The 57,671-nt window shown below is 40.8% G+C and carries 47 protein-coding genes, 2 tRNA genes, 3 pseudogenes and 1 riboswitch (1 of these 53 running past the window's edge); of the genes and pseudogenes, 29 read left to right on the top strand and 23 right to left on the bottom strand.

All coding sequences use genetic code 11. The features are described 5' to 3' along the window. Together HYG88_RS09650 and recD are read left to right on the top strand one after the other, a co-directional pair. Positions 1-3,692 carry the 3' portion of a UvrD-helicase domain-containing protein gene (locus tag HYG88_RS09650; protein ID WP_178882988.1) on the top strand. 37 nt of this gene lie to the left of the window's left edge, so 3,692 of the gene's 3,729 nt are visible here — the last part of the coding sequence; its start codon lies off the left edge, out of view; it ends in the stop codon at positions 3,690-3,692. A 99-nt stretch (positions 3,693-3,791) separates the two neighbouring features. Then, positions 3,792-5,543 carry an exodeoxyribonuclease V subunit alpha gene (recD, locus tag HYG88_RS09645; RefSeq protein ID WP_178882987.1) on the top strand — a complete coding sequence of 584 codons (1,752 nt, stop codon included), beginning with the start codon at positions 3,792-3,794 and terminating at the stop codon, positions 5,541-5,543. Positions 5,544-6,241: 698 nt separating this feature from the next. Here recD and HYG88_RS09640 read toward each other — a convergent pair. After that, on the bottom strand, positions 6,242-7,540 hold the full coding sequence (locus HYG88_RS09640; RefSeq protein ID WP_178882986.1) for a serine hydrolase domain-containing protein: 1,299 nt from the start codon (positions 7,538-7,540) through the stop codon (positions 6,242-6,244). 239 nt (positions 7,541-7,779) lie between these two features. Here HYG88_RS09640 and rpsO point away from each other — a divergent pair, with 239 nt between their 5' ends. The 4 genes from rpsO (at position 7,780) to HYG88_RS09620 (ending at position 13,340) form a co-directional block, all read left to right on the top strand. Then, positions 7,780-8,049, top strand: a complete 270-nt coding sequence (rpsO, locus tag HYG88_RS09635) for a 30S ribosomal protein S15 (protein ID WP_004637724.1) — start codon at positions 7,780-7,782, stop codon at positions 8,047-8,049. Between the two features lie 269 nt (positions 8,050-8,318). Then, entirely contained in the window at positions 8,319-10,409 is a 2,091-nt protein-coding gene (gene pnp / locus HYG88_RS09630; RefSeq protein WP_178882995.1) for a polyribonucleotide nucleotidyltransferase, read from the top strand. Between the two features lie 244 nt (positions 10,410-10,653). After that, a complete protein-coding gene (locus HYG88_RS09625) occupies positions 10,654-11,976 on the top strand; it encodes a dicarboxylate/amino acid:cation symporter (RefSeq protein ID WP_178882985.1) in 1,323 nt (440 codons plus the stop codon). A gap of 140 nt (positions 11,977-12,116) precedes the next feature. Further along, entirely contained in the window at positions 12,117-13,340 is a 1,224-nt protein-coding gene (locus HYG88_RS09620) for a magnesium transporter CorA family protein (RefSeq protein ID WP_178882984.1), read from the top strand. A 29-nt stretch (positions 13,341-13,369) separates the two neighbouring features. Here HYG88_RS09620 and HYG88_RS09615 read toward each other — a convergent pair whose 3' ends face one another. The 6 genes and pseudogenes from HYG88_RS09615 to HYG88_RS09590 all read right to left on the bottom strand — a co-directional run bounded on the left by HYG88_RS09615 (position 13,370) and on the right by HYG88_RS09590 (position 22,520). Then, positions 13,370-13,696 carry a chaperone modulator CbpM gene (locus HYG88_RS09615; protein WP_178882983.1) on the bottom strand — a complete coding sequence of 109 codons (327 nt, stop codon included), beginning with the start codon at positions 13,694-13,696 and terminating at the stop codon, positions 13,370-13,372. An 11-nt stretch (positions 13,697-13,707) separates the two neighbouring features. Beyond that, the gene (locus HYG88_RS09610) at positions 13,708-14,652 is read right to left on the bottom strand and encodes a DnaJ C-terminal domain-containing protein (protein WP_178882982.1); all 945 of its coding nucleotides are present in this window, start codon (positions 14,650-14,652) and stop codon (positions 13,708-13,710) included. Between the two features lie 254 nt (positions 14,653-14,906). Further along, on the bottom strand, positions 14,907-15,782 hold the full coding sequence (locus HYG88_RS09605) for an Hsp33 family molecular chaperone HslO (protein WP_005162836.1): 876 nt from the start codon (positions 15,780-15,782) through the stop codon (positions 14,907-14,909). Between the two features lie 119 nt (positions 15,783-15,901). After that, positions 15,902-17,718: pseudogene (locus HYG88_RS09600) on the bottom strand (cation:proton antiporter). A gap of 308 nt (positions 17,719-18,026) precedes the next feature. Then, a complete protein-coding gene (locus tag HYG88_RS09595) occupies positions 18,027-20,141 on the bottom strand; it encodes a TonB-dependent siderophore receptor (protein WP_178882981.1) in 2,115 nt (704 codons plus the stop codon). Between the two features lie 138 nt (positions 20,142-20,279). Beyond that, the gene (locus tag HYG88_RS09590; protein WP_005162828.1) at positions 20,280-22,520 is read right to left on the bottom strand and encodes a primosomal protein N'; all 2,241 of its coding nucleotides are present in this window, start codon (positions 22,518-22,520) and stop codon (positions 20,280-20,282) included. A 146-nt stretch (positions 22,521-22,666) separates the two neighbouring features. On the opposite strand from HYG88_RS09590, the gene gspF reads away from it, so the two are divergent. From gspF to HYG88_RS09575, 3 genes are all read left to right on the top strand, one after another. Beyond that, positions 22,667-23,872, top strand: a complete 1,206-nt coding sequence (gspF, locus tag HYG88_RS09585; RefSeq protein WP_178882980.1) for a type II secretion system inner membrane protein GspF — start codon at positions 22,667-22,669, stop codon at positions 23,870-23,872. An 8-nt stretch (positions 23,873-23,880) separates the two neighbouring features. Further along, the gene (gene gspG / locus HYG88_RS09580) at positions 23,881-24,414 is read left to right on the top strand and encodes a type II secretion system major pseudopilin GspG (protein WP_005162817.1); all 534 of its coding nucleotides are present in this window, start codon (positions 23,881-23,883) and stop codon (positions 24,412-24,414) included. A gap of 263 nt (positions 24,415-24,677) precedes the next feature. Then, positions 24,678-25,022 (top strand): hypothetical protein, encoded by a 345-nt coding sequence (locus HYG88_RS09575; RefSeq protein WP_005162813.1) that lies wholly within the window; start codon positions 24,678-24,680, stop codon positions 25,020-25,022. Between the two features lie 56 nt (positions 25,023-25,078). Here the strand turns inward: HYG88_RS09575 and lnt are convergent, their stop codons facing one another. Both lnt and HYG88_RS09565 read right to left on the bottom strand, forming a co-directional pair. Continuing rightward, a complete protein-coding gene (gene lnt, locus HYG88_RS09570; RefSeq protein WP_005162805.1) occupies positions 25,079-26,638 on the bottom strand; it encodes an apolipoprotein N-acyltransferase in 1,560 nt (519 codons plus the stop codon). Next, on the bottom strand, positions 26,635-27,474 hold the full coding sequence (locus tag HYG88_RS09565) for an HlyC/CorC family transporter (protein WP_005162800.1): 840 nt from the start codon (positions 27,472-27,474) through the stop codon (positions 26,635-26,637). The genes lnt and HYG88_RS09565 overlap by 4 nt, the downstream gene beginning before the upstream one ends. Before the next feature lie 175 nt (positions 27,475-27,649). Between HYG88_RS09565 and tusA the strand changes: the two genes are divergently transcribed. Both tusA and HYG88_RS09555 read left to right on the top strand, forming a co-directional pair. Continuing rightward, a complete protein-coding gene (gene tusA, locus HYG88_RS09560) occupies positions 27,650-27,907 on the top strand; it encodes a sulfurtransferase TusA (protein ID WP_087536926.1) in 258 nt (85 codons plus the stop codon). Positions 27,908-27,910: 3 nt separating this feature from the next. Beyond that, entirely contained in the window at positions 27,911-28,507 is a 597-nt protein-coding gene (locus HYG88_RS09555; protein ID WP_178882979.1) for a LysE/ArgO family amino acid transporter, read from the top strand. A 47-nt stretch (positions 28,508-28,554) separates the two neighbouring features. Here the strand turns inward: HYG88_RS09555 and HYG88_RS09550 are convergent, their stop codons facing one another. Then, positions 28,555-30,267, bottom strand: coding sequence for an electron transfer flavoprotein-ubiquinone oxidoreductase (locus HYG88_RS09550; protein WP_087536294.1), 1,713 nt, complete (start codon positions 30,265-30,267; stop codon positions 28,555-28,557). Between the two features lie 187 nt (positions 30,268-30,454). Here HYG88_RS09550 and HYG88_RS09545 point away from each other — a divergent pair, with 187 nt between their 5' ends. From HYG88_RS09545 to HYG88_RS09525, 5 genes are all read left to right on the top strand, one after another. Next, a complete protein-coding gene (locus HYG88_RS09545; protein ID WP_178882978.1) occupies positions 30,455-31,078 on the top strand; it encodes a DUF1285 domain-containing protein in 624 nt (207 codons plus the stop codon). Positions 31,079-31,121: 43 nt separating this feature from the next. Beyond that, a complete protein-coding gene (murI, locus tag HYG88_RS09540; protein WP_178882977.1) occupies positions 31,122-32,000 on the top strand; it encodes a glutamate racemase in 879 nt (292 codons plus the stop codon). A 104-nt stretch (positions 32,001-32,104) separates the two neighbouring features. Next, positions 32,105-33,133 carry a DUF4062 domain-containing protein gene (locus tag HYG88_RS09535; protein WP_005162780.1) on the top strand — a complete coding sequence of 343 codons (1,029 nt, stop codon included), beginning with the start codon at positions 32,105-32,107 and terminating at the stop codon, positions 33,131-33,133. Positions 33,134-33,202: 69 nt separating this feature from the next. After that, the gene (gene hemH, locus HYG88_RS09530) at positions 33,203-34,219 is read left to right on the top strand and encodes a ferrochelatase (RefSeq protein WP_087542988.1); all 1,017 of its coding nucleotides are present in this window, start codon (positions 33,203-33,205) and stop codon (positions 34,217-34,219) included. Positions 34,220-34,248: 29 nt separating this feature from the next. Beyond that, a complete protein-coding gene (locus HYG88_RS09525) occupies positions 34,249-34,893 on the top strand; it encodes an MBL fold metallo-hydrolase (RefSeq protein ID WP_050042095.1) in 645 nt (214 codons plus the stop codon). Here HYG88_RS09525 and HYG88_RS09520 read toward each other — a convergent pair. Further along, positions 34,890-35,081 carry a DNA gyrase inhibitor YacG gene (locus tag HYG88_RS09520; protein WP_005162768.1) on the bottom strand — a complete coding sequence of 64 codons (192 nt, stop codon included), beginning with the start codon at positions 35,079-35,081 and terminating at the stop codon, positions 34,890-34,892. The two genes, HYG88_RS09525 and HYG88_RS09520, sit on opposite strands and share 4 nt — an antisense overlap. 91 nt (positions 35,082-35,172) lie before the next feature. Between HYG88_RS09520 and HYG88_RS09515 the strand changes: the two genes are divergently transcribed. The 4 genes from HYG88_RS09515 (at position 35,173) to HYG88_RS09500 (ending at position 38,146) form a co-directional block, all read left to right on the top strand. Next, positions 35,173-35,817 (top strand): hypothetical protein, encoded by a 645-nt coding sequence (locus HYG88_RS09515; RefSeq protein ID WP_005162765.1) that lies wholly within the window; start codon positions 35,173-35,175, stop codon positions 35,815-35,817. Then, on the top strand, positions 35,810-37,000 hold the full coding sequence (locus tag HYG88_RS09510) for an FAD-dependent monooxygenase (RefSeq protein ID WP_178882976.1): 1,191 nt from the start codon (positions 35,810-35,812) through the stop codon (positions 36,998-37,000). The genes HYG88_RS09515 and HYG88_RS09510 overlap by 8 nt, the downstream gene beginning before the upstream one ends. Positions 37,001-37,078: 78 nt before the next feature. After that, a complete protein-coding gene (locus HYG88_RS09505; RefSeq protein WP_005162759.1) occupies positions 37,079-37,489 on the top strand; it encodes a GFA family protein in 411 nt (136 codons plus the stop codon). An 18-nt stretch (positions 37,490-37,507) separates the two neighbouring features. Beyond that, positions 37,508-38,146: a flavin reductase family protein gene (locus HYG88_RS09500; RefSeq protein WP_005162756.1), complete on the top strand. Its 639-nt coding sequence runs from the start codon at positions 37,508-37,510 to the stop codon at positions 38,144-38,146. A gap of 14 nt (positions 38,147-38,160) precedes the next feature. Here the strand turns inward: HYG88_RS09500 and HYG88_RS09495 are convergent, their stop codons facing one another. Then, positions 38,161-38,493, bottom strand: a complete 333-nt coding sequence (locus HYG88_RS09495) for a HopJ type III effector protein (protein WP_005162753.1) — start codon at positions 38,491-38,493, stop codon at positions 38,161-38,163. A 126-nt stretch (positions 38,494-38,619) separates the two neighbouring features. On the opposite strand from HYG88_RS09495, the gene HYG88_RS09490 reads away from it, so the two are divergent. Then, entirely contained in the window at positions 38,620-39,471 is an 852-nt protein-coding gene (locus tag HYG88_RS09490) for a DUF2071 domain-containing protein (protein WP_005162752.1), read from the top strand. A gap of 59 nt (positions 39,472-39,530) precedes the next feature. Then, a riboswitch (Fluoride riboswitch) is annotated at positions 39,531-39,597 on the top strand. 132 nt (positions 39,598-39,729) lie between these two features. Then, the gene (gene crcB / locus HYG88_RS09485) at positions 39,730-40,110 is read left to right on the top strand and encodes a fluoride efflux transporter CrcB (RefSeq protein WP_178882975.1); all 381 of its coding nucleotides are present in this window, start codon (positions 39,730-39,732) and stop codon (positions 40,108-40,110) included. Positions 40,111-40,225: 115 nt separating this feature from the next. On the opposite strand, the gene HYG88_RS09480 is transcribed toward crcB, so the two are convergent. From HYG88_RS09480 to HYG88_RS09465, 4 genes are all read right to left on the bottom strand, one after another. Further along, positions 40,226-40,480: a type B 50S ribosomal protein L31 gene (locus HYG88_RS09480; protein ID WP_005162745.1), complete on the bottom strand. Its 255-nt coding sequence runs from the start codon at positions 40,478-40,480 to the stop codon at positions 40,226-40,228. A 137-nt stretch (positions 40,481-40,617) separates the two neighbouring features. Then, a complete protein-coding gene (locus HYG88_RS09475) occupies positions 40,618-41,913 on the bottom strand; it encodes an AarF/ABC1/UbiB kinase family protein (RefSeq protein ID WP_005162743.1) in 1,296 nt (431 codons plus the stop codon). A gap of 287 nt (positions 41,914-42,200) precedes the next feature. Continuing rightward, positions 42,201-43,562: an MATE family efflux transporter gene (locus HYG88_RS09470; RefSeq protein ID WP_005162739.1), complete on the bottom strand. Its 1,362-nt coding sequence runs from the start codon at positions 43,560-43,562 to the stop codon at positions 42,201-42,203. 29 nt (positions 43,563-43,591) lie between these two features. Beyond that, positions 43,592-44,053, bottom strand: coding sequence for a DMT family transporter (locus HYG88_RS09465; protein ID WP_005162738.1), 462 nt, complete (start codon positions 44,051-44,053; stop codon positions 43,592-43,594). Positions 44,054-44,169: 116 nt separating this feature from the next. Between HYG88_RS09465 and hemW the strand changes: the two genes are divergently transcribed. Further along, positions 44,170-45,324 (top strand): radical SAM family heme chaperone HemW, encoded by a 1,155-nt coding sequence (gene hemW, locus HYG88_RS09460; protein WP_178882974.1) that lies wholly within the window; start codon positions 44,170-44,172, stop codon positions 45,322-45,324. 124 nt (positions 45,325-45,448) lie between these two features. Here the strand turns inward: hemW and HYG88_RS09455 are convergent. The 4 genes from HYG88_RS09455 to HYG88_RS09440 all read right to left on the bottom strand — a co-directional run bounded on the left by HYG88_RS09455 (position 45,449) and on the right by HYG88_RS09440 (position 51,147). After that, positions 45,449-45,524: transfer RNA gene (locus tag HYG88_RS09455), tRNA-Lys, on the bottom strand. Positions 45,525-45,545: 21 nt separating this feature from the next. Then, positions 45,546-45,621, bottom strand: a tRNA-Lys gene (locus tag HYG88_RS09450). Positions 45,622-45,741: 120 nt separating this feature from the next. Beyond that, the gene (locus HYG88_RS09445; protein ID WP_005162736.1) at positions 45,742-47,583 is read right to left on the bottom strand and encodes a long-chain-acyl-CoA synthetase; all 1,842 of its coding nucleotides are present in this window, start codon (positions 47,581-47,583) and stop codon (positions 45,742-45,744) included. A gap of 189 nt (positions 47,584-47,772) precedes the next feature. Then, complete coding sequence (locus HYG88_RS09440; protein WP_178882973.1) at positions 47,773-51,147, bottom strand: Rne/Rng family ribonuclease; 3,375 nt, start codon at positions 51,145-51,147, stop codon at positions 47,773-47,775. Positions 51,148-51,527: 380 nt separating this feature from the next. Here HYG88_RS09440 and HYG88_RS09435 point away from each other — a divergent pair, with 380 nt between their 5' ends. The 5 genes and pseudogenes from HYG88_RS09435 to HYG88_RS15280 all read left to right on the top strand — a co-directional run. Next, the gene (locus HYG88_RS09435; protein ID WP_178882972.1) at positions 51,528-51,875 is read left to right on the top strand and encodes a hypothetical protein; all 348 of its coding nucleotides are present in this window, start codon (positions 51,528-51,530) and stop codon (positions 51,873-51,875) included. A gap of 62 nt (positions 51,876-51,937) precedes the next feature. After that, positions 51,938-52,870, top strand: coding sequence for an RluA family pseudouridine synthase (locus HYG88_RS09430; RefSeq protein ID WP_178882971.1), 933 nt, complete (start codon positions 51,938-51,940; stop codon positions 52,868-52,870). Beyond that, positions 52,867-53,541: an HAD-IA family hydrolase gene (locus HYG88_RS09425; RefSeq protein ID WP_005162725.1), complete on the top strand. Its 675-nt coding sequence runs from the start codon at positions 52,867-52,869 to the stop codon at positions 53,539-53,541. Before HYG88_RS09430 ends, HYG88_RS09425 begins: the two co-directional genes overlap by 4 nt. Before the next feature lie 76 nt (positions 53,542-53,617). Next, positions 53,618-54,053, top strand: a pseudogene (locus tag HYG88_RS09420) (helix-turn-helix transcriptional regulator). 52 nt (positions 54,054-54,105) lie between these two features. Further along, a pseudogene (locus HYG88_RS15280) lies at positions 54,106-54,231 on the top strand (glutathione S-transferase family protein); the annotation flags it as partial. Positions 54,232-54,346: 115 nt separating this feature from the next. Here the strand turns inward: HYG88_RS15280 and HYG88_RS09410 are convergent. Continuing rightward, entirely contained in the window at positions 54,347-55,255 is a 909-nt protein-coding gene (locus HYG88_RS09410) for a LysR substrate-binding domain-containing protein (RefSeq protein ID WP_178882970.1), read from the bottom strand. 382 nt (positions 55,256-55,637) lie between these two features. Between HYG88_RS09410 and HYG88_RS09405 the strand changes: the two genes are divergently transcribed. Then, on the top strand, positions 55,638-56,690 hold the full coding sequence (locus HYG88_RS09405; RefSeq protein ID WP_005218487.1) for an MBL fold metallo-hydrolase: 1,053 nt from the start codon (positions 55,638-55,640) through the stop codon (positions 56,688-56,690). Here HYG88_RS09405 and HYG88_RS09400 read toward each other — a convergent pair. Continuing rightward, a complete protein-coding gene (locus HYG88_RS09400; RefSeq protein ID WP_005162717.1) occupies positions 56,680-57,084 on the bottom strand; it encodes a DoxX-like family protein in 405 nt (134 codons plus the stop codon). The two genes, HYG88_RS09405 and HYG88_RS09400, sit on opposite strands and share 11 nt — an antisense overlap. Next, positions 57,081-57,521, bottom strand: coding sequence for a thiol-disulfide oxidoreductase DCC family protein (locus tag HYG88_RS09395; RefSeq protein ID WP_005162714.1), 441 nt, complete (start codon positions 57,519-57,521; stop codon positions 57,081-57,083). The genes HYG88_RS09400 and HYG88_RS09395 overlap by 4 nt, the downstream gene beginning before the upstream one ends. Positions 57,522-57,671: the final 150 nt, after the last annotated feature.

Below are 57,671 nucleotides of genomic sequence, written 5' to 3'. Positions count from 1 at the left end.
GAGATATTCAATTTGAAGGGCTGCATTTAATCGAAGCCTCTGCAGGAACAGGGAAAACCTATACGCTATCCAGTTTGATGGTGCGGATTTTCTTAGAGAAATATCTGCCTAATCAGGTGATTGCCACCACCTTTACCCGTGCTGCAGCAGCAGAACTGAAAACGCGTATCCGTTTGCGTCTGGTCGAAATCCTTGAATTTTTAGAGCCTTTTCGTGATGTATTGGAACAAGATATTCAGGCCAAGGCATTACAAGAGTCTGATCCCTTAAAACAACAGGTCTTACAAAACTTTGCGCCACGAATTGCCTATGCCTGTGAACGGCTAAAATTGGTCATCGATCAATTGGATGAATTATTTGTTGGAACCTTGGACAGTTTTAGCCAAAAGCTATTGCGTGAGTTTGCCTTTGAAAGTGGAAAAATTGAACGCGCAGAAATTACTGAGGATGCCAAAAGCTACACCCGTCAATTGATTCATGATGTGTTACGGGAATGGATTCAGACCCAACCACAGCAAGTGATTGATTTTTTATATATGAGTCAGCAACTAAAGAGCGTAGATCATTATATTCAATTGGTAGAATCCAGTTTAAATTTTAGTTCAGCACATTTGAAACAAGTAGATTTGCCTGTGTTTAGCACAGTTGAGTTTGAATCATGCTTGCATCAGTTCGCAACAAGTTCATCACAATATTTACAAGAGTTACAGGATTATTATCTACTCGATGGTGCATATTATAAATTTATTAATAAAAAGGCTTTTGCAAAAGATCGTTTTCATTTCATTTTTCAAACAGGCTTAGTTCGGCTGGCTCAGCAAATTCAAGAGCAGGGTATAGATATTTATTTTGATCAAAAGGCGTTCAAAGACGTCGATGTTTTATTTTTAGATTCCAAAGGACAAGCTCGAAGTAGTATTTTTAATAAATGTGATCAAAGCATTCAGGACTGTTTTTACCAGCATCCTTTGATTCAGTTATTAAAAGATATTTGGGAGATGAAACTTAAAATTCAAAATGATTTAGATCAATTCAATACCTATTTACAGTTTCATCTTTGTCAGCAAGTCAAAAAGCGTTTGCCTCAAGTGTTGCAGCAAAAAGGCGAGACCACCTTTGCTCAGCAAATCAAGACGTTGTCTGAAGCTTTAAAAGGCGAGCAAGGACAATCTTTTGCGGTATTTGTACAGTCACGCTATCCATTGATTCTGGTGGATGAGTTTCAGGATACCAACCAAGATCAAGATGATATGTTGGCCAGTATCTGGCGTCATCCGCAACGTTACCAAAAAAGCTGCATGATTATGGTCGGTGACCGTAAACAGGCGATTTATGGCTTTCGTGGCGGCGACATGCTGACATTCCTGAATGCCTATCAGGATATTATGGCGAAGCAGGGGCGTGAATATAAACTGATCCACAACCACCGTTCGGTGAAAGAACTGGTTGAAGTGGTGGATGTGCTGTTTCAGCGGCAAATGGATTTTGGCGAGCAGGTGATCTATGACCCGATTCAGGCTGGTTCGCGTCCACATCCTGCCCTGATTGACAATGAACAGGCCAATCCCGCGCCGTTGCGCTGGTTACAACTACAAGAAGGCAATGAGCAAGCTACTCAAGTCGCATGGAAAATTCAAAGCTTGCTGAATCAGGCACATTTGCAGCAGCTATGCCTGGATGGTGAGGTACGCAAAGTCATTTGTGAAGATGATATTGCGGTGCTTTCGCGTAGCCACCGACAACTGGACGAGGTGCAGTATGCACTGGAACACTTGGGAATCCGTGTCAATCGGCCCTCAAAGCGCAGTGTGTTTGATTCAAAGATTGCACAGGATATAGGTGCTTTACTCACGGCCTTGCTGCATCCCTATGATGAAGCCAAGTTAAAGCGTGCCTTGCTGAGTCGACTGTTTGGATTTGATTTAAGTCGCTTATTGGCACTGGAACAAAGTCCAGAGGGCTTGAGCCATTATATTCAGCAATTCGATGACATCCGTGAAATGTGGCTGAATCAGGGATTTTTGGTGGCATGGCAACGCTGCCTGAACCAGTATGGTATCTGGCAGCAACTGGTTGCAACGCAAAGCAAGGACAATGAACGGGCAGTGGTGAATCTGCGCCATCTCACTGATATTCTGAGTCAGCATAGTGAGCATGTGCAGGGAGCGCAAAACCTCTATCACTGGTATTTAAAGCAACTCAATTCTCCAGGTAACCGTGAATGGGAACTGGAACATAAGCTTTCCAGTGAAGCTGGGGTACAGTTGATGACCATCCACCAGTCCAAGGGTCTGGAATTTAAAATCGTCTTTTTGCTTGGAGCAAATAAAGCAGCACCAGACTCAAAAAAAGAGGCTTTAAATTTCTCAACCACAGAAATCCAGCTGCCAGAAACAGGGCAAACACGAACACAGCGTGTGGTGGCGATTGCGGATAAAAACTTTCTGCAACAGAATGAGCTGGATCAGCACCAGCAACGGGCGCAGGCTGAGCAGAACCGTTTGTGGTATGTGGCGTTGACTCGTGCCAGTCATCGGGTCTATGCGGTGTTTGAACCTGAAAAGGGTGATAAGAAGAAACTGTCAGGATTGGCATTCTGGAAGAATCATGGTGAAGCATTCCAGCATCCACATTGTCTGGATGAAGCACTGGTTCTGGAGCGGCTGCAAGCATTGCACCGCCAGCAGCAGACCCAACAAAGAATTCCACTTTCCGCACAGCCTTTACCTATGCAGCGTTTTTATGCACGCGGAAAAACCAGCTTCAGTTATCTGGCACAGCATTTAAGACACAAGGCCAGTCATGCGGATCGTCTGGCCAATATTGAGCAGAACTTTGATCAGGCGGAGGATGAGATACATGTTCGGCTGACAGCATCTGCATCTGCCTCCCAACCGATTGCCTGGATTAAACAACACTTTCCGAGAGGAACGCTGGCTGGAAATTTCCTGCATGAGATTTTTGAACAGATTAATTTTCAGCAACCCCACATGTGGGTAGAAGAAATTCGCCGTCGTTTTAAAAATACCTATCAAAGTTTATGGTCAGAGCTACTATTTCAATATCAACAGCATTTCCCTGAACAAGAAAATAGCGAGCAACAACTGTATCAATGGATTGCTGATTGGCTTGGTGAGGTATTACACACGCCACTTAATCAGGGTTTTCAGTTAAAGCAATTAGCTGCAGGACAATACTTGTCTGAATGTCCTTTCTATCTGGCTTTATCAGATCGAGTGTTGGCGATGCAGCGTGTACAGCAGCTGTTTGAGGAATATGGCATCGAAATGCCAGAGTTACTTGAGGCTAAATCTGCCCGTTACTTAAATGGCTCTATTGACTTGGTGTACTTCGATGGTCAGCGTTACCATATTGCCGATTATAAGAGTAATTATCTGGGAGCGGAGCAACTGGATTATCAGCAGCCTCAGATTGCAGAAAGTATGTCGTTGTCGAGTTATTGGTTGCAAGCAGCGTTATATCTTGTGGCACTACATCGTTATCTGTCGGTGAAATTGCAGGATTATGATATGCAGCAGCATTTAGGCGGCGCATCTTATCTGTATTTGCGCGGCATGAATGGGCAGGCGCAGCAAGGCTGTTACTATTGGAAACCTGATGATGAATTTATCTTGCGTCTGGATGCCATCCTCGGATATTTCTCTGAGGATAAAATGGGCAAACCAATGTAGATAAAAGTTATGAATTTAGATTAAACAACAGTTTATCATGTGGATAAATGTGTTTATAACCTTGTGGATAAGCGTGTGGGTAAGTTTGAGGATAACTCTGTGGACAAACAAGTTGATGATCAGTCAGCACAAATGACATGGTTAAATATGTGGAGTAACTACCTCTCACAAGCACCATTTTCTCAATCTACTCAAACCGTTAACGCTGCACATGTACTACAACAACTGGTTGAAGCCAGCCTACAAGGTGACAGTTGTATTGAGGTTGAGCCAAGCCAGATTGCGGCATTGGCGGATTTGGCTGTTTCCAGCGAAATCGCAACCACGCAGGTTGCCCCTTGTGTCTATGATCAGCAGGGCTTGGCATTATACCGATATTGGCACCTAGAGCAACGCCTTGCACAGCAGATTTGTCGATTAAAGCGACAAACGATTCAGGCTGTTGATGCCGAACAGTATCAAGACTTACTCAGTGATGAACATCAGCAGGCTGCACTGAAAATGGTTTTGCAACAAGGCCTGAGCATTATTACCGGTGGACCAGGGACAGGGAAAACCTATACTTTGGCGCGTATTATTGCAGCCCTCAACCAGACCATTCCAGATATTCGTATTGCTATGGCGGCACCGACAGGTAAAGCCGCTCAACGCATGCAGGAAGCGTTGCAGAACTCTTTTAATGATCCAAAATTATTGGAATCAGGACTCATCACCGATGAGTTGCGTAATCAAACCACGCAAACCTTGCACCGTTTACTGGGTATGGGCAATCGACAAATACCACGCTTTCATCCCAAACAGCCTCTGCCCTATGATGTGATTGTGGTGGATGAAGCCTCAATGCTGGATTTGAATTTGGCAACCCTGTTATTCGAGGCAGTCCCAGAACAATGTCGACTTATTTTGCTGGGTGATGCCAATCAGTTGGCTTCGGTTGAGGTCGGCTCGGTTTTGGCTGATTTACAGCAAGTACAGGCATTGACTGAAAATCGAGTCCAGCTACAGACTAGCCGTCGTTTCTCTGGTGAAGCCAAGATTGGTCAATTCGCACGATTTATTCAGGCCCAGCAAGGTCTCAGCAGCCCTGATTTAGTCTTATCAAAATTAGAGGCAGAAATTGTTCAGGCTGCACCTTTGCAAACGATTTCTTTAAATAAAGATATGCGTGATCTGATCCAGTTGGAATATCTACCCGAGCAGCAGGATGTGGAGATTGAACCTTATCAACAGAAGCTAATGGCTGGATTTCAAGCTTATATTGAAGCTTTAAAACATTATATACAGGCAGATGAACCTGTCGAACAGATTCAGAACGTGATTCAAGCCTTTGATGATTATCGAATCTTAACGGCAGTTCGACATGGCCCGTTGGGAATCGAGCAACTGAATCGTTATGCGGGGCATTGGCTCAATCAGCAATTGAAACAAATCGCTGTTGGAGACTGGTATATCGGACGTCCTGTAATGATGACCTATAATGACTATCAGCTTGGGATTTCTAATGGTGATATTGGCATTTGTTTTAAACACCGTACTCAAGCGCAGCAATTTGAAGTACTTTTCCCGAGCTTAAATAAATGGATTGCAGCGCACCGACTGCCACGCAGTATGCAAACTGCTTTTGCTTTAACCATTCATAAATCACAAGGTTCGGAATTTACCCATACCGCGATTGTTTTGGATGCACATGCCGAGAAACTATTGAGTCAGGAATTGATCTATACCGCAGTCACTCGCGCTAAAAAAGTAGTGAGTATTCTGGCTGATCGGAAGGCATTACAACAGTCATTGATGATTAGAACCGTTCGTCGAAGTGGTTTAGTGCAAAAGATCAATTTAGAGGGATTGTGAAATTATTCTTTAAAATTCACTGTTTTGTAAGTAAAAGCTTACAAAGATTCGAGATATTGTCGCTAGAGTGAAATAAATGTTTTTGAGATCATGTACACACAAAGAGTCTAGCACGGAAAGCTAGGTAAATCGCAAAAATATAATAATTAAGTCAATGAGACAGCGAACTTACAGTGAGGTAAGTGATAAAAGAGGAAACTTACAGCCGCTAAGCCTTGTAGTTTTGGGAGAGACTACAAGGCTTTTTTATTTTTAATCTTACTAATGTCATGATAGTTATTGTATTTATTTTAATCAAAATGATTTTAATGAAGAATCTCTACCTCTAACTGTGTGAAGCAAACATTAATTTTTCTATAAAAATTTTTAACCAAAAGTTTAAATTAATAACATGATTGTTTGACAATTTTTTATGTATTATTAAGTTAAATGTTATACAGCCCCGTACGTTTTTGCTTACATAGAGATAAGAAAAATACTATTTTTCTCCACAATTGGTTCTGACAGAATAATCGGTATAAAGAAGATACACACTGAAAGCAAAACATAAGAAGTGATGTGTAAAATACGTTCAGAGGGGCTGAAAGTAGCTTAATAAGAAACATAAAGAATAATAATAGAAAAATGAAAAGAACCTTGAATAACGCGCAAAAGCCCAAGTCTGACTTGGGCTCTTTTTTTGCTGCGATCAAATTGAATTAGACGATGTCTGCCTCGTGTCGATCTGTTGCGAATAATGAACGACGTTGATTCTTTGGAATCTTCGAGCAGTTTGTTGAGATTTGATATAATGTTTTGGCAAGAGCAGGGAGGTGTGTCCCAACGACAGATTTTCCTGTGGTAAGCAACGATACACTAATATCACGCTCTGGATCTGCCCAACATAAAATATTAGAAAAACCAATGTGCCCAAAAGCCTGGCCAGTCATTGGACCAAATAAACCGACTGGATTACTACCAAGCATTGGACCTAACGCATAACGCATTGGGGCGAGTAGAGTACGGTCTATGCTTGTTCCTGATGTTGGTAGGGTTGAGCGAAATACAGTTTTTGCGCTCATGATCTCTTTACCCTGATACTCACCACCGCTGAGTAACATTTCAAAAAAACGACCGATTTGTTCAGCGCTGGTATAAATGTTCCCAGCAGGACAAATGGTATCCATGAAACGAGTATCGTTGGTTACATCCACTGCAAGTTGTAAACCGCCACCAAGTACATGATTAAGATAATGGTCTGTACCTAAGCTTGGGTGAATTCCTGTGGCATAGTTTAGTGCAACATTATCTCGATATTGTGGTTTCAAACCATAGTTGAAATAATCCAGCCCCATTGGTTTTTCAATATTTTCAGCTAAAAACTCACGTACGCTTTGTCCAGTTACACGCTGAACGATTTCACCTAGGATATAACCCGCGGTAACAGCGTGATAAGCAAGATGTGTCCCTGATGGCGAAACAGGTTTAGCTGCGCAAAGTACTTTTAAGATTTCTTCTTGGTTAAATAAAAGTTCTGGTGTGACTTCTGTATCAATACGTGGAATCCCGCCACGGTGAGAAAGCAAATGGAAAATAGTCGCACGACGTTTACCATTGACCCCATATTCAGGAATATAGTAGCTAATCGGATCGAGCAGATTTAAATCACCGCGCTCATCCAACATATGGATCAGCATTGCTGTAATCATTTTTGATGCAGAGAATAAACATACAGGCGTATCAGGCGTACCAATTTTTGCATCTGCGGCTAAGCCATCTGGGGAGTTACCCTGTGCATAACCAATACTGCGGTTCAGTAAAATTTGTCCTTGACGTCGCAAACATAATGTAACGAGTGGATAGTTTCCTGTTTTATACAGGCATTCAACGCTATTCCAGATCTTTTGAATCTGCTTTTCAGTCATTCCACCCAATTCAGCCGCAACTTCATCTTTTGAGCGAATCACTTGATTTAAGTCATTTGGTACATAACAAGTATTGGTTGATAAAATTTTCACGATTCCCTCGCAATATTTTCGTTTTCTTTCGTCTCTGTCATAAATTGAAAACAGATATCCGATAGTGTGCCTATTTTGTTCAATGCTGTCAGCTGCCGAAATGCCAGCAAAGTTAAAACATTTTTGCAATATGGTGATAGATCACTTAAAATAGGCGACTTGCTGTAGTGATGCACGGCAGTCAGTTGCTTGCAACTGATCATTATCATTTTATTTTTTAAGCATCTCGGAGAAATCGAATGGCTTTAACTAACGCAGATCGCGCAGAGATCATTGCTAAATTTGCTCGTGCAGAAAACGACACTGGTTCACCTGAAGTACAAGTTGCTTTATTGACTGCTCAAATCAATGATTTGCAAGGTCACTTTAAAGAACACAAACATGACCACCACAGCCGTCGTGGTTTGATTCGTATGGTTAACCAACGTCGTAAATTACTTGACTATTTAAATGGTAAAGATCACGGTCGTTATGTTGCTCTGATCGGCGCATTAGGTTTACGTCGTTAATTCGATTTGGCTTTATTTTCGGTATTTCGCATGTTGCAATGCTTTAACGCTGAAAACAAAGTTTCGCCTGATTTAAGTTAGGCGATTTTTAGAAGGGGCGCATGTTCGCTCCTTCTTTGTGTTTAAATTTATTTAAAAATTTTGATCTGGTGCGATGGCTTCTAAGCTTTGTCATTTATCTACACATGAGTTGTGGTCTGAATGCCAAACCTTAGGGGTCTCACTAGAATAACTTTTTAAAAGAAACCAGGAAAATATAATACATGTCAATGTTTAATATCGTTCGTAAAGAATTCCAATTTGGTCAGCATCAAGTTGTCTTAGAAACGGGTCGTGTTGCACGTCAAGCAAATACAGTTTTAATCACCATGGGTGGTGTCACTGTGCTTGTTGCGGTTGTGGCTCAGCCTAAAGCAAAAGCGGGTCAAGACTTTTTCCCGTTAACTGTTAACTATCAAGAAAAACAATATGCGGCGGGTCGTATCCCTGGTGGTTATGGCAAGCGCGAAGGTCGTGCGTCTGAAGCTGAAACTTTAATTTCTCGTTTGATTGACCGTCCAATTCGTCCGTTGTTCCCAGAAGGTTACTTCAACGAAATTCAAGTCACAGCAACAGTTGTGTCTTCTGACAAAACCATGGATGCTGATATTGCTGCGATGTTAGGTACATCTGCTGCATTATCGATTGCGGGCACACCTTTCCGTGGTCCAATCGGTGGTGCGCGTGTTGGTTTAATCAATGGTGAATATGTTCTTAACCCAACGTTAGAACAACTTGCACAATCTGATCTTGACCTTGTGGTTGCGGGGACAGAATCAGCAGTGCTTATGGTTGAATCTGAAGCAAAAGAACTTTCAGAAGACCAAATGTTAGGCGCAGTACTTTTCGGTCATGACGAAATGCAAATTGCTGTACAAGCAATCAAAGAATTTGCTGCAGCTGTTGGTGCGAAAGAATCAGAGTGGGTTGCTCCAACACACAACGAAGAATTACGTGCGAAATTAAAAGAAGCATTTGAAGCAAAAATTTCAGAAGCGTATACCATTGCGGTAAAACAAGAACGTTATGCAGCTTTAGATGCACTTTATGCAGAAGCAAAAGCGCAATTCGTTCCTGAAGAAGATGTTGATGGCATCGCTGATGAAGTGGACTTCCTGTTTGAAGACCTTAAATACCGTACTGTACGTGACAACATCTTGTCTGGTAAGCCACGTATCGATGGTCGTGACACCAAAACCGTTCGTGGTATCGACGTTCAAGTAGGTGTATTAGATCGTGCTCATGGTTCAGCATTGTTTACACGTGGTGAAACACAAGCACTTGTAACTGCAACTTTAGGTAATACACGTGATGCATTGATGGTTGATACCTTAGCGGGTACGAAAACTGACAACTTCATGTTGCATTATAACTTCCCAGCTTACTCTGTAGGTGAAACAGGTCGTGAATCAGGTCCTAAGCGTCGCGAAATTGGTCACGGTCGTTTAGCACGTCGTGGTGTACAAGCGGTTCTTCCACCTGTTGATCGTTTCCCTTACGTACTTCGTATCGTATCTGATATTACTGAATCAAATGGTTCATCTTCTATGGCGTCTGTTTGTGGTGCATCTCTTGCACTTATGGATGCAGGTGTTCCACTTAAAGCGCCAGTTGCTGGTATTGCAATGGGCTTAGTGAAAGAAGGTGAGCGTTTCGCAGTTCTTTCTGACATCTTAGGTGATGAAGATCATCTTGGTGATATGGACTTTAAAGTAGCAGGTTCAGCAAACGGTATTACTGCGCTTCAAATGGACATTAAGATTGAAGGGATCACTGAAGAAATTATGGAAGTTGCGTTAAACCAAGCATTTGCTGGTCGTATGCACATCCTGAATGAAATGAACAAAGTGATTTCACGTGCTCGTCCTGAAATTTCAATGCATGCTCCTACTTTTGAAGTGATCAGCATTAACCCAGACAAGATTCGTGATGTCATTGGTAAAGGTGGTGCAACGATTCGTGCTATTACAGAAGAGACTAAAGCTGCGATTGATATCGAAGACAATGGTACAGTTCGTGTATTCGGTGAAACTAAAGCTGCTGCCCGTGCTGCGATTGCAAAAATCCAAGCACTTACTGCTGAAGTTGAACCAGGTAAGATCTATGATGGTAAAGTAATCCGTATCGTTGAGTTTGGTGCGTTTGTAAACATCATGCCAGGTACTGATGGTTTACTTCACATTTCGCAAATCTCAAATGAGCGTATTGCAAACGTGACTGACGTATTGAAAGAAGGTCAAGATGTGAAAGTACAGGTTGCGGATGTTGATAACCGTGGTCGTATCAAGTTGACAATGAAAGATATTGAGCAAGCTCAATAATAGCAATACTTTTGATTAAAAAAAGCGCATTGTTTTTACAATGCGCTTTTTTATTAACTAGATGAAAACTATAAATATAAATTGGCGAAACAATAAACATAAAATTATTTTATATTAGACATTAGTCGAGTGCTTAAATTGTGAGGATTACAATTAACGTAGAATTCCCCAAATTTCCGCTCCTGCCGTTTTAGATAGACAGTCGGAAGTCTATTTGTTATCCCAATATGAAGGAATATTGCACATGCATATCGATCATGCTGCCACAGGTCAAGATGACCAGCAGCCACCAAAGAAACCCAAGTTTTATCAAATTCTTTATGTACAAGTGATCTTCGCAATTGTTGCAGGGATATTGTTAGGTCATTTTTTTCCTGAATTTGGCGAAAGCTTAAAGCCGCTTGGTGAAGCCTTCATTAAAATGGTGAAAATGATTATTGCACCCGTAATTTTCTTGACTGTTGTGACAGGAATTGCTGGGATGAAAAATCTCGGCAGCGTTGGACGAGTCACGGGTAAAGCGATGATTTACTTCCTGACCTTTTCAACATTGGCATTAGTCGTCGGGTTAATTGTTGGGAATGTGATTCAACCGGGTCATGGGTTAAATATCGATCCAAGTACGTTACACAGCACTAAAGTTGATGAATATGCAGCTAAAGCACATGAGTCAACTATTACAGGTTTCTTGATGAATATCATCCCAGATACATTGGTGAGTCCATTTGTATCAGGTCAAATTCTTCAAGTTTTGTTTGTCGCAGTCTTATTTGGTTTGGCACTTGCTAAATCAGGCGATTTGGGTCGTCCAATTACTGACTTCTTACAACAATTAACCAATCCTGTATTTACTTTGGTGAGTATGTTAATGAAGTTTGCACCTATTGGTGCATTTGGTGCGATGGCATTTACCATTGGCGCTTATGGGATCAGTTCAATTGGGAACTTGATGTTATTAATCGCAACTTTCTACATCACTGCTTTACTTTTTGTCATTGTTATCTTGGGTGCAGTCGCTCGTTATAATGGTTTTTCGATTATCGACCTGATCCGTTATATTAAAGATGAACTCTGGTTGGTTCTTGGTACAAGTTCATCAGAAGCAGCACTCCCATCATTGATGGCGAAAATGGAAAAAGCAGGCTGTGAAAAATCGGTTGTAGGTTTAGTAATTCCGACAGGGTATTCATTTAACTTAGATGGTACTAATATTTACATGACATTGGCGGCATTATTCATTGCACAAGCATGTAATATTGAATTGACACTCACTCAACAAATGACAATTTTATTGGTGGCTATGCTCAGTTCTAAAGGGGCTGCGGGGATTACGGGCGCAGGCTTTATTACTTTGGCTGCAACGCTTTCGGTTATTCCTGCGATTCCAGTTGCGGGAATGGCATTGATCCTTGGCATTGACCGTTTTATGTCTGAATGCCGTGCTCTAACTAATTTAGTTGGTAATGCTTGCGCAACAATTGTTGTTGCAAAATGGGATAAAGCATTAGATAAAGAGCAACTCGACCAAGTCTTAAAGCATGGTGTGGTACTAAACAAAGAAGTTTAATACCCCTTAATTTGAAAAAGCCTCGATGCCTCGCATACGAGGCTTTTTCATGTCATTTGATTTTGATAATAGAATAAACATAGCTTTTTATTGTGCTTCATGGCAGCATTTCTATAGATTTTCAAACTTATCTCGACTCTATGCAGCTTTATTATTTTTATCGTCATAACAGTGAAAATACGATTTTTATTAGCGTGGAACAACAAACAGAACATACGCTTGAGTTTTTATGGGTTGATAGTTTGAGACAGGATTTGGTTAATCATACCGATTCTTGGCAAAAAAATATTTATGAGCATACTGGTGTGGTGCTTAACGAATTTCATATTCGTGACCTGCTCAATATCGAACATCCTTGTGCTTTCGACAGTGTCGAGGAATATGACCTATTAGTATTTCGGAAATTGATCAGTCCAGACGATCAAATTTATGAAAGTGACAATGCTTTAGAATCTCATGAAAGTATTTTTGGCCTAGCAACTACACCGATGGGTTTTATTCTAACGCCGAATATTTTGGTGAGTGTGAGGGAGCAGGGAAATAAAGCAATCGAAAGCTATATTCAACGTATTCAAGTAATTATGGGTCGTCCGATTGCTGAACAAAATAAGCCGAGAAAATTAGCCAGTACACCTGCCGATTTATGCTTACGCTTATTGAACAGCATGATTGATGGCTATTTGAATTTACGTACGCCCTTGACCCGTCGTGTTGAATATTGGCAACAGCAACTTTTGCAGGGCAATCGCCGTTTTAAACAGTGGCATCAATTGTTTCATGAAGATATGGCTTTCCAGCAAATTGAAAATTTATGTGAGGAACAAGTAGAGACCTTGCAGGAATTACGAGATGAACTGGTGGATAATTATCATCATGTGATGGGGGAACATAAACATAAGAATCAAGACATTCTCTTGGTTCGTCTCAATGATTTAATGAGCCATGTAGAGCGTGTTCAAAAACATACCTTGCGTTTAAGAAATGCGATTCAATCGGCGATTGATTTACATTTTTCAGCTATTGCGAATCAAACCAATGAAAATATGCGGATTTTGGCAATTATTACGGCAATATTTGCACCCTTGACTTTGCTGACGGGAATTTACGGAATGAACTTTGAGTTTATTCCAGGATTAAAGTCACCTGTTGGTTTTTGGATTATGCTTGCAGTCATGTTAATGAGCACGCTGGCACTGTTGTACTATTTTTACCAGCAACATCTAGTAGGGCGGGGTGAACGGAGCGTAATTGATTTATTGGCGCAACAGCATAAACAACGAAATTTAAATTTACTTTGGTTCTTAGACTATGAACCAATTAAGCAAACACTGAAAGAAGTAGAAAAAATGACTAAACTTAAATAAAGCGTTTAGTCATATATATTGATGTTACCTTAGTGAAAATGTTTTAACTGCCTGCGGAGTTGCTGCACTTCATCAATCAGGTCCAGCATCACCGCAACTGCTGATAAGCTAGCATCGAAGTCACGTTGTAAACGATAAGCTCGACGTGCTCGGGCGACATCTTCACCGATAAACTGATAACTTTGTGGATCGACTTGGATTTGTAAAATTTCATAATCAATCAGTTTTAAAACCCAATCTATACTTTGGCCACATGCTTCTGCAAAGTGTTCGAGATCAAGTGCCAATTGTTCATCAATAATTTCAACTTGGCAGTGACCGTCATATTGAATTTCTTTGTATTGAATAGTTGTCATGATCTTACTCCTTATGAGGCACGAGGTCGGAAAGTGGAGAAGGCTTCGGCAAACTGTTGATAAGCCTGTTGTTCTTGCTCACTGTGTGCTGGTGGTAAAACAATATTAATAATTAGATATAAATGCCCTGCGGTTTTATTTGGTATCCCTTTATCTTTGAGACGTAATTGTTGACCATTCTTAGCATTTTTAGGTAAATTGACTTTGAGTTGTCCTGCGGGAGTATTGACTTCAATGCTTTGTCCTAGAGCTGCTTCCCACGGACTCACATCAATAGTTTGATAGACATCAGCCCCTTCAATACGAATGCGGTCGGTATCTTTATATTGGATTTCAATATAAAGATCACCATTTTCACCGCCATTGATACCACTTTGCCCTTGACCATTTAAGCGAATTTGCTGGCCTTCTTTCATTCCTTTTGGAATCTTAACCTGTAAGGTTTTTCGCTGGACTTCAGGTTCACCATAGACGTTATAAGTTGGAATTTGTAAGGTAATTTGTTGGGTTGAGCCGTGATAGGCAATATCTAAATCGACTTGAATACTGGCATGCTGATCTTCACCCTTGTAACTGCGTTGCTGGCGTTGCGAACGCTGCTGCCCACCACCAAAACCTGAGCCAAATCGACCAAATAAATCCTCAAAGCCACTAAAGTCAGCGCCTTCACCTGAGCTTTGGCGATAGAACTGTGAGCCGCCAAACCCATTTGAATTGCCTTGTCCAAAATTAGAGAAACCTTGTGGATGATCCAGCATCTGGTCATATTCAGCTTTTTTCGTGGCGTCACTCAAGGTGTCATAGGCGACATTAATCGCCTGCATTTTAGCTTCCGCATCGGTTTCTTTACTCACATCAGGATGATATTTACGTGCCAGTTTTCGATAAGCTTTTTTTATTTCATCTGCTGCGGCATCTCTTGAAACACCTAGCTCTTCATAATAATTTTTTGCCATGATCTTAAATATAATAATGAGATGTTTCTTTTATTATGAAACGAATCCAAGAGATTTCAATAGATTCGATTGTATAAGAGTTGTTTTGTTGTTTTGGAAAAAATGCCAGCCCTCTGGCTTGGCTGACACTGATGATGATGTCCATTGAACTATCACTTTAAGTGAAATAGAGTTTTGGGTAAATGTCTTATCCAGTAGACATTCATATCAAATAAAAAAAGACGGAAGCCCGTCTTTTTTATTTTACTTTTCAATTAACTTAAATGTTCACCAAATAAGCCTAAAGCTTCTTCTGCACTAAACTCATAACGTGCATTACAGAATTGGCAATCCATCTGGATTGGATTTTGTGCTTCTAGTGTTTCATGAACTGCATCCACACCAATTTGAATCAAAGCGTGGGCGCAGCGTTCCTTTGAACAGGTACAACCGAACTTTAACTGCTCAACTTCAGGTAAACGAACCTCTTCTTCGTTATACAAACGATAGAGAATTTCATTGGCTGAAAGATCCGTCAATTCCTCGGGTTTAAGGGTTTCAGTCAACATGGTCAAACGGGGCCACAGGTCTTCATCAACCAACTGTTGTTCTTCTTCATTATTACGAGGGAGTAGTTGGATTAATAAACCACCTGAACGTTGACCATTAGTTGCCAGTACTATATGTGTTGGAATCTGTGCAGACAAATCGTAATATTGCTTTAAACAACCTGCTAATGTCGGTTGATCAAATGGTACGATACCTTGGTAGCGTTCGCCGTGTTCAGGTTCGATATTGATGAACAGCACAGGGTTGCTCAGGGCAGCAAGCACGGTACGACTATCTTTACCTTCTGCGAAGCGCGGATCTTCTTCGTAATCTGCGAGCGCACGAACTTCACCTAAGTGATTGCATTCGGCCATAGCCCATTTAAATGTTCCGCTTGCTTGAATTTGTAAGCTAATACGACCACGAATCTTGAGTGTACTTGCAAGTAAGGCGGTTGCACTCAGCATTTCACCCAAGAGACTTTGTACCGCAGGCATATATTCACGTTGCGCCAAAATGGTTTGTAGTGCTTCTTCCAAATGAACCACTTCACCACGAACAGGGCAGTCTTCGATAAAAAAGCGTTGGCGTAAATCAGACATATTTTTCTCCAGTGCTCCTTCGAGGGAGCGCAAAGCAACGCTTTGCTTTGTAACGCACTTCAGAATTTATAAAGAGGTGCATGGTTATGCAGTCAATAATGGTGTCAGTTTGCCAAAACTCAAGATGTTTCATTGAGTGATTTTGCATCACATTGTGTGTTTTGATCATTGCTCGCACGATCTAAAATCAAAGTTTTTGTATTTGCAAATAAATACTCAAGCTCGGCAATAGCACTTGGATGGTTTTTAATGATCTCTTGTTGATTAGAATTCCAATGTTGCTGCATAAGCCGTTCATCTTCTTGTTTAAAATGCATCATCAAATTTTGTGCTTCATCTTCGGGAAGGCCTGTTTCAACCAAGGTTTGCTGCGCCATACTTAAAGCAGATGCGTAGGTTTCACGCCAAATCTGTGAGATACCTAAATCATGAAGTAATCGTGCATGATGACGATCTCGAGCACGAACCAAAATGGTTAAATCTGGATAATTTAAACGCAGATGTCGTGCTAGATTCATGCTGTCCTCGACATCATCAATCGCAATAATCAGTAACTTACAGTATTCAATACCTGTAGCGCGTAGGTTTTCGATTTGTGTAACATCGGCATCAATAAAATGATGTCCATATTGTTCAATAAAGTCAGCATCAGGTTGGTTGCTATCAATCACGTTAAAGTGTTTGCCTTGCGCATGTAAAGCACGTGCAATGACTTGCCCAAAACGGCCAAATCCAATAATGAGAATTGGATGTTGTGGGATATCAGCATCAGCCACAGCGGCTTTATTTTTTGCAGCATCGGTAAAATTTTCCGATTAAACAGTGCGTAAAGTAAAGGTGTGAATAGCATCGAACCCAAGATAATGAGAAATGTCGGTGCTAATAATTCTGTGCTAACTAAATTTTCGCTTTCAGCTAGCTTGAGTAGAATTAAACTGAGTTCACCACTTTGTGCCAAGCTTACGGCAAATAAGGTACTAAATTTGGCATTGCGTTGTTGATAATAGCTGATCGCACCGATCACAACTGCTTTGATTAAGACCAGTGCAAAGATTGAACCTAGAATCAAGAGTGGAGATTGGCTTAAAGGTGTCAATGAAAGACCTAAGCCAATCGCCATAAAAAACAAGCCTGTCGCCGTATCTTTCAAGGGTTCTAGAATACGCTCAACTTCAACTTTAAATTCAGTCTCAGCAAGTAAAAGTCCAGCTAAAAATGCAGCAATCAAAATATGAAGATTTAAAATATCCATAATTAGGATGACTGAAAGCAGGATGAATAAACTGAGCACAGCAATGAGATGGAGACTTTTTTTATGTACTAAGAAACGAAATATAGGACGAACTAAATAACGATTGGCTAAAAATAGACCTGAAATCGTAGCGATGAGCGCTGCAAAATAGGCGATTCCGTGTCGAGTAGAGGCTGTGTCTTCTAGCAAAGGAAAGAGTGCAATCAGAATGACGGTAATAAAAGCCTGCAATTGTAAGGTGGCTAAAGTAGCTTGTTCTAATTTATGGTTGTTTTGTTGTTTTTGTTGGAGTAGTTGTTGTGGAAGAATCAACGCGGAGAGCGCTAAAATACATCCGAGCATCAGACTGTGCCATACTTGATCAAGCAGTAAGAAGCATGCTCCAACTAGAAGGATCGTGATGATGAAGTATTGTAGGCCACTATTTTTTAGGATGCCTTTGCGTTCTCCCCATAGTTTTAGCGGGCGAAAAGCAAAGCCAATAAAGAACATCACGGCAATCATACCGAAATGCAGCAGTTGATTAATCAGTTTAGGATCTTCAATCAAACCAGAAACACTGGAACCAAGTAAAAGTCCTGCAATCAGATAACCCAAGACAGTCGTGCCTGTGTAACGCTTCGCTAATGGAGCAAAAATTAAAGCTGCCGCCAGTAAAACAATAGCTTGTGGTAGGAATGACATGTTCTGCCTTGATCTGCTGATTTCTTTCAGCTGTTACATTAACTTAAAAATTGGGTGAGTTTGTAAGGGAAATATGAATTTTTCTTTTGGATTTTTATTTTTAAACGCTCTTGAGATGTACGCCTCCATGTCAAACGATATCACGTGAGTTTCATGGAGGTGCAGTATTTATAAAGTAGATGATGTTGTTGGGCGCAATAACCATTTCACAGAAGCATCAATTGAATGAGCCACTCAGAAAATGCATGGCTCATTCATATGAAAATAGGCATTTATTATTCTCAGAACAATAAATGTGAGGCAGTGGCTTAGTATTTAAATTTCACATTCAAACGAATCATACGAGGATCACCCCAATTCACTAATTGCGCATTTGGTGTCGTACCTGCTAGGTATTCTCGGTCAAAGAAGTTTTTAATCGTTAAGCCAGCTCCCCAATGTTTTGCCTCATAACCTGCATTAACATCAAACACTGTATAGCCTGGTAACTCAATATAGGCTGTTCCACGTTGTGCGGTACGTAAACCTTGATAGCGAATGCCTGCACCGATATTCCAGCCTAGTTTGTCAGGACTAAAATAATATTGAGTCGATAATGTTCCCGCATTTTTAGGTACATGGTTGGCTCTTTTCCCAATTTCACTTTCCGTTACACTTTCCATCACTTTCGCAGTTGGGATGTAACTATAAGTGGCAGATGCATTCCATTGATCCGTCAAAGATGCTGCCATTTCAGCTTCAAAGCCTTTGGTTTTTTGTTCACCTGTTTGAATGGAATAATCACCACTGGCATCTGATTCAGTTACATTTTTACGTGTGAGGTCATAATAAGCAACATAACCTTGCAAGCGTTGATTTAAGGCTTGAAGTTTAATACCGATTTCTGCTTGTTTACCTTCTTCAGGATCGAGTAATTCGCCATTTGCACCTGTATCTGTCACTGGCATAAATGAAGTCGCATAGCTGATATAAGGCGCAAACATATCATTGATGCGATACATGACAGAGGCGCTACCTGTAAAGGCTTGATCAGAGTTCTGTGTCGTGGTGTTTTTTAAGATGTTGTCAATTTCAACTTGAGTCCAGTCATGGCGTCCAGATAAGCCAATAATCCAGTTGTCATCAATCTTAACCGTATTGCGAAGATATAAACCTGCATATTGACTATAAGTCAGCTCTTGAGTTGGTGTACCCAGTTTTACGCTGGTAATACCATAACTTGGATTATCCGCATTGAATGAATTAATAGTATCTGTTCGGCGGTAATAATCACTACGCTCTTTCATCATATCCAAGCCAACCATGACATCATAATTGACTCGTCCAAAATTAAAGTTGCGCTGTAAATTACTATCCAACGCATAGTTGATATCTTGCTTATCTTGATTGTTAACTGCACGTTTAATGGTTGGCAATGTGGTATTGCTCGTAGCTAAAACGGCATCACCTTGAGTATCTGTTTTGGTGACAGCAAAGTTTTGTTTATAGGTCCAACCATTATCAAAATAATGTGCATAGTTTGCTCCAGCACGATAGACATCAACGTTATAGCCGTGATCTGGCTCACCAAAGAAAAGATTGTGTGAATAACTCTTATAGGTTGAACTATTGCCATGTGGAATGCCCTGTTGGCGAACATATTCACGGTGCTGATAACTGGCAATAACAGATAAATCGTCCTTTTCACCTAAATCAAAGTTATAAGACGGCGCAATGTAATAGTTTTTGAAATACACATAATCGGTTGGATCATCTTGATCAGAGACTCGACCAACGAGACGGAAAGCACCTTTCTCTGTGTTATTCGGTGCATAGTTAATATCAAAAGTGCCTTCTCTGAGATTGTAGCTACCATAGCTTAAAGTTCCCCGATAAGCGGTTTCTGCCTGTGGGCGCTTTGTGGTTAGGTTGACTAAACCACCAGGTAAAGCAAAACCGAAGCCAACAGAAGTAGGACCTTTGACGACCTCGATCGATTCTAAGCCTGAAATATCTTCTGCTCTTAGTACATTGTCTGATGTCTGTACTCGTAAACCATCAATATAGGTTTGTGAGCTTGAAATTTGTCCACGAATAATAAAGTCATCCCAACCACGACGACCATATTGTCCAGAACTCACACCAGCCACGCCTTCTAAAGCTTCGGAAACGGTTTTTGCTTGTTTCTGCTCGATTTGCTGATTGGTTACCACACTAATTGATTGGGCTGTTTCAAATAAAGGGGCATTTGATCTGAGCACAGCTGTGGCAGTCTTTGCTGCATAGCTATTTTTTTCTTGTTTTTCTGCCTGAACTTTAATCTTCGGCAAGACCTGTGTTGAGGTAGAAGATGCGGTATCTTCCTGTTGTTCAGATTGAGCAAAAGTATGACTTGCCATGACAGCAAGTATAGAAAAAGCGAGGGAGGAGGTACGGAATCGCATGGTGAAAGGATAACTTTACAAAGATAATGCTAATTATAATTATTTTCATTTGCAAAGTTAATGTTTATTACGAATAGTTTGATTTCTTTATTTTTTGGAAATGATTTTTAATATCACAAAATTTAATAAACCACTGATTTAACTAAACTCTTGTGGATCAACATCGATCGAGAGTCTGAGCAAATGCTGACGTGGTAAATGTACCACTTGTTGCCACCATTGACGTAAATAAAAGTGCAGTTTGGCGCGATCAGTGGATAAAATCACCATATGCGCGCGATAACGACCAGCTTTACGTTCCATTGGTGCGGGAATGGGCCCCCAAATATCAACTAAATCTCCAGCCATTGTCCGTAATTGTTGTGCAATATCTGCCAAGAATTGTTGGCTATAATCTCTGTCTTTAGATTCAACACGAACCAATACTGCATAACGATAAGGTGGTAGCAGGGCAATTTTGCGATCAGCCAGCATTTGTTTGGCGACAGTACGATAATCATGTTCAATTAATGTGGTCAGCATCGGATGATCTGGACGCAAACTTTGCAAATAAACACTGCCTTTATGCTCACCACGACCAGCACGGCCAGCGACTTGCACAATCAGCTGTGCAGTTCGTTCAGGTGCACGTGGGTCAACACTGAGCAGTCCTGCATCAATATCTAAAATCGCAACAAGGGTAACATGCGGAAAATGATGGCCTTTGGCCAGCATTTGAGTGCCCAACAAAATGCTCGGTTTATTTTGCTGAATGCGATCATAGATTTTTTGCCAGCTACCGACTCGACTGGTGCTGTCACGATCGACCCGAATCACTTCATGATGTGGAAAAAGCTCCTGTACATGTTCTTCAAGTTTTGCTGTTCCTGTCCCAATCGTTTTTAAGCTTTGTTTCTGACATGCAGGACAATGATCAGGCAGACGATTGATGGTGCCGCAATGATGACAATGCAAATAATGGTAGGGCTGTGAATGCAAAGTAAAATGCGCATCACAATGTGGACAGTTGGCTTGCCAACCACAGCTTTCACACATCAGGATCGGCGCATAACCACGTCGATTTAAAAAGATCAGCACCTGCTCTTTACGCTCTAAAGTATGCTTAATCTGTTCGATCAAGGTTTGGCTGAGACCATACTTCTTTTTTGCGACTTTTAAATCCACCACATACATTTTCGGCAGTACAGCGATGCCCGCACGCTGATTCAACTCAAGCAAATGTAACTTGCCCGATTCCACCAAGTGATAACTGTCAATACTTGGGGTGGCTGAACCGAGAATGACAGGGCAGTTTTGCAAATGGCCACGATACAACGCCACATCACGGGTATGATAACGAAAACCTTCTTGCTGCTTAAAGGAAAGATCATGTTCCTCATCTAGAATGATTAAGCCCAAATGCGGCAGTGGGGTATAGATTGCTGAACGTGTGCCAATAATAATGGAAGCTTTGCCCGTTTGTGCATGTTGCCATGCCTGTAAACGTTTTGAGTCATTTAAGCCTGAGTGCAGTAAAGCCACATCACAGTGAAAGCGTGACTTAAAACGAGCGATCGTTTGCGGGGTTAGGCCAATTTCAGGCACCAGTACCAATACTTGTTTGCCTTGTTTTAACACCTCATACATAACTTGCAAATAAACTTCAGTTTTGCCACTGCCAGTCAAACCATCGAGTAAAAATGCCTGATAGTGATGTTGTGCTTTGAGGATCTGTTGAATGGCTTTCTTTTGATCTTCGTTCGGTGTTAAAGGCACTTGAGCCAATTGCACAGGTGTAGGGGTGAAATCATGCGGTTCTAGGCAGCATTCAACTAAGCCCTTTTTTTCTAATGCCTTTAAAGTTGAGGTTTCTACACCACTGAGATTGAGCACATTCTCCGTAGAACCATGTGGATGAAGCTTCAAAACCTGATAGGCATCATACTGTTTTTGAGAGCGTTTTAATAAGGCATTCGGGTCATCGTATGGGATGATTTTCCATAAATGAAACAGAATGTCTAAGGCGCGACCTTGTCTTAATAAAGTAGGTAGGGCACTTTGCATCACTTCACCAATCGGGAATTGGTAATATTGGGCTGACCATGTCAACAAAGTTAAAACTTGTTGGTCTAAAATCGATTCCTGATCGAGTAATTCTGTGATGGGTTTAAGTTTAAATTGCCCTGTAAATGCTTCGTTTGGATCAACTTTCTCCGTAATGATTCCCACGAGATTTTGCCGTCCAAAAGAAATCGCGACACGTGCACCGATTTGAGCTTGTGCGTATTGTTCAGCGCTGACCGTATAGTCAAACGTGTCATATACATAAACGGGTATTGCAACTCGAATACGGTACAGAATCGCGTTAGAATTTTCGGTAGGCATATAGGCTTCATTCATGGGTAAAATGGCATGACTGCATGTCATGGAATTATGCTAAAGTGCGAAGTGTTATGTCGATGAATTTCTTGTGAAACTCTTAGGTTTCATTTCAAACACGGATGCAACTGTAACAACAACTATTTTGGGACAATTAGAACAGAACCATGCCTGCTTATCAATTTACTGCGCTTGATGCCTCTGGAAAGCAACATAAAGGTGTGCTGGAAGGGGATTCTGCACGCCAAATTCGTCAACAGTTACGCGATAAAGCATGGACACCCATTGCGGTCGATGCCGTTGAGCAAAAAGACAAACAGCAACAACGCTCATGGTTTAAAAAAAGCTTTAGCGCCTATGATCTGGCGTTGATGACCCGTCAGCTTTCAGTGCTGGTTGCAGCAGGTATTCCGCTGGAAGAAGCCTTGCGTGCGGTCAGTAAGCAAAGCGAAAAGACTCATGTACAAAACCTGTTGATCGCTGTGCGTTCCAAAGTGCTGGAAGGTCATTCATTAGCACAAAGTATGCAACAAGCAGGTCGTTTTCCTGAGCTCTATATTGCCACAGTTGCGGCAGGTGAGCGTTCGGGGCATCTGGACCTGATTTTGGACCAGCTTTCAGACTACACTGAAAACCGCTTTGCCATGCAAAAGAAAATTCAGGGCGCGATGATTTATCCGATTGTACTGATGTTGATGTCTTTCGGAATTGTCATGGGTCTAATGACCTATGTCGTGCCTGAAATCGTCAAGACTTTTGAGCAAAGTAAGGAAGCCTTGCCGTGGATTACGGTTGTGCTGATGAAAGCCAGTACCTTTATTCGCCATACATGGATTGCAATGCTGATCCTTGCTGTGATTGCAATCATTCTGTTTACACGGTTTCTAAGAACCACCGCAGGGCATTATGCCTTTGACCGTTTAACACTCAAGTTGCCTCTGTTTGGTAAACTCTCGCGTGGTATCAATGCAGCACGTTTTGCCAGTACGCTGTCGATTTTGACCCGTTCAGGTGTACCTTTGGTTGAAGCGTTACGCATTGGCGCGGAAGTGAGCAATAACTGGGTGATTCGTGATGCGATTGAAGTGGCGATGGAACGTGTAACAGAAGGTGGTAATTTGGCAACACAATTGGAGCGTTGCGGTTATTTCCCACCCATGATGGTACAAATGATTCGAAGTGGTGAAGCGTCAGGTGAACTGGATCGCATGTTGGACCGTGCATCCACGATGCAGGATCGGGAAGTCACCACCTTTATCTCCACCTTGCTGGCATTGCTGGAACCGTTGATGCTGGTGTTTATGGCAGGTATCGTATTGGTAATTGTGATTGCGGTGATGTTGCCAATTATTAATATGAATAATATGATCTAGGAAATTTGATGTTTGAGATGAAAATGAATAATTCAGTGAGTGAACAGCATTCTAAGCATAATCTTAATTCTGCCACTCGAAGCACAGCTTCTCGCCTTGTGGCAGGGTCGAGCGTTGCTCGACTTAATCCTTCCTCAGGATTCACCCTGATCGAAGTGATGGTGGTGATTGTAATTTTAGGTGTATTGGCTGCGCTGATTGTACCTAATGTGATGGGACGTGGTGAAAAAGCCAAAGTAGATACCACCAATATTACCTTAAAAGGTGTTGCAGGTGCTTTGGATCAATATAAGCTCGATAATGGTCGTTATCCATCGATGCAAGATGGTGGTTTAGATGCTTTGGTCAACAAACCTGCGGCCGCTAAAAACTGGTTGCCAGGTGGTTATGTTAAAGGTGGTTATCCAAAAGACAGTTGGGAAAATGATGTTCAATATGTGATTCCTGGCCGTGAAGGTCGCGCGTTTGATTTATATTCGTTTGGTGCGGATGGTAAAGAAGGCGGCGAGGGTAATGATGCCGATATTTATTATCAGCCATAATGCTTGAATAAAATATCACTTCATTTTTTTGATTAAATAAATCAAGAGTGAAGTGATAATGTTTATTGATTAATAATTTTTTCCTAAGTTTTTGAAAAATATGTAAAAATAAAATATTAACTATGTGAGATTTATAATAAGAATTATTCCCATGCTTAATGGTTACAAGAAACAATGAATTATGTAGGTAAATAGACTTTTCCTTTAAATCAAAGCTTTGCATAATAAATTCAGACCATTTAAATCAGGCATGGAGTGAGCAAATGAAAGCATTTTTTATGTTGGATGAACTGAATCAGTTTCATTGGGCAATGCTTAAATCTGTCTTACTGATTTTAATGTTATTGCCGATTACAGAAGGGGCTTTAAGTTTATGGCATGCTACAGAAGGTAGCAGCCAGATCATGATTGGTTTTTTTGCATTAAGCATGTTGAGTGCATGGTTTGTACTGTGTTTTCTAAGTGCCTTAAAAACAACCGTATGGGATAATCAGGAGATGATTTCCAGATATGAGCAATTGTTGTTTAAGGCTTACCGTTATATTCCGATGTTGTTTTTATCGAGTCTGGTTGCATATTTATCCGTGCAATTGCCATTGGCCTTGTAACTCAAAGATCAATCCCGTTATAAAAAAAGAGCGTTGATTCAAACGCTCTTTTCATCTTACCGCCGTGACTTAAAGGAAACATCAACTTTACGTGGGCGATAAATCCATCCCATCACTAACAATAATAGTGAGAAAATCAAGATTGGATAATCACTCAAACGATTATATAACGTTTGCCCTTGCATTGCAGGTAAATCACCACGTAATACGAACTCTTCATCCAGAGGTGCTTGTTTCAGGATATGGCCATTGTGGTCAATAAACGCAGTCACGCCTGTATTGGTGGCACGAATAAACCAGCGACCATTTTCTTTGGCGCGCATTTGCACCATTTGTAGATGTTGCCAAGGTCCAGCCGTTCCTGTAAACCAGGCATCATTTGAAACAGTAATTAAAAAGTCGCTATTGGATGCATTGCGGCGAGTGAGGTTCGGGTAGGCGACTTCATAACAAATGGCAGCAGCAAGCGCATGTCCTTTGATGGTTAGGGGCTCTTGGTTGGGTTCTCCACGTGAAAAACCACTCATACTGATATCATTTTGCATCGCAGGTAAAACCCATTTCAGCATTCCTGAAAGAGGAATATATTCGCCAAATGGAACAAGACGTTGTTTTTTATACAAGCCATGCGAGTCACTGCCTGAAGCCATAATACTATTGTAATATAAGGGTTCACCCACTTGTTGAGACTTTGGCAGATCCCAGTAAGGGATGCCAGTCACCCAAGCGCTATCTGCTTTTTTTGCTTGAATATCCATTGCTTTTAAAAAGTCTGGAATATCCGTTTGAAATAAGGGAATTGATGATTCAGGCCAAACGATAAGATCACGACCCCATTCCGCACGGGTTAAAGTGGCATAAATTTCTAAGGTTTTAATTTGATACTCAGTCAGCCATTTCAGGTCTTGAGGAATATTGCCCTGAATCAGAGACACACTCAGTGGCTTGGCAGCTTTTGGCTGAACAAACTGGATGAATCCAGCACCCCATGCACCCGCTATCAGTAGTGCAGAAGGAATAGCCCAGAACCAACGACGATTTAAAATTTCGACCAAAGCACATGCCAACACAATGACCACAAATGAAACTGCATAAATGCCAAATAAAGGCGCATAGCCATCCAGTAGCCGTTCAGTAAATGCATATCCAGCAAACAACCACGGAAAACCTGTGAATACCCAAGTTTTTGCCCACTCAAATAGCACCCAGAGTGGTGCAAAGGTGAGTGGTGTTTCTGGGAAAAAGCGACGGTACAGCCATGTTTGAAAAGCTGTAAATAAACCCATGGCTGCTGCCATAAAGACAATCATCAGGATGCTTAAAAAGGCATTGGTATCGCCATAGGTATGAATGGAGGTGAAGAGCCAGAACGCGCCGACAAACCATAAACCAAAACCATAGGCCCAACCTAGCGCAAAAGCTTGGCGTGGGTTACGCTGACGTAATACAGCATATAATATAGCTGGTGATAGAATCGCCAGCCACCAAAAATAATAAGGTGCTAAAGCTAAACTAAAGATTGCACCTGAAATGAGTGCAATCAAAAGAGGGAAAATAAAGGGTAACTGTTTTTGCGGTTGAGAAGTTTTTAACAGCTTTTCAAAATAGGCTCTCATTGACGTACAGCTCGAATCAGATGAATAGTGCGTGCATCTGCTTCAATAATGGTAAATTGCCAATCTCCAAGCTCAATGGTTTGACCTTGTAAATCGCTCACTAAACCAATCTCTTGCAGCAGCAAACCGCCCATAGTTTCAACTTCATCATCAGAAAAATCAGCATCTAAAATAGTGTTGAAATGTTCAATTGGTGTAAGTGCCTGCACAATCCATGTATTGGCTGTAGTGGGATCATTGTCAGGTACGATATATAGTGCTTCTTCATCGGCAATATCGTGTTCGTCTTCAATTTCACCGACGATCTCTTCGAGAATGTCTTCAAGGGTGACTAGGCCAGAAGTTGAACCATATTCATCGATGACAATCGCAATATGTGTTTGGGTGTTTTTGAGCATACGTAACACTTGGTCTGAACGTGCACTTTCAGGTACAAACAAAGGTTGGCGCATCAGGGCGCGAATATCGACTTTGACATTGCGCTCAGTTAAGAAAGGCAATAGGTCTTTGGCCAACAGGATACCCACTACATTGTCACTTTGATCTGCTGAGAACACTGGGAAACGCGAATGCGCTGAATCAATCAGGACATGCAGAATATCAAGTAACTGGTCATCTTCCTGTAAGCTGATAATTGCTGTACGTGGCGTCATGACTTCCCGAATTTTTGTTGCTGGTAGATCGAGAACACCCTCAAGCATAGCAACAGTATCTGGTTCTAAAAAACGACGTGAGTCTTGAACTAACCTGAGTAATTCATCGCGGGTTTCAGGTGCAGTACCTAACCATTTTCTTAAGCCACGCATACCCCACGACGGACTGGATTCCTCGACCATGATCTTTCCTAAAGACTCTCTATATCAATTAGATGATTTTCATCATACCGAAGAAAAAGCGGATATGCATCAATAAAACGATGCGAAAAATGTACAGTTTTTCAAAAAGCTGTTGATGATTTTTATCGACTTACTTTATGTTAAAATGTGAATCTTAAAATATATGAGTATGATGATGTCTGAACAACCTCAACTTCCTACGGTTCAACTGAATACCAGAGGCTTGCGTTGCCCTGAGCCAGTCATGATGTTGCATCAAGCGATTCGTAAAGCAAAATCAGGTGATATTGTTGAGGTACTTGCCACAGACCCTTCCACCTCATGGGATATTCCAAAATTTTGTATGCATCTTGGGCATGAGTTACTGCTTAAAGAAGAAAGCCTTGGTGCAAATAGTCATACCGAATATCGTTACTTAGTGCAAAAAGGCTAAGTTTTGGTTTCTACATATATTTCAGGTTTATTGTTAGGTTTCTCTTTAATTCTAGCGATTGGCGCACAAAATGCTTTTGTATTGAAACAGGGATTGTTAAAGCAACATGTGTTTTGGGTTTGCCTTGTTTGTGCATTATCTGATGCAGTTTTGATTTGCTTTGGTGTCTTCGGTTTTGCATCGATTTTGAGTCAGCAGATAGGGCTGATTCAAGTCATGAAATATTTTGGTGCTGCCTTCCTATTTATTTACGGCTTACGTAGTTTTTATAACGCCTATAAAGCCAATAGTGGTCTCGTTGCCTCAGCACAACCAACTACAACTTTGGCGCAAACTTTGATGTTATGTTTGAGTTTTTCTTGGTTAAATCCACATGTCTATTTGGATACGGTGGTGTTGCTCGGCTCAATTTCAGCACAATATACTGATAAAGTGGCGTTTGCAGCAGGAGCGGTTTCTGCGTCTTTCTTGTTCTTTTTTAGTCTAGGTTTTGGTGCTCGTCTACTACGTCCAGTTTTTGCCAATCCGAAAGCATGGAAATTGCTTGATGGGATCATTGGTGTGGTGATGTGGATGATTGCACTTTCATTGTTACGCTAAACCTAAGAAATAAAAAACCAAGCCGAAGCTTGGTTTTTATCAAAAATTTACATATTTGGATAGTTAGGACCACCGCCACCCTCAGGGGTTACCCAAGTAATGTTTTGTGATGGATCTTTGATGTCACAAGTCTTACAGTGTACACAGTTTGCTGCGTTAATCTGGAAGCGCTTAGAACCATCATCATTTTCCATGATTTCATAAACACCAGCAGGGCAGTAGCGTTGAGCAGGTTCATCCCATTTTGGTAAGTTTACATTCACTGGAATTGATGGATCAGTTAGCTTTAAGTGAGCAGGTTGGTTTTCTTCATGCACTGTATTTGATACGAATACTGAAGATAAACGGTCAAAGGTCAACTTACCATCTGGTTTTGGATAGTTTGGTTTGAACGTCGATGCATCTACAGTTTTAAGTGCAGCAAAGTCTTGTTTTAAGTCATGTAAGGTAAATGGCACTTTAAGGATGTTTTGATCAATAAAGTTAAATGCACCACCAATCCAAGTACCAAACTTGTGCATCGCTGGACCAAAGTTACGTGCTTGATATAACTCTTCTTTTAACCAAGAGTTATTATACTTATCTGTATAAGTCGTTAACTCTTTAACAAAATGATCGTCGCCTTCAAGAACGCGAGCAATTGCAAGATCACCACCTTTTTCGACGCCCGCTGCGATTGCTTCAAACACAGCCTCGCCACACAACATACCTGACTTCATTGCAGTGTGAGAGCCTTTGATTTTTGAAAAGTTCAAGAAACCAGCATCATCACCGATCAAGCAACCGCCTGGGAAAGTCAGTTTAGGTAAAGAGTTAAAGCCACCTTTTACAACTGCACGTGCGCCGTAAGAAATGCGTTTACCACCTTCAAGGAATTGCTTAATGGTTGGGTGAGTTTTCCAACGTTGCATTTCCATAAATGGATACATATTTGGATTTTCATAAGATAAATCCACAATCATACCCAAAGTTACTTGGTTGTTTTCAGCGTGGTATAGCCACCAACCACCCGCAGAACCTGTTTCAGATAATGGCCAACCTGCACCATGCATCACTAGACCAGGCTTATGCTTAGCTGGGTCAATTTCCCAAAGTTCTTTAATACCAATACCGTAATGTTGCGGATCAGCATCTTTATCAAGATTATATTTTGCAATTAGGCGCTTACCGAGGTGACCACGGCAACCTTCAGCAAATAGCGTATATTTTGCATGGAGTTCATAACCAGGCGTGAAGTTATGTGTTGGCTCACCATTTTTGCCAATTCCCATATCACCTGTTTGAATCCCTTTTACCGTACCATCTTCATGGTAAAGCACTTCAGAAGCAGCAAAACCAGGGAAAATAGAAACTTCAAGCTCTTCAGCTTTTTGACCTAACCAACGCACAACATTACCGAGGGAAATAACATAGTTTCCTTCGTTGTGCATTGATTTTGGTACCATCCAATACGGCATTTTTTGTGCTTTGGTATCAGACAATAAGAAATAGGTTTCGTCGCCCGTTACAGGTACATTGAGTGGCGCACCTTCTTCTTTCCAGTTCGGGAACAATTCATTCATGGCACGTGGTTCAAGTACAGCACCAGAAAGGATATGCGCACCTACTTCAGAGCCTTTTTCAACAACACACACTGAAAGATCAGGTAGGTTGTTTTCAATCGCTAATTGACGAATTTTAATCGCAGCAGATAAACCCGCAGGCCCTGCGCCTACGATCACTACGTCAAACTCCATCGCTTCACGTTCGATGTGTTCCATGTAGGACTCCTCATATTTTTAAGGGTGGCAACCGTAATATTGCGATTCGGTGCTGCCATGAGTGTTCTGAATTGCCAAACACAAATGCTACTATTGTGCTTGCAAACGTTTGGGATAGTATAGTTTTAAACCTTGGGCTCGCCAATTGGCTGAGCGGTCATATTTTCTCGTCAGCAAGGCATAAACTATGATAAATGAAAATGATTCTCCACAAAACCCTTTAGAAAATCAGGGAAAAATCATGTTTTCTGATGATAAAAACTTAATGAACATTTCACAATACTTAAAAGATGTACAGCAAAGTCACAAAAGGTCAATTCCACCTTTAGACCAATGGCATCCAAAACATTGTGGCAAAATGGATTTGAAAGTAAAAGCCAATGGCGAATGGTGGCACGAAGGTCAATTGATCAAGCGGCAGGCACTATTGGATTTGTTTACTAAAGTGCTTTGGAAAGAAGAGGGTAAATTTTATCTTAAAACACCTGTAGAGCAGATTGAAATTGAGGTGGAAGATGAGCCTTTATTAATCAATCATGTGGATCAAATTGAAATCGATGGAAAATCTTATTTGCAAGTCTCTACAACCAATCAGGACGTCGTGATTGTAGATGAAACACACCCTATTTTTATGCGTGAATATGCAGGTGAATTACGCCCATATGTACATATACGTTTTGGTATCAATGCTTTAATCCAGAGACAAAGTTTTTATCATCTCGTGAACTATGGTTCTTTGTCTGAAAATGCTCAAGGTGAGGCTGTTTTAACGTTAAAAAGTGGTGATTTGATCTTGCATTTGAGCACCTGAGGTTTAAGCTTAAAAGATTAGATAAATTAGTGCTCACGTGTGTATGACAGTTGTTCAACCTATGCCTCTCTTATTGGATCCTATGCCACACGCATCTGCTGATGCGCCAATTGGGGTTTTTGATTCGGGTATTGGTGGATTATCGATTGCACAAGAAATTGCACAACATTTACCGAATGAACGCATTCTTTATTATGCAGATACAGCGCATGTTCCCTATGGTGCGCGTTCAGATCAAGAGATTCGCAAGCTTACTGCTCAAGCAATTGAGTGGTTGTATCGACAAGGTTGCAAAATTGCAGTTGTCGCTTGTAACACTGCTTCAGCTTTTAGTTTGGATTATTTGCGAGATTATTATGGTGAGCGTTTTCCAATCGTAGGTTTAGTTCCTGCGTTGAAGCCTGCTGTGATCCAAACCCAATCTAAAGTTGTAGCAGTGTTAGCAACACCAGCAACTTTTCGTGGTCAATTGATTAAAGATGTCATGCTCAAATTTGCTGAACCTGCTGGGGTGAAAGTTCTCGCTGTAACCAGTTTAAAACTGGTACCTTTTGTGGAGTCAGGTCAGCAAATGAGTCAAGGTTGTTTGAATGTATTGCAAGAAATTTTACAGCCTGTTGTTGCTCAAGGTGCGGACTTTTTAGTGTTAGGTTGTACCCATTATCCCTTCCTAAAAGATGCGATTCGTCAGGTTTTTGGTGAAAAGTTAAAGTTAATTGACTCTGGGCAAGCGGTTGCACGACAAACAGCATATATTTTAATAAAAAATAGGTTATTATGTGACAAAATAAGTCATAATATTACACGTATTGAATGTTATGTCAGTGGTAATAATGCGATTGAGTTATCATTAGTGCTCAAACATCTAGTACCAGAACAAATAACATGGACGATTCGCAATTTGGATGAAAGTACTGCTTAAGTGCTTAAAATCTAATCATATTTGTGGTTTGATCTAGGTTATCTATTAATAAAATTTAAGCAAAATAGCTTAAAATTATTGATCAGTGAATTGAGGCTTAGCCTATGCAAGATACCCGTTATCAAGTGTTTATTTCTACGTCTGGCAATGAAATGCAACCAGAGCGAGCAGTCTTGACTCAAACTTTGGTTGGGATGGGTTTCTTTTCGTGGGGCTTAGAACACCGCACACCATTAAGTACCTCTATTGCTCGTCGTCAAATAGATGACTGTGATTACGTCGTAATCTTATTAGGTAGCCAGTATGGCGAACAATCCGTTTCAGGTGTTGGTTACATGCATCTGGAATATATTTACGCCATGACGAAGCAGAAACCTGTGATTGTATTCATGCATGAAGATCCTGAATCACGTGATGCTGTATTACACGATCATAAATTAGAATTGAGAGAAAAATTCAAAGAGTTTAGAAAACAGCTTCAACATGAAGTTGATCAAGTTTTTACTTATCGGACTTTGCGTGATTTAGAACTTGCGGTACGTTCGAATATGCCACAAATGTTAGAGCGTTATCCTGTGGTCGGTTGGGTGCGTCCGCAAAATACGCAAGTTTTACAAGATGAAATTGACAGTTTGCGTGCAAAAGTAAAACAACTTGAAACTGAAGTTGGAAGTCGAGAAGTCGATCCGATTGCAACTGTTCCAAAGGTATCAATGCATGAGATTTATTCATTTGAATATCGTATGCATGCTTATCAAGATGGTAATTTCAAAGAAGTTAAACCATTCCGTAAAATGACATGGGCACAATTACTGAATGTGCTTGGTTCATCATTTGTGATTCCAACACCTGAAGAATATTTTTCCAAGCGCATGAATGAATATCTAAATGAAACGGGTCTGGATGATGCGCGCAAGGAAATGCCACGCGCGCATGCTGTTTCTCGCGCGCAAATCAATATTCGTGCACTCCATGAAATTAAAACACAAATGCGTCAAAATGAATGGATTATGCCAACTGGCCGTGATGATCGCCAACGGATGTTATGGCAATTGACCTCAAAAGGGCAGAAGTTATTAGAAAGTAACATTTTGGATAGTAATCGGGTTTTTCAATTTAAGACCATGCATTAATTCAATTTAAAAAATAATCATAAAACTGCTAAAGTAATTGAAGAAATTCAGCTATAGCGGAAGCGATCTATGTCAGCTACACCAAAACCAAAAGTGACTGTGGTTTTAGCAAATTTAGGTACGCCAGATGAAGCCACTGTGCCAGCAGTACGTCGATTTTTAAAACAATTTTTATCCGATACACGTGTCATTGAAATCCCGAAACCGATTTGGTGGATTATTTTACATTTATTTGTATTGACATTCCGTCCTAAAAGAGTGGCTGAAGCTTATGCTTCTGTATGGTCAAAAGATTCACCAATGCGAGAAATTGTGCTTGAGCAAACTGAATTGGTGAAGCAACGCTTACAATCGGAAAATCAGCCTTTTGATTTGACGGTTGTTCCTGCTATGACCTATGGGCAACCCAGCATATATGGTGTTTTTGAGCAGCTTGAAAAAAATCCACAAGAGCACGTTATCCTTTTACCTTTATTCCCTCAGTATTCCGCAACATCAACAGCACCCCTTTATGATGCTTTTGCCAGATGGATTCCTAAACAACGCCATTTACCCGGTCTGACGTTAATCAAAGATTATTATCAACATCCCATGTTTATTCAGGCATTGGCGGATAGTGTTGTCGCTTATCAAGCCCAATATGGTAAACCTGAAAAATTATTGATGTCTTTTCATGGTATCCCGCAGCCGTATGCGGATAAAGGTGATCCTTATGCTGATCGTTGTCGTATGACAGCGAAACTCGTTGCTGAAGCATTGCACCTAAATGAGCATGAATGGGCTATTAGTTTCCAATCTCGCTTTGGTAAGCAGGAATGGGTTAAGCCATATACGGATGTGATTTTACAGCAATGGGGTGAGCAAAAAGTTAAATCAGTGCAAGTATTGAGTCCTGCATTTTCGGCGGATTGTTTAGAAACATTGGAAGAGTTGGCCATCCAGAATAAAGAACTGTTTCAACATGCGGGTGGTGGGGAATATGCTTATATTCCTGCTTTGAACAGCGATAAAGCGCATATTGATTTGCTTGCTAGTCTAGTTCAGGCTAATCTTGATGCCCTTACTCATACCTTAGCCCATCGTTAAATTGACGTTTTATTTCGCCAGAGGTTTTTATGCTGCAAGTCAAAATTGTACCCGTTACTGCATTTGCCCAAAATTGTTCTATTCTTTGGGATAGTGAAAGTAAAGAGGCTGTTTTGATTGACGCAGGTGGTGATGCTGCTGTACTCAAACAACAAGTAGAAGCACTCGGTTTAAATGTTAAAGCACTTTGGTTAACGCATGGGCATCTTGATCATGCAGGTGCGGTGGGTGAACTTGCTGAGACATGGAATATTCCAGTGATTGGGCCGCATAAAGAAGATCAGTTTTGGCTTGATATGATCCAAGAAGTCTCAGCACGCTATGGTTTCCCGATCCCACAACCTGTCAAAGTTGATCAGTGGTTAGAGGGGGGCGAAACGTTGAAACTGGGTGAGGATGAATTTGAAGTCCGTTTTGCGCCTGGTCATACGCCTGGTCATGTGATGTTCTATAATGCCAAACATGGTTTGCTATGGACCGGTGATGTATTGTTCAAAGGTTCGATTGGGCGTACTGATTTTCCTAAAGGAAATCACCAGCAATTACTTGATTCAATTCAGCGTGAATGCTTTAGCTTGCCTGATGAAACTCAGTTTATCTCAGGTCATGGACCGATGAGTACCATCGGCTATGAAAAGCAATTTAATCCTTTTGTGGCAAGTAAAGCAGGTTAGTCCTCATAATCATCTTCTTGGCGTTGCAAGCCTGATTGAGGGGCATCTTGAGTAGGTAATTTGTATTCATCGCTCGCCCAAGCCCCAAGATCGATTAGTTTGCAACGCTCTGAGCAAAACGGACGAAATTCATTACCTTCCCAAGTGCTGGCTTCACCACAACGAGGGCAGGGAAATGTACGTGGCATAGAAAATTCCTAAAACATAAAACAAATAGATTAGGCAAAAGTAAAGTGAGTTGTTAGACTTATGCCGATTTCTAGATAGTTTGATGAGATTATGTCGATTCGTCAATTTCAAGCACAACGTATGCAAGCCCCTCGTGATTTTATTGCCATTCCTAGTACATCGATTTGTGTCGAAATTGGTGCTGGAAAAGGCAAACATGCCTTGTTGTTTACGGGGCAAAATCCACACACCACGTTGTATGCGATTGAACGAACCAAAGAAAAATTTCTGGCTATGCAAAAACAGCATCAACTAGAACCGCGTGAATATCTCAATCCGATTCATGCCGATGCTTTACCTTGGATTGTGCATGCCCTATATCCTGCACAGGTCGAACAATTTTTTATTCTCTATCCAAATCCAGAGCCGCATAATCCTGCACAACGTTGGCTGAATATGCCATTCTTTGAGTTCTTACTTTCTCGTCTTCAGCCCAATGGCTCGATTACGCTCGCAAGCAATATTCCTGAATATATTGATGAAGCTGAACAGCAGTTGATTGAGCTATGGAAACTGCCATATGAAAAGCAGAAAATTGCAGTAGATTCTGCACGTACTCATTTTGAAATTAAGTACTTAGAACGTGGTGAATTGTGCCAACAATTGATCATTCGAAAACCAGAAGGCTATACAACCCGTTTTGATGATTTTGCACCATTGCAAGGGCAGAATATTCAAGAGAACCTTGATGTCTAAACGCATTGCGATTATTGGCGCAGGCCCAGCAGGATTGATGGCGGCTGAAGTACTGAGCCAATACGATTACGATATTGAGGTTTATGAACAAAAGCCATCGGCGGCACGCAAGTTTTTAATGGCAGGCAAAACGGGATTGAATATTTCCCATGCTGAGCCTGTAGACGTATTTATCCAACGCTATGATCGTACCGATTGGTTGAGCCCTTGGGTGAAACAATGTGATGCTCAGTGGATTCAAAATTGGATGCAAGGTCTTGGGATCGATTCCTATGTCGGCAGTTCAGGGCGTGTGTTTCCAGTAGAAATGAAAGCAGCACCGTTGTTGCGTGCTTGGTTAAAACGTTTGCTGGCGAATGGGGTTAAGTTTCACTACCGTCATCGTTGTGTAGAATTATCTGAAAATCAGCTCACCATTGAAAATCCCACTGAAAAATTAATCAAAAACTATGATGCGATTGTGTTGGCGTGTGGTGCAGTATCATGGTCGCAACTGGGTAGCGATGGCGTATGGCAACAATGGTTGCAGCCCAATCAAATTGAACCCTTTCAACCGAGCAATGTCGGGGTATTAAAAACATGGTCGCCATTTATGCACGACTGTTTTGGTCAGCCACTGAAACGTGTCAATGCATGGGTAAATTCAGAAAATAAAACGCATGGCGATATTGTGGTGACGCACTATGGTTTTGAAAGTGGTGTGGTTTATAAATTGGGACGTGATTTAAGAACACAGCTGAGCCAAAAGAAAAACCTAAAACTTCACCTAGACTTACTTCCAGACCTGAGTATTGAACAATTAGAGAAGAAATTACAAGGCAATAAGAAGCAGTCTCTTACCAATCTTTGGCGTAAAGCAGGCTTGGATCAGGTCAAAATTAATTTGCTTCGGGAAATCGTTGATAAAAGCTTATGGTCGGATGCCAAGCAAATGGTGCAGCAGATCAAGCATCTCAGTATTTCTTTAGATGGTTTCCGCCCAATCGAAGAAGCGATTAGCTGTGCGGGCGGGGTCAAGCAAGATATTTTATCTCCACAATTGCAATTGAAATCTAATCCTTATGTGTTTTGCTGTGGCGAAATGCTGGACTGGGATGCACCAACAGGTGGATATTTGCTGACGGCTTGTTTTGCCACAGGGCGAGCAGCAGGGCAAGGCGTACAACATTTTTTAAGCAGATAAATACGCTGTTTTGTACTTTGTTTGATATGTGAATAGTGTTAGTTTTGAGTAGTCAATAAATATAGGATGTATGATGATATGTCTGAACAATCGCCAGTATATCAAGGGAGTTGTTTATGTCAGGGCATCCGCTACGAAATTCAGGGTGAAATTGGTGAGATCGTCCAATGCCATTGTCAGCGTTGCCGTAAAGCTAACGGGACGGCTTATGCCACCAACGCACCGATTAGTAGTAGAGATTTTAAAATTATACAAGGTGAGCACCTCGTTAAAAAATTTGCTGTTGCAGGTGTTTATCGCTGGTTTTGTGGCGAATGTGGTTCACCACTCATTAGCTCACGTGATATGCAGCCAGAATTGTATCGTTTAAGAATTGGTACATTGGATACACCTTTACAGCAAAAACCAAGCATGCATATTTTCGCGGCGTCAAAAGCAGAATGGGACTGCATTACAGATGATTTACCACAATATACCGAACGCCCATAAGTAGGTAGTGCAACCATCATGATTTTTGAAACCTCCGAGTTAGATGCCAATCAGATCTATCGTTTGTTGGTTGGGGGAATTACGCCTAGACCCATCGCATGGATCAGTACAATTTCTGCTGGTGGCGTGGCTAATATAGCCCCTTATTCATTCTTTAACGTTGCGAGTTGTAATCCTCCCATCCTTTGGTATTCACAAGTCAATCCAAGAGATGGGCAAGATAAAGATACTTTGAGGAATTTAATCGAGACGCAACAATGTGCGATTCATATTGTAAATTCACAACTACTTGAACAGATGAATTTATCTTGTGCTTTATTGCCCCCAGAGCAAAGTGAGTTTGATTTTGCTGAGATTGAGTCTGAACCGAGCCATGCAGTCGCAGCCTTGGCAGTAAAATATGCACCAGTGCGTTACGAATGCCAATTAAGAGAGGTGATTCAACTCAGTAGCTTAGCATCTGGAGGTACAGTCGTATTGCTGGATGTCAAATCGATTTATGTCGATGATCGGTTGTGGGATGGGCAGATGATTGATCAGCAGCAACTCGATAGTGTTGGGAAAATGGGTGGCGATTTTTATAGTTTAACAACAAATTTATCTAAACTGGTTAGACCCAACATTACAATAGAAAATGATGATAAAAAAGGAGGTTAAGTACCTCCTTTATCTTATTTTGCAGTCAGTGCTTTACCTTCAAACTTCACGCCATCCCAGCCATTTTGCATAAACTGACGGATATTTTGATGATCTGTTGCTTCAGGTGTCGCCAATACAGATGCATAATGTTCCGCAAATAAACTGAGCGTCTCCGCTTGATTTAAGCCTTCGATTTGCGCAAAGCTGAGTACTTTTGCGCTGCCTTGGTTTTCGGTTTCAGCATTTGATTGTGCGCCATTTTGAAAGGCTGTTGGCGTATGTTGATAACGCGCTTCAATAAATGCCAATACGTCTGCAAACTTTGCTGAACCATCTTTAAGTTGTGCCAATAAGCTTTGAGCCATTTCAAAATTCCATATTTGGTGAAGTAATGCCCACATCATAACATTTAAATACAGTATCGTATTTGAACTGGATGTTGTAATCTTGGTAGTTTATGCTCAAAGCGAGCATCAATCTTTTGAATAATAATGAATAGACACCGTTTAAGGTGGTCCTCACCCTGGTCTACATTGCGATTTTTCGCACCGATATTAAATTGTCGTTTTGTCTTGCAACTCCGTCGTATGGTAATGCGCATACTTCCTTTTATGCGTTTACAAAGTCAGGTGAGCAATGTGGTTTATTTGTCTTGGTTGGTGGATGTTGAGCAAGTTCGCCAGCGTTATCCAGATCCTGTTATTTTATGGGAAAAGCAGGGCAAAACCATCTTTACTATTTTAACTTATCAGCACCAGCATTTTGGCTTTAATTTCCTTGGAAAAGTACGCCAGTTAATGCCTTCACTTCGGCAAAGTAATTGGCGCTTTTATTTAAATGAATCAAAGCCCAAGACCGTAATCTTTGAACAAGTGATCATTGATCAAGCTTTGTATGTGATCGGTGGTCGCCTCGCCAGTGATGTGATGCCTGCGCAATATGCACCAAATTTTCAGCATCAACGAGATGGAAACGCGATTCATACTCGTATTCGCATGGATGAAGATTATTCTTTTAGCAGTGATATACACATCACCATGCAAAAACGTTTACCTGAGGCTTGGCAAAGCTTATTTTCCTCATGGGAGGAGACCGTTCAATTTTTGGTGGATCAAGATCATGCGTGGGCTGAATGGATTGACCAACCGACTCGGATGTCGCAAGGGGATATCAACATGCCTGTGCAATTTCAACAAATTCAGGCTGCTGAGATTGATAAATTACAGGCTCCTCAATTGTTGCAACAATTTGGTTTAGATGATGATACCGCAGCTTTTACTTTTGTGGTTCCTAAACTGGATTTTTATGTGGTGGGAGAAAAAGTATTGCCAGAATCTCAATAAATTGTGGATAACTTTGTGTTTATAAACAGCAGTTGAGTTGTCTAAAAATTATGTTATTTTAGAGCAAAGGAGATGGCATTCCTCCTATTACAAACCGCCGTTTTGGCTAATGATGCCTACGTTACCCTGAACAGGGGGCGTAGGTTTGTGCGTGCTCTGTTCCCATTTTGGAGTTCGCAAATGAAAAAATTTCAGAAAATTAGCTATAAACTCATGCTGAATATCATTTTAGCTCCAGCGCAGTGTATGGGGTAAATCATGTACTATCCTTTACTCTCAATCGCACTTGGCTCGGTATTAGGTGCATGGTTACGTTGGTTTTTGGGTTTAAAGCTGAATCCTATTTTCCCCAATATTCCTTTAGGAACGGTCACCGTCAACTTTGTTGGTGGATTTATTATTGGTTTTGCAATTTCCTATTTTTCTCAAAGCCCTCTCAGCCCCAATTACAAACTGTTCGTGATCACGGGCTTTTGTGGTGCATTGACCACGTTCTCAACATTTTCGGCTGAGATTATTACCTTATTACAAAGTGGTAAATTGGGTTATGCCTGTGCTGCGATTTTGATTCATGTGCTTGGATCATTGCTGTTTACCCTCTTAGGTATGAGCCTGCATCAATGGCTGACGGCTGCTTAGGTTAAAGAGATAAACAAACGATTAAATTTAGGCATAAAAAAAGAAGTCTAAGAGGAGGAGATAGAACCTTAGACTTCGAATTATGCCAGTTTAATCAATAAAGCTTAAAACTAGATTAAGCCTTGCGATTAAAACGTGCAAAGCGTTTGTTAAAGCTGGCAACACGACCTTCATTGCTTGCTTGGCGTACTTCACCTGTATAAAACGGATGCGATGCACTTGAAATATCTAGGGTAACGTATGGATAGACTTTGCCTTGATATTCTTTGCTTTGTTTGGTCTGGAGTGTGCTACCAATTAAAAAGTAGGCATCAGCATTGGTATCATGAAACAAGACTTGTTGATAAGCAGGATGAATATCTTTACGCATTTTAAATGACTCCTAATTTCAGGATATGTTATAACATAACAGTATATAGAGTCAATTCTAATGCTTTCAAGTGAGTGATCTATAACTTGTAGGTAAAATATTTCACCCCCTTTATTCAAAAATAAAGGGGCAGTTTTTTAGTAATTTGGAACAAGCTCTTCAAATAAATCATTTAAGTTGTCGTGAACTTTAAGGTGAATCAAGTTCCAATAATGTCCTGAAATCGTACGATTGACCATGAGCGTATCTGGAGAAGGTTTAAATACATCCCAATATTTCAGCGATTTTTTAACAAGTCGCATTCCATCGTGATGCGATGAATTTTCGGCAAAATCATAATGTGTACTTAACGGGCGTAATAGAATTTCAATCCATTGCGTATACAGTTCTGTTGGAAATTTCTGCTTTTCAGCAATTGAATGCAGTTCAACCAATAAATCTTCAACCTGAGCAATATCTTCTTGGCGAGCTGCATTGACCAACGCTTTAAAGTGTTGAATGATTTCAGGGGATAGCGTTTTGACGCTACCGTAATCATAAATAATCACACTGCCATCTTCACGGAAAGCGAAGTTGCCCGGATGAGGATCACAATGAAAACGCTTCAAGAAAAACATTTCTTGTCCTAAAGCGCGAATCAAACGACGACCGATTTGATTACGGGTTTCAACTGACCATGTACTGGCAGTTTCAATGGAATCACCTTGTTCAAGGCTCAGCGTTAGTACGCGGCGAGACGAATAATCTTTATAGACGGTTGGTATGATGATTTGATTATCCAACTTCTCATGAAAAATTTTAAAAACCTCGAGGTTTTGTGCTTCGATTTCGTAGTTCAATTCAGCAGAAAGGCTGTCCTGAATTTCTTGAAATAGTTGATCTTGTAGCTTCTTATCAATCTTAAGTACGCCCATTAAGCGTAATGCGAGGCGGACTTGCTTTAAGTCACTTTCACAGGCTTGGTCAACCCCTGGATATTGTACTTTCACCACAACTGCTTGCCCATTTGGAAGTACCGCACGATGTACTTGACCAATCGAAGCTGCTGCAAATGGTTCGGTTTCAAAAGAGCTAAAAATTTGGTTTAAGGGTTTGCCCAACTCTTTTTCGACTTGCTGCTTGATTTCAGCAAAAGGCATGGCTGGGGCTTGGCGTTGTAACTTAGCAATTGCTTTCGCCACTTCAGGTGGGAAAATGTCTTTGTATTGTGAGGCGATCTGCCCGACTTTCATCACTGCACCTTTCATTTCACCCAATGTATCGGCAATCTGTAAGCCAATATCTTGAAATAGTTGGCTGCGTGCTGCGTTTTTTTGTTCTTCATCTGCGGTGAGATTACGAATGGAGTTGGCAACGCTTTTGCTGGCAATACTTGCGGTCATACCAGCCAGTTTTAAAAAACGTCTACTGGGAGAGCTTGCATGTTTTGCCATATTCGCTTGACCTCATTCGATTCAGTTTCAAAGTGATATCCTGATCATAGGCGACAAAACTTAAATTGCCTAGATGGAAATGTTAAGGGATGTAAGTAGATATTGGGAATGGATTAGATCTTACAGGATGTATTGGGCATCTATCGGTTGGAATCTTTAGATGTAATCTAGCCCGATCTTTTAAGATTTAGCCAAAGTTTTTATTAGATTGATCGCACATTTTGATCAAATTGAAAGATGACATCCTTGTCATCTTTCAATTAAAAAATTAAACCAGCATTAAGTTTTTATGAGTTGAGATTAATGTGTTGCGCTAATCGTTTATTGTTTAAATATAAGCGACCAATCAAGAATACACAGGCAATGCTTAAACCGATAATCAATCCTAACCAAACACCTGCTACTCCCCAAATTGTATAACGTGCCAAATATAAACCGATGGGGAAAGCAATCACCCAGTATGCCATCAGGGTAATCCACATCGGTGCTTGCGTGTCTTGCATGCCACGTAGGCAGCCTGCAGCGCTTACTTGCCATGCATCCATTAGTTGATACGCCATTGCGAACCACAACAGATACATCGCGACAGGAATAACATGAATATCATTGGTATAGATTGCCACGATATAGGGGCGCGCTACGGCAATCAGTGTCATGGTCAAAGCAGCAAAAACGGTTGCGCTAATCAAGCCTACTTTTTGAACTTGGCGCATCGCATACCAATTTTTCTCTCCATAATAAGTGCCCACACGAATCGTGAGTGCAATGGCAAGAGATAATGGGATCATAAACAATTGTGAAGTCACAGAAATTGCAATCTGATGCGCCGCAATTGCATTTTCACCGAGTGGGCTCAGGACAATCGCGCCTGTGCTGAAAATACTCACCTCAAAAAATACAGCTAGACCAATCGGCAGCCCCAGTTTTAAGATGCGTTTTACCCATACAGGATCAATTTTTTCCCATTTTGTGAAAATGGGCGCTTGTTTATAAGCCTTAGCTTTTGAAATGTAAATCGCCAGTGTAATAAACATCAGCCACTGTAATATTGCCGTTGCAAAGCCACAACCCGCACTCCCTAAAGCAGGGATAGGTCCCAAACCGTACATAAAAATAAAGTTCAATGGAATCAGGACCAATAAGGCAATTAAGCTAATCGCAGTGACAGGTCGTGGATGTCCTAAGGCTTCAGAATAACTACGTAATGCTGCGTACATCATCACCGCAGGCATACCAAAGCCAATCGCATGTAAAAACAGGCTTGCTTTCGGTAATAAACTTTCAGGTACTCCAAACAGGGGTAAAAACATCGGCATACATTGCAAAATCAACATAGCAACGATGCCGAGGATGACCGCAACCCATAAGGATTGACGTGCAATAGTCGGAATTTTCTCTGGGGTTCTTGCACCGCGCGCTTCAGCGACTAAAGGTGTTGTTGCGATCATGATTCCTGCAAATAACAACATAATTGGAATCCATAGACCAACACCGACAGCAATTGCTGCCAAATCAGCAGCAGAAAGATGACCTGCCATGATGGTATCAATAAGACCAAGCCCAGCCTGAGCAAATTGGGTGATCAAGATCGGAAACATTAAATGAAATAATTTCTTAAGTTCAAACCGCTTGGTTGTCGCGTGAGACACAAAAAATACTCTTATTGATTGAGGGAGAATTAGCGTTGTAGAGTGAATATCACACCAATAAAAATGACAATACTGCCGACAAGACGTTGCCAATTGACAGGTGTTTTTTCTGTACCTAACCAGCCGAAATGGTCAAGTAACATTGAAATGGCCAATTGGCCGAAAATAACTAAGCCTGAAAAAGTTAAAAAACCGAGTTTGGGTGCAGTATAAATGCTCATGCTGATGGCATAAACCCCAAGACATCCACCTATCCACAAAAACCATGGAATTTGCGACAGTTCTCCAAGACTGGGTTTTGCTGTGTTTTGAAAATAAACCATACATGCAAGCACAATTGTTCCTACCAAAAAAGAGAGTAAGGCAGCTTGAAGAGGTGAGTGTAAATATTCTCTGAGTTGTGAATTAATTGCAGTTTGAAATGCCATTGCAATACCGACACCTAATGCAAGGGGAAGAATAAATAGCAGTTGGCTGGTAATTTTGATCATTTTATCAATCTAATTGTTCTTCGTTGTTTCAGTCTAACCGAATAGTGAAGTGATGATAATAAGCGGATTGATAGAGTCATGTTAAAATAAAAGGGTTCTGTTGTTGAGCTTCTATTTTGAGTCATTTAAATCCAGCAAATATTCCACTTTCACTTTATATCCATATGCCTTGGTGTGTGCGTAAATGCCCTTATTGTGACTTCAATTCACATGCTGTTCCTGATGGGGAATTGTCTGTGGATTTAGAGCAACAATATCTTGAGGCACTGGTGGCTGACTTTGAGACTCAAATTGAAATGGCGCAAGGTCGGTCAATTCATAGCGTATTTATTGGTGGTGGAACGCCGTCTTTAATTTCAGCACAAGGCTATCAGTGGTTATTTGGTCAATTAAAGGCGCGATTAGACTTTGAGGTTGATTGTGAAATCACATTGGAAGCTAATCCTGGAACGGTTGAACATGATCCATTTGCGGATTATCTTGCTGTTGGCATCAACCGTTTATCATTAGGTGTACAAAGTTTTGATCCTGAGCATTTACAGCGACTGGGTCGTATTCATACTGCGAATAATGCTTTAGATGCGATCCAACAAGCGCGTCAAGCAGGCTTTGAGCGCGTTAATGTTGATCTCATGCATGGTTTACCACAGCAAACGCAAGAACAGGCTTTAAATGACCTTAGATTAGCTGTAGAACAGGGTGCAACACATATTAGTTGGTATCAACTGACCATTGAGCCAAATACGGTGTTCTTTAGAACCCAACCCGTATTGCCACAAGATGAAGTTTTAGAACATATCCAAGAATGGGGTGAGGCTTATTTAAAAGCGAATGGTTTTATCAATTACGAAGTCTCAGCATGGCGTAAAGAAAAACCCTCAGCACATAATTTGAATTATTGGAAGTTTGGTGATTACTTGGCGATTGGCGCAGGAGCACATGGCAAAGTGACTCGCCCAGAGGGTATTTATCGTTTTCAAAAGACACGGCTGCCAAAAGATTATTTGGCTAAGGTACCTGCTGAACATATGCAAATGAAACGTATCGAAGCAGATGAGTTGCCATTTGAATTTATGATGAATGCTTTGCGTTTAAATGATGGGGTAGATGCGAAATTTTATACTCAACGCACAGGGCTTGATTTGCAAGATATCAATGAGACGCTGAATCAATTACGTGACAAAAAACTTTTGGTCGCTGATGTGAATCGAATTACTTGCACAGAGCAGGGGCATATCTTTTTAAATTCGGTATTGGAAAGTTTTTTATAATTTAGGTGTAAGATTACTTTGAGCAAGGATGCTTAAAGTAATCTAATCGTTGTTGTCATCTTTTAGAAAGATAGTTCGCACAAAATAAAAAACCTCATCATAAATGATGAGGTTTTTTAGAATCTGGTGGGTCGTCCGCGACTCGAACGCGGGACCAACGGATTAAAAGTCCGCTGCTCTACCAACTGAGCTAACGACCCATAGGGGTTCAAAACATTAAATGGTGGGTCGTCCGCGACTCGAACGCGGGACCAACGGATTAAAAGTCCGCTGCTCTACCAACTGAGCTAACGACCCATCTCGTTTTGATGTTGCGTATTCTAGCAACTTATTCAGCTAACACAAGAGGAAATTTAAAAACATCTGCATGATTGTTTATAAAAAGCACGATTTCCTCTTGTTTAGCTAAAAAATAAACTAGAAACGGTACTGATAGCTTTGAATGTTATCAAAGATTTCAGTATTTACATCACTATAGCTGTTTGTACCTGGCAATAAAACCAATAAACGTTCAGATGTTTTGCTCGGATTAAATGAGTCTTCTTTCAGTTTATTTTTTTGATACTTAAATGTTCCAGTGGTTTCTACTTTGGCTTGAATGCGTAAAAATACTGGAATTGCATATGATGGTAAGCATTTTTTAAATACATTTACCATAGCGCTTAGATCAGTTTCGTTAAGCTCTGCACCATCAACCAAAGTAATTGCTGCCATACCTGCACGACCATTGGTATTTGGAATCTCTACCCCATATACCACAGCTTCTGCAATCTTATCGTATTCGCACACCATGTTTTCAACTTCGGTGGTGGATACGTTTTCACCTTTCCATCGGAAAGTGTCGCCTAAACGGTCCACAAACTGTGCGTGGCGGAAACCGATGTCACGAACCAGATCACCCGTATTGAAGTATGAATCACCCTTGTTAAACACATCTTTTAAAATCACAGATTTGTTCTTTTCTGGATCGGTGTAGCCATCAAATGGTGAACGGCTAGTGATCTTACCAATCAGTAAGCCAACCTCACCTGTTTTGACTTTCTTGCAGTGGCCTTTCTTATCGCGAACTAATTCATTCTTTTCTTTATTAAATTCAACGATCGCGTATGGTGTTGGAGAGAAGCCAACTGTATTGTCAAAGTTAAAGATATTACTAAAACCAACATTGCCTTCACTTGATGCATAAAGTTCAAGTACTTCTTGCACGCCAAAGCGTTCTTTGAACTTACCCCAAATGTTTGGACGCATACCGTTACCAATCATTTTGGTAACACGATGGGCACGATCCTGTTCAGTTGCAGGCGCATCGATGAGGTAACGACACAGTTCACCGACATAACCAATTGCAGAGGCATTGAATTTCTGTACATCTTTCCAGAATGCGCTAGTTGAATACTTTCGGCGTACGGCAAGGGTTGCACTGCCTGCAATCACACCACACCAGCACACCACAACTCCCGTTGCATGGTAAAGCGGGAGGGTCACGTACATCACATCATCTTTACCGAGGTTAAGGATATGTCCATAGGTACCGTAAGCTAGAGTCCAACGGCTATGTGTGAAAATAACAGCTTTTGGTAGGCCCGTTGTACCAGAGGTATAGATGTAGAACAAACCATCTTTACCTGTCACGGTGCGGGTAGTCGATGGATTGAATTTTGGAAATTGGTCAATTTGTTGCGCAAGGTTCACATAACCTTGTGGTGCAATCCCTGCATTTTTTCGTGTTTCTAGATCAGCAAACCAGTGGAAACGATCTTGAGCAACTTTTAATTCTGTGCGAGCTTCATCAATCGCAGCACGGACTTCTTCACCTGCAATCACTGCAATTGGATTAACCAAATTAATGCTATGAGCGAGGATTTTACCGACTTGTGATGTGTTTACGAGTGCGATCGTGACACCAATTTTAGCTAAAGCAACAATCGTAGCAATCAGTTCAGGACGGTTTTCAACCATCACTGCAATGACATCACCCTTTTTAGCACCAAGCGATAAATAGTAATGCGCAATTTGGTTGGCCCATTCATTTAGTGCTTGGTAGCTGTAACTTTGATCTTCAAATAACAGAGCTATGCCTTGAGGGTTACGCTTGACTGCTTTTTCAAAGGCAATGCCTAAACCAGCAGGTGAAGTTGGCGTTCGTATATATGCTTGTTTAAGTCCATTGAGGATATGAGGTACTTTGGTGATGAAGTTTGGAAGTCGAGTAGCAACATCACTAAGGGTAATAATATCGGTCTGCGTAGTTTGGCTCATATCAATCCTGTTTATTTTTCGATCAGTCCAAAAATGGCTATCTGTTAGAACACAACCATTAACATCATTGTTGTTGATGCTGTTTTTACTGGTAAGTTCCTAGAGCAATCAACCTAATCTGACAAAATAACAAAAAAGCCTAGTCATCGAAATGACTAGGCTTTGCCTTATTGAGTGCAATTTAGCAAATTATTCATTGCCAGTTGTGCTCTTTTTAGGGGGTCTTCCACGAGGGCGACGAGGACGGCTAGATTTTTCCTTTTCTGCCTTCACTGCTTCATCCTCTAGTTCTGCTTCAGTTGGCTCAGCTTTTTCAACAGCTTGAACAGTTTCAGTCGTTTCAGAAACCGTTTCAGCTACGATTTCAACTTCAGCTGTTTCAGTCGATGTTACTGGCTCAGAAGCTTCAACTGGTGCGGCTTCTGCTGGCGTAACATCAGTACTGTCTAGTTCTAGTGGTTGTTGCGCTGGTGTAGTGGCTACTGTTTCATCTGCAACAATATTAACGACTGTTTCTGGCACTTCTTCTTTCGATTCAGTGCTTTCAACAGGTGCAGCAGTCGTATTTGCAGCGATATGAGCTTCCTTAGCTTGTTCAGCGGCAAGTTTAGCCAAGCGACGACGTTCGCGTGGATCATTTGCAACACGAGTAGCAGGTGCTTCTGGTGGAGTTAGTGCCAATACAGGTGCAGGTTCAACTTCTTCAGTTTGCTTTTGAGTTGGAAGTTCAGCATCACGAGTTACGGGACGTTTTTCTTCAGCAACAGCTTCAACCACTAAAGTATTTGCATATTGCTCAGCAAACTTTTGTAATGCACGATTAAATGTTGTCACCAAGCCGAATTGCTCAATCAAAATAGTACAATCTTCACCATATACATGACGAATCAGGCTACTCATCGTGTATTGAGCTAATGTTGGAATTTGTGACGGTACAACTTTAGGCACAACGGCTTTAGGCGATGATTGTGAATCACGATGACGACGACGTGAACGTGGATCATTGCTAGCACGTTTTACAGGTGCTGGAGCAGCTTCAGTTGATGTCACTTCTTCAACTTCTGTAGCCACTTGTTCTGTTTGAACAGGTTCAAGGACTTCAGTTTGCTCTACAGCAACAGGTGCTGTTCCAGTTTTTGTAACTGGCTTAGCCTGTTGTTGATTTAATGCAACAATTTCACTTTGACCTTGATCAATATTTACGATCAATGCTGTGTTGATTGGTTCTGCGCGAGGTGCATCAATCACATCAACTTTAATTTGTTGAGGACTCGCTACAGTTTCAGGTGTAGCGGCAGCAGTTTCATTTAAAACACTTTGGTCACGATGACGGTTTGGTCGATTTGGACGCTGTTGGTTATTGCGATCACGACGTGGCAACGCGCTTGTATCATTACCATGTCCAGCATCTTGATGCTGCTGTTGGTTTTGATGTTCTTGTGGTTGCTGACGTTTTTGCTGACGCTTTAACTCACGTTGTTCTTGACGTGATGGTTGCTCTTGACGAGAAGAAACTTGAACATTTTCTTCCTGCACTTGATTTTGTTGTTCATGTGCATGTGCATGTGAATGATGTTCACGTTGTTCTTTATGTTTACGTTTCTTCGGATTTTGCGATTGATTTGGGCGATGAGCTTTTTCATCTTTCTCAAATGTTTCGCGTGCTTCTTGTTTCACGGGTGATTGTGAAATATAAGCATTATTGACGGTTGGTGCTGCAGTCTCAGTGATAGCAGCAGGTGTATTCATTTGACCAAACTGACCACGGCTGACTGCACCGTTATTAATCATTTGTTCAATTGCTGCGGCAGCATTTTGTGCAGAACGTGATTGATCAATCGTTTGTGCTTGCTTTTGAACGAATAAGTTCTCTAACCATGCGCAAGGGCTTGCTGATTTTTGTGCAACAGCTTGTTGTGCTTGCTTAGGTTGAGCAGCTTGTTGTTGAGTGGCTTTCTTTTGCTGTGCGGCTGCATTATTTTGTGCAGGTGCTGCATGGTGATGCTCTGCTTCTTCTAAATGCCATTCAGAAGACTCATACCCCAATTCTTTTTCACTTGAACGGGTTGCTTCAGTACGTTCATAACTCGATGGAGCAAAGCCTGCTGGATTGTACTGAATTTCATAGTGTGGCGTTTCTAAATGTGGATGCGGCAAAATGGTGACACGCACATTGGAGGTTTGCTCCAGATATACCAGACTGTGACGCTTTTCATTCAACAGGAATGCCGCGATTTCCACAGGCACTTCAACTTGAACTTCACCTTGACGCTCACGTAAAGCAATTTCTTCGACCTTGCGCATAATCGAAAGTGACAATGAACGTAAGTCACGTACCATACCTGTGCCATGACAGCGTGGGCAAACGTAGCCAGTCGCTTCTTCTAAAGAAGGGCGTAAACGTTGACGGCTCATTTCCATGAGGCCAAAACGTGACAGTTGACCGAACTGGATACGTGCGCGGTCACTTTGCGTTGCTTCACGTAATTTCGCTTCAACCATACGTTGGTTACGGTCTTTGGTCATGTCAATAAAATCGATTACGACTAAACCGCCAATATCACGCAAACGAAGTTGACGTGCGATTTCTTCAGCTGCTTCCAAGTTGGTGTTTAAAGCAGTTTCTTCAACATCATGACCACGTGTTGATTTCGCCGAGTTAATATCGATTGAAACTAAAGCTTCAGTTTGATCAATCACGATTGAACCACCAGACGGAAGTTTAACTTCACGTTCATAAGCGGTTTGAATTTGGCTTTCGATACCGAAGTGAGCAAATAGAGGCTCATTCAAGGTATAAGTTTTTAACTTATCAAGTTGGCGTGGCATGACTGCTTTTACGAAGTTATAGGCTTCGTTATAAGCTTGTTCACTATCAATCAGGATTTCTGCAACATCATCACGTAAGTAATCACGAATAGCACGCGTCACTACCCCTGCTTCTTGGTGAACAAGCATTGGTGATGGACCTGAACTTGCAGAGCTTTGAATTTGAGCCCAAAGATCCAACAAATGTTGTAAATCCAGTTGAAGTTCTTCTTGGGTGCGACCGATACCTGCGGTACGAACAATGACGCTCATGCCACGAGGTACATTTAGAGAAGATAAAATTTCTTTGAGTTCTTCGCGCACAGAACCTGAAATCTGACGGCTAATACCGCCACCTTTCGGGTTGTTTGGCATAAGTACTAAATAACGGCCTGCAAGAGAAATAAAAGTAGAAAGCGCAGCACCTTTGTTACCGCGCTCTTCTTTTTCGACTTGAACCAATAATTCTGTGCCTTCAGTGATGAGTTCACGAATATTTGAAGTTTGACGAGGATCCGCTTTGAAATACGAGTTTGCAATTTCTCGCATAGATAAAAAGCCTTGACGCTGTGCGCCGTACTCAACGAAAACTGCTTCTAAAGAAGGTTCAACGCGAGTGACATGACCTTTATAAATATTTGATTTTTTTTGTTCACGAGTACGATTTTCTAAATCGAAATCGTAAAGACGATTACCAGTAATCAGTGCAACGCGAACTTCTTCGGCGTGGGTTGCATTAATCAACATACGTTTCATGGGTGTGACACCTAATAGTGATGCACACAAACAATCAGCCCGATACTTTTGAGCAAACATCAAATTGGCGCGATCAAGATTCAGAAGCAGCTTTGTACATGATGCTCTGAAACCACTGACTGTAAATATTCAGTTTGTGCTTTGATACGTTTATTTCGATGTCAGCAATAGTGCCTTAATCTTCAGTCTAATGATATTTCATCCATGTTTTGCATCTGTGAAATATCGTTAGACCCAGCATAATCAAAGTTCCTAGACGCTTCACTGGCGGGTGAGCGGTGCATTGGATGGTGACTTTCACTGTCATTAAGCATTGAAGTCGATCCACCTGGAAGTCTCGTGATACGGAATGATCATCGTATCTCTGCTTAGCAGTTCCAATGCATCAACGCTTTAGCCTGAATGCGACATCATGGAGCAAATTGTCTGATGTGGATCAGTTTACGTTTAATAACCAACAAATTTGTTGGCAACATATTTTTTCTGAACAAACTGTATGTGCTGATGCACAATTAAACGCAACAGTTTGTCATTTTGCCGATATAATAAGCCTTCGGCGTCGGCATAATTCTTTAGGACCTATCCGAGTTATTGGTGAGTATCTCGTCGATTTAAAATTTTATCTAAATAAAATTTCTGATCTGATGCTCACTTACGGTGGTATCCGTGCGCTGAATATATCAAACCTTGCGGCATCTGCCTATGGGCTAAGTTTAGGTTTCTTGTGAAATAACTTAGTTAAATGATCAATTTTTAATCATATTTAGCAAATCTTGGATTAATCGAGCGTATGAATTCTACACAACAATGGCAAAGTGTCACTTGGTTTGACGTGGATGAGCATCAAGACGGGCAGCGAATAGATAATTTTTTATTTACCCGATTAAAAGGTGTTCCGAAAAGTCGAATCTACCGTTTGATTCGTGAAGGACAAGTACGTGTCAACAAAAAAAGAATAAAAGCAGAAACGCGTTTGAATATTGGCGATCAGATTCGTGTCGCACCAATTCGTTATGAACAAAAGGATGAAAGCACGGCACCAGTGAGTGATGGCGTGGCGCAAAGCCTGCTTAGTCGTGTGGTTTACGAAGATGAAGGCTTATTAGTAGTGAATAAACCGTCTGGGATTGCTGTTCATGGCGGCAGTGGTGTGGCTTATGGTTTAATCGAAGCCATGCGTGCTGCGACAGGCAAAAAATATTTAGAATTAATTCATCGTATTGACCGTGATACCTCAGGTCTAGTGATGATTAGTAAGAAGCGAAGTACCCTCAAGTTACTTCAGGACTTATTGCGTGAGCATAAGATTAAAAAGACCTATGCAGCAATCGTTAAAGGGCAAGTGAGTTTGGATCAGCAATTGATTGATGCGCCTTTGCTTCGTTATGAACTTGCGAATGGTGAGCGACGTGTCCGTGTGACCAAAGACGGTAAGCCGAGTAAGACTGACTGGAAAGTGGTTGAACGTTTTAAGACAGCAACTTTGGTGCATGCGTCACCGCTTTCGGGACGTACTCATCAAATCCGTGTACATGGTTTAAGTATTGGTCATCCTTTAGTTGGGGATGATAAATATGGACATAATACAGACTATAAAGGCCCTGAAGCACGTCGTTTATGCCTACATGCCATGCGTTTAGACATTCCAAACTATCCAAGCATTGAAGCGCCAATGCCAGAAGATATGCAACAAGTGATCAATGAATTGAGAAAACAGAAATGAGTCAAAATATCGAACTGGTGATTTTTGACTGGGATGGCACTTTATTCGATTCGGTTGGACAAATCGTAGCAAGTCTGCAATATGCAGCACAGCAATTTGAGCAACCTTTAACGGATGATGCCGCAAAAAGTATCATTGGCTTGGGTTTGCCCGAAGTCATGCAAATCTTATTTCCGCAGGTTCCAGATTTGCAGCAAGATATTTTGCAATGTTATGCAGATCATTATGTTGCAAATTCAAAAGGCGATGCATGGTTTAGTGGTGTGGCAGAGTTGTTGGCTGACTTAAAACAACAAGGGATCAAGCTTGCAGTTGCGACGGGTAAAAGTCGTAAAGGTTTAGATCGTGTATTAAGTCAAACCAATAGTCATCAGATTTTTGATACTACTCGTGCAGCCAGTGAAACCAAGTCTAAACCTGATCCATTGATGTTGCAGGAGATTCTTGCTGAGTTGGATGTAGCAGTTGAATGCGCCATTATGGTGGGGGATACCAGTTACGATTTAGAAATGGCAGAAAATCTGAATATGCAACGTATTGGCGTCAGCTATGGGGTGCATAGTATTGAAACTTTGCAACAATACCAGCCTTTAACGATTGCTCATAATGTGCAGGATTTACATGCTTATTTGCAAACAATCTTAGAACGTGCAGCGATTAGTGAAAGTTAAGCGATTCACATTATTTGCAAAGATAAGATGGTGAGAAAGCTGATTTTCTCATCATCCATAATACAATAGGGATAGCATGAGTCGTGCTATTCGATTACTGAATTTATTACAATTACTTCGACAATATCGTTCTCCAGTCACCGCACAAGTCGTTTTGGCTGAGCGTTTGCAGATCAGTCAGCGTAGCGTTTAACGTATGGTTAGCTGTCAATCAAATATTGGTTGAGCAAGTCAGAGTGTCGATTCGATCTCAAGTTAAAATTTTCTTTGATTATGTTGATGAACAGCAACGTACCAGTGCGAGAACAGTTTAGCCGTTTGCGCTTGGTTATTTTAATGACAAGATTGTGCTCGCTGCTTGGTGTGAATTACGTAATGATTTCCGAAATTTTCGACTTGATCGTATGCAAAATCTAAGTTTAAGCCAAGAACTTTATCCACAATTCAAACAACAACTTTTTCAACAATGGTGGGCTCAGGAAGTATGCCGTTCGACTACTGAGAAAAACTGACAATGTGAACGATTAAATTTTAATAACACCAATAAACACGGAAATATAAAAAATGGCACTTACATTTTATACAAATACTCAGTCTCGAGGTGTGGTTGTTGATTGGTTGCTCATTGAACTGGGGGTTGCCTGTGAGCGAATAGAAGCAGCATCGACCAACAAAATGTTGGGTGTAGAGATAAAATCTGATTAGAAAATATAAAACAGCGTGAAAGTTATCAAAAATTTGTGGCGTTTTTTAGTGAGCAAGCCTAAGTAGACAAACTCAAAGCTAGTTTAAATCGGCTTTTTTCTTAGCTTGCATAAAGTGCTAACTGTTCTAGTTCGAAAACTTGTCTAATTTCTTCCAAAAATTGTTCTGCTGCTTGGCTTGGTGAGATGCGATGGAAACTCATAAATACATCGAGACTCGGCAGAGGGTGGTTTAATGGGCGAACAGCGATTTGATCCGTCGCAAGTGCTTGCATATAAGAAGGTAAAATCGCGCAACTCAAACCACTATGTACTGCTTGAATACATTCAGCGATCGTGTTGGTTTCGTGGACCGATTTAAATTTAATTTGATGCTGATCTCTGTATTTCAGAATCGTTTGAGCCAATGGTTGAGAAAGTTTATGTGATAGGATGGTCAGTTCCAATCCATTCAGTTGTTCAATATTTAACGCATTAAACTCCACTAAAGGATGCTGTTTCGGCAAGATAAAAATTAACGGTTCTTTCAAAACCAATTGACTGGCAAAATATTCATTTTGAAAGTCTTGATTAATAAAAATAATGTCTAAATCACCTTTTTTTAATTCTGCGATTTGATCACTTTCTTTTAAGTTTAAGGTGTTGATTTGCAGTTTAGGAGTTTTTACACGTAACCTAGGGAAAATATAGGGAAAAATTCTAATTTCAGCAGAAGGTACAAATCCGATTCTTAGGCATTGTACTTTTGCTGCCGCAACTTGTCGCGCCATAGTAATGGCTTTGTCCGCTTGGGTTAAGGTTAAGCGTGCTTGTTCTAAAAAAACGAGACCTTCCTCAGTCAATTCAACTTTACGTTTGGTGCGATAAAATAATTGAACACCAATATCATCCTCTAAATCTTTGATTTGTTGGCTTAAAGAGGGTTGGGCTGTATGCAGTTTTACCGCAGCCTTACTGAAGCTTAATTCCTCGGCAACAGTAATAAAGTAACGTAAATGGCGTAATTCCATTAGACTGATCCAAATATGTCTTACTATTATTGTAAAGTATGAGTGTTAGAAAGTACTTCTCGGTCTGCATTATATAATAGCTGTTTTTGTAAACAATATACTTTCTCTTAAAATATAAAAAATGTATTAGAGACATAAAAAAACTATATAAGCTATATAGTGGAAAAGTTTGATATGTACCCTAAAATTGTATTGACTCGACTGGATAAAATCAGCATAACTAACAAGCTTATGTTAGGATCAAGTTCGATTGTTTAGAGGCAGTTAAACCCTCTAAAAAATCATACAATTAGATTGATTTTAAAAGTTAGAGTAAAGGACTGCTCATTATCCCAATTCTATCGGAATTTTGTGCGATTCAATTCCAGCAAAGAAGAAGTACATGAAAGATAAGCCGACATTAACCTATCAATTGCCGACCCAATCTTGCTTGAGCCATACTTGGGGGAAACCTCCATTTCCACATGAGCCTTCCGATCATTGTGGTATTGATCGTTTTTATAATTTAGAAAAACCGCTTACACCGTTTGACCGTAAAGGTTTATTTAAATGGCTAGCGACACGAAAATCTTATACTTGGAATGTTGATCGCGCGCATGAAGCTAATTTGCGTAATCAAATGCTTGAGTTACCACAAAATAGACCACACGCAGATTTAAATAATTGGCAGATTTGGTTTGTAGGACATGCAACCGTTCTCATCCAAATAGGCCCTTACAACTTCTTAACCGATCCTGTCTGGTGTGACTATGTGAGCCCAAAGCAAGGTCAAGGCCCGCAACGAGTTTGCCCAGCAGGCATCGCTTTAGAAAAGCTTCCAACGATTCATGCAGTACTACTAAGCCATAATCATTATGACCATATGGACTTGGCAACGTTGGAGTGGCTGCATCAGAAATTTAAAATGCCGATTTATACGGGTTTAGGTAATGGTTACTACTTAGCAAAACATTTACATGTGATTGAAATGGATTGGTGGCAAGAGATTCCTTTTCATGACGAAATCAAGATAGCCTATACCCCAGCACAACATGCTTCTGGACGTGGGGCACGGGATCAAAATAGAGCTTTATGGGGTGGTTTTTCGCTTCTAGCAAAGACAGGACATTGTTTCTTTGCGGGTGATACAGGTTACGCAGGGCACTTCAAACAAATACATGAGCGATATGGTGATGCACGTATTGCACTATTACCCATAGGTGCTTATGAGCCACGAAAGTTAATGCGATATGTGCATATGAATCCACAAGATGCTTTTCACGCGCATTTAGATTTGCATGCGCATCGTTCATTGGCCATTCATTTTCGAACTTTCCAACTTACCGATGAAGACCGCAATGCTCCTGAACATGAGTTACAGCAAGCAATGAAATCTTCATCTAAATTAGTCAATCCATTTTATTGTATTCGTGAAGGACATTTCATTAGGGCTTAGTATGAGTCTTTGCGTTGAGGCACCAGATTGAAATCAGCGAAAGACTCCCTAATGCAATATTCATCACGACGGGATTAAATGCTTGGTAAATTTGATTTGGATAAATGAATAAAATCAAAATAAATAACCCAACTAAACTCAAAATGCTGAGCCAGTGCAAATATTGATGTCTTATAAACAGAAAGAGAATACCAAAAATGACCTCGCCAATCCCTGAAAGCGAGACTAACCATGGTATATACACCTCAGGAATATGTAATTGTTGCCAAACGTATTGTTCACCCTCTACCTGAAAAATTAATTTAGGAATTAAACCTTGATAAATCCAAAGAAATGCAATAATCAGCTGACAGAATTTTAAAATCTGTGCAATTGTAAGTTCAGCATTTCTCATCTTAAAACATCATCCAATAAAAAATGCTGTTTATCACTTGCTTGAATCACATAGCAATCTTCAGTCTTACCAAAAAGTTGATAACGATTAAGGGCAATACGTCGATAAGTAAAGTCACGTACAAATTTTGGAACAAACTTGCCATATCGTAATGTGTTGTAAGGAAAATCAAGGGATTCCATCACGCGTAAGAAAGCCGTTGATTCAGTGAATAATTGTCCCTTCTCAAGTAAGAGCATGGTTTCAAAATGGTCAGTTGGAAAATGATACTTTTTTAAGATCTGTTGCCCCAAATCTGATTGCACAGAAACGAGTTTGAATTGATAACGTAGATCATGCTTGATCATAAAATTTGCCCATGCTGAGCAAAGAACACACACGCCATCGAACAAGATAATATTATGGCTTTGAATCAGTTGATCTAATTGTTTTGACATGATTATTTTTCTATAAGAGATTGCTTTGTACACGACAAAAAAAGACAACTCATTGAAATAATGGCATAATACTTGTTTTCTGACGACGAATATGATGACACATTTCAATGAGTTACATCTCATCTTAAACAAATATCTAAAGTGGAACAA

It is taken from the genome of Acinetobacter sp. SwsAc4 (genome assembly GCF_013391535.1).
Lineage (GTDB): Bacteria > Pseudomonadota > Gammaproteobacteria > Pseudomonadales > Moraxellaceae > Acinetobacter.
This window is presented reverse-complemented; position numbering and strand designations above follow the sequence as displayed.

Excerpts from the sequence above, each read along its gene's own strand:
- rpsO (WP_004637724.1), top strand. The coding sequence starts at position 7,780 with ATGGCTTTAACTAACGCAGATCGCGCAGAGATCATTGCTAAATTTGCT.
- pnp (WP_178882995.1), top strand. The coding sequence starts at position 8,319 with ATGTTTAATATCGTTCGTAAAGAATTCCAATTTGGTCAGCATCAAGTT.
- HYG88_RS09625 (WP_178882985.1), top strand. The coding sequence starts at position 10,654 with ATGCATATCGATCATGCTGCCACAGGTCAAGATGACCAGCAGCCACCA.
- HYG88_RS09620 (WP_178882984.1), top strand. The coding sequence starts at position 12,117 with ATGCAGCTTTATTATTTTTATCGTCATAACAGTGAAAATACGATTTTT.
- HYG88_RS09615 (WP_178882983.1), bottom strand. The coding sequence starts at position 13,696 with ATGACAACTATTCAATACAAAGAAATTCAATATGACGGTCACTGCCAA.
- HYG88_RS09610 (WP_178882982.1), bottom strand. The coding sequence starts at position 14,652 with ATGGCAAAAAATTATTATGAAGAGCTAGGTGTTTCAAGAGATGCCGCA.
- HYG88_RS09605 (WP_005162836.1), bottom strand. The coding sequence starts at position 15,782 with ATGTCTGATTTACGCCAACGCTTTTTTATCGAAGACTGCCCTGTTCGT.
- HYG88_RS09595 (WP_178882981.1), bottom strand. The coding sequence starts at position 20,141 with ATGCGATTCCGTACCTCCTCCCTCGCTTTTTCTATACTTGCTGTCATG.
- HYG88_RS09590 (WP_005162828.1), bottom strand. The coding sequence starts at position 22,520 with ATGAATGAAGCCTATATGCCTACCGAAAATTCTAACGCGATTCTGTAC.
- gspF (WP_178882980.1), top strand. The coding sequence starts at position 22,667 with ATGCCTGCTTATCAATTTACTGCGCTTGATGCCTCTGGAAAGCAACAT.
- gspG (WP_005162817.1), top strand. The coding sequence starts at position 23,881 with ATGTTTGAGATGAAAATGAATAATTCAGTGAGTGAACAGCATTCTAAG.
- HYG88_RS09575 (WP_005162813.1), top strand. The coding sequence starts at position 24,678 with ATGAAAGCATTTTTTATGTTGGATGAACTGAATCAGTTTCATTGGGCA.
- lnt (WP_005162805.1), bottom strand. The coding sequence starts at position 26,638 with ATGAGAGCCTATTTTGAAAAGCTGTTAAAAACTTCTCAACCGCAAAAA.
- HYG88_RS09565 (WP_005162800.1), bottom strand. The coding sequence starts at position 27,474 with ATGGTCGAGGAATCCAGTCCGTCGTGGGGTATGCGTGGCTTAAGAAAA.
- tusA (WP_087536926.1), top strand. The coding sequence starts at position 27,650 with ATGTCTGAACAACCTCAACTTCCTACGGTTCAACTGAATACCAGAGGC.
- HYG88_RS09550 (WP_087536294.1), bottom strand. The coding sequence starts at position 30,267 with ATGGAACACATCGAACGTGAAGCGATGGAGTTTGACGTAGTGATCGTA.
- HYG88_RS09545 (WP_178882978.1), top strand. The coding sequence starts at position 30,455 with ATGATAAATGAAAATGATTCTCCACAAAACCCTTTAGAAAATCAGGGA.
- murI (WP_178882977.1), top strand. The coding sequence starts at position 31,122 with ATGACAGTTGTTCAACCTATGCCTCTCTTATTGGATCCTATGCCACAC.
- HYG88_RS09535 (WP_005162780.1), top strand. The coding sequence starts at position 32,105 with ATGCAAGATACCCGTTATCAAGTGTTTATTTCTACGTCTGGCAATGAA.
- hemH (WP_087542988.1), top strand. The coding sequence starts at position 33,203 with ATGTCAGCTACACCAAAACCAAAAGTGACTGTGGTTTTAGCAAATTTA.
- HYG88_RS09525 (WP_050042095.1), top strand. The coding sequence starts at position 34,249 with ATGCTGCAAGTCAAAATTGTACCCGTTACTGCATTTGCCCAAAATTGT.
- HYG88_RS09520 (WP_005162768.1), bottom strand. The coding sequence starts at position 35,081 with ATGCCACGTACATTTCCCTGCCCTCGTTGTGGTGAAGCCAGCACTTGG.
- HYG88_RS09515 (WP_005162765.1), top strand. The coding sequence starts at position 35,173 with ATGTCGATTCGTCAATTTCAAGCACAACGTATGCAAGCCCCTCGTGAT.
- HYG88_RS09510 (WP_178882976.1), top strand. The coding sequence starts at position 35,810 with ATGTCTAAACGCATTGCGATTATTGGCGCAGGCCCAGCAGGATTGATG.
- HYG88_RS09505 (WP_005162759.1), top strand. The coding sequence starts at position 37,079 with ATGTCTGAACAATCGCCAGTATATCAAGGGAGTTGTTTATGTCAGGGC.
- HYG88_RS09500 (WP_005162756.1), top strand. The coding sequence starts at position 37,508 with ATGATTTTTGAAACCTCCGAGTTAGATGCCAATCAGATCTATCGTTTG.
- HYG88_RS09495 (WP_005162753.1), bottom strand. The coding sequence starts at position 38,493 with ATGGCTCAAAGCTTATTGGCACAACTTAAAGATGGTTCAGCAAAGTTT.
- HYG88_RS09490 (WP_005162752.1), top strand. The coding sequence starts at position 38,620 with ATGAATAGACACCGTTTAAGGTGGTCCTCACCCTGGTCTACATTGCGA.
- crcB (WP_178882975.1), top strand. The coding sequence starts at position 39,730 with ATGTACTATCCTTTACTCTCAATCGCACTTGGCTCGGTATTAGGTGCA.
- HYG88_RS09480 (WP_005162745.1), bottom strand. The coding sequence starts at position 40,480 with ATGCGTAAAGATATTCATCCTGCTTATCAACAAGTCTTGTTTCATGAT.
- HYG88_RS09475 (WP_005162743.1), bottom strand. The coding sequence starts at position 41,913 with ATGGCAAAACATGCAAGCTCTCCCAGTAGACGTTTTTTAAAACTGGCT.
- HYG88_RS09465 (WP_005162738.1), bottom strand. The coding sequence starts at position 44,053 with ATGATCAAAATTACCAGCCAACTGCTATTTATTCTTCCCCTTGCATTA.
- HYG88_RS09445 (WP_005162736.1), bottom strand. The coding sequence starts at position 47,583 with ATGAGCCAAACTACGCAGACCGATATTATTACCCTTAGTGATGTTGCT.
- HYG88_RS09440 (WP_178882973.1), bottom strand. The coding sequence starts at position 51,147 with ATGAAACGTATGTTGATTAATGCAACCCACGCCGAAGAAGTTCGCGTT.
- HYG88_RS09435 (WP_178882972.1), top strand. The coding sequence starts at position 51,528 with ATGCATCAACGCTTTAGCCTGAATGCGACATCATGGAGCAAATTGTCT.
- HYG88_RS09430 (WP_178882971.1), top strand. The coding sequence starts at position 51,938 with ATGAATTCTACACAACAATGGCAAAGTGTCACTTGGTTTGACGTGGAT.
- HYG88_RS09425 (WP_005162725.1), top strand. The coding sequence starts at position 52,867 with ATGAGTCAAAATATCGAACTGGTGATTTTTGACTGGGATGGCACTTTA.
- HYG88_RS09410 (WP_178882970.1), bottom strand. The coding sequence starts at position 55,255 with ATGGAATTACGCCATTTACGTTACTTTATTACTGTTGCCGAGGAATTA.
- HYG88_RS09405 (WP_005218487.1), top strand. The coding sequence starts at position 55,638 with ATGAAAGATAAGCCGACATTAACCTATCAATTGCCGACCCAATCTTGC.
- HYG88_RS09400 (WP_005162717.1), bottom strand. The coding sequence starts at position 57,084 with ATGAGAAATGCTGAACTTACAATTGCACAGATTTTAAAATTCTGTCAG.
- HYG88_RS09395 (WP_005162714.1), bottom strand. The coding sequence starts at position 57,521 with ATGTCAAAACAATTAGATCAACTGATTCAAAGCCATAATATTATCTTG.